We start from the raw sequence: 51,467 nt of genomic DNA, 5'->3' as shown, positions 1-51,467 counted from the left end.
CCTAGGTGGGTACAGCTGGGCATGCGGTGACTGCACCCACTCAGGGGCGCGGGGAACTGCGCGACCAGCCCCCACCGGCCCGCAGCCGCAGCGTCCACTACGGTTCACCCCTATGCGCACCATCCTGATCACCGGGCCCGGCGGCAGCGGCCGTACGACCATCGCTGCCGCCACCGCCCTACGCGCCGCAGGCAACGGCACCCGCACCCTGGTGCTGAGCGCCGACCGCACGGACACCCTGGGCACCGTCCTCGGCGTGTCCACCGGCGCGACCCCCACCCGGGTCACGCCCACCCTCACCGCCTGGCGCCCCGACGCCAGCGCCGGTTTCCGGGACGATCTGGCCGGGTTCCAGGAGCGTGCCTCCAACGTGCTCGACCTCCTCGGTGCCTCCCGCCTGGACCCCGAGGAGGTCACCCCTCTCCCCGGCGCCGAAGAGCTCACCCTCCTCCGGGCCCTGCGCGACGCGGCTCTGGCGGAAGCGCACGAGCTGCTGGTCGTCGATCTCCCGCCGACCCCGCAGGCCCTCGCCCTCCTCTCCCTCCCCGAGCAACTGCGCCGGTACCTGCGCCGGCTCCTCCCGGCCGAGCGCCAGGCCGCCGCCGGCCTGCGTCCCGTCCTCGGAAGGCTCGCCGGCGTCCCGATGCCCTCGGAGTGGCTGTACGAGACCGCCGCCCGCTGGGACACCGAACTCGGCGCGGTCGAGGCCGTCCTCGCCGACCGGCAGGCAGTCGTACGGCTCGTTGCCGAACCCGGCCCGGCCGGCGCCGACGCCGTACGGTCCGCGGGCCTCGCCCTCGCCCTGCGCGGCCTGCGCCCCGACACCCTGGTCGCCAACCGCGTCGTACCGGAGGAGTGGCCCGCCGGACTCGTCGCCCAGCAGCGCAAGGCCCTGGAGGAGTGGCAGGAGTCGTACGACGTCCATGCGGTCCCGCACCTCGGCCACGACCCGCGCGGCACCGACGACCTCACCACCCTCACCGTCCCCGAGGTCAACGACACGACCTCCACCGTCGAGTGGCCCGTCAGGAATCTCCCCCACTCTCGGCTTCGCTCGAGCGGGGGGACCCCCACCGCCGAGGACGGTGTCCTGGTGTGGCACCTCCCGCTGCCCGGCGCCATACGCGACGAGCTGGACCTGATCCGGCGCGGCGACGAACTCGTCGTCACCGCGGGCCAGTTCCGGCGGATCGTCCCGCTGCCCTCCGCCCTGCGCCGCTGCACCGTCGCCGGCGCCGCCCTGCGCGAGGGCGAGCTGCGGATCAGGTTCGCGCCGGACCCGGATCTGTGGCCCCGCACCCCGTGAACCGCGTACGGCCGTTCGGGTAACGTCGTAGGGACGAACCGTAGTCAGGAGTCCGTCATGAGCGAAGAGCTCCCCCCGTCCGACGCCGACGATCACGAGACCGTGGACGCCGTGGACGAGGTACGGGCGACCGACGCCGACGCGTGGGCGACGGCGGTCGCGGAGGACCTCGCGGCGGAGAAGGCCCGCCGTCGCACCCAGTACGGCCCGCCCCCGGGCTCGGCCGCCGAAGAGCTGCGCAAGCTCGTGGACAACGTCGCCGAGAAGTTGTCCGGCCTGCAGTCCCCGCTTCTCGGGGGCATCGCCGGGCCCGCCGCCCAGCAGGTGGTCAAGCAGGTCGTGCAGCAGGCCAAGGCCGCGGTCGAGCCGGTCATCGAGCGCAACCCGGACGTCTTCGACCACCTCGCCGCCGCGGGCGGCGAACTCCTCGCCGCGTACCGCTCCGCGGTCCAGGCACAGGAGCAGCGCTGGAGCCGCCGCGACGACACGATGCGGGACCGGGGCGAGGACCCCGGCCCCGGCGAGCGCATCGACCTGGACTGAAACCCCCTGACGGCAGGGCCTCGGGTACGGTTGGCCGTAGCGGGGCTCGACCGAAACTGAGGGATTCATGGGACTCACCATCGGCGTCGATATCGGCGGCACGAAGATCGCGGCCGGCGTGGTCGATGAGGAAGGCAACATCCTCTCGACCCACAAGGTGCCGACCCCGGGCACGCCCGAGGGCATCGTGGACGCCATCGCCTCGGCGGTGGAGGGCGCACGCGCCGGTCACGAGATCGTCGGCGTGGGCATCGGTGCCGCCGGTTACGTCAACCGCCAGCGCTCGGAGGTCTACTTCGCGCCCAACATCCTCTGGCGCAACGAGCCGCTGAAGGAGAAGGTCGAGGCCCGTGTGGGTCTCCCCGTCGTCGTGGAGAACGACGCCAACGCGGCCGCGTGGGGCGAGTACAAGTTCGGCGCCGGCAAGGGCCACCGCAACGTCATCTGCATCACGCTCGGCACCGGCCTCGGCGGCGGCATCATCATCGGCAACAAGCTGCGCCGCGGCCACTTCGGTGTGGCGGCCGAGTTCGGCCACATCCGCATGGTCCCGGACGGCCTCCTGTGCGGCTGCGGCTCGCAGGGCTGCTGGGAGCAGTACGCCTCCGGCCGTGCCCTGGTGAGGTACGCCAAGCAGCGCGCCAACGCCACCCCGGAGAACGCCGAGATCCTGCTGGGCCTGGGCGACGGTTCCCCGGACGGCATCGAGGGCAAGCACATCTCCATGGCCGCCCGCCAGGGTGACCCGGTCGCCGTCGACTCCTACCGCGAGCTCGCCCGCTGGGCCGGCGCCGGCCTCGCCGACCTCGCCTCCCTCTTCGACCCCTCCGCGTTCATCGTCGGCGGCGGCCTCTCCGACGAGGGCGAACTGGTCCTCGACCCGATCCGCAAGTCCTACAAGCGCTGGCTGGTGGGCGGCAACTGGCGCCCGGTCGCCGACGTCATCGCGGCCCAACTGGGCAACAAGGCAGGCCTGGTGGGCGCGGCGGACCTGGCGAGAGAACCCGACCCGATCATGTAATCGGGCATGAGGTGGATCTACCCAGGGGTGCGGGGAACTGCGCGACCAGCCACGGCGTACCGGTAGTCGCACACGATCCCCGCACCCCTCCCCCTTGGGCGTAAGTTGATCCACATGGTTCTGGTCAAAGTCCTGAGCTACAACATCCGCTCGATGCGCGACGACACAGACACTCTCGCCCGAGTCATCAGCGCCTGCGAACCAGATCTCGTACTGATCCAAGAAGCCCCCCGCTTCTTCCGCTGGCGCAAGAAACTCGCGAGGCTGGCATCGGCCTCAGGACTGGTCGTCCTGACCGGCGGCGGCACCGCAGCGGGCCCCGCGATCCTCTGCCATCTCCGCGCCACCGTGGAACGCACCGAGGACGTCCTCCTCCCCCTCACCCCCGGCCTGCACCGCCGAGGCTTCGCCACCGCCGTCGTACGACTCGGCGAGGCCAGGCTCGGCGTACTGAGCTGTCACCTGTCGTTGCAGAAGGACGAGCGCTACGACCAGGCAGGCGCGCTCCTCGACCGCCTCGCCGGCATGGGCGTGGACCACGCCGTCGCGGGCGGCGACCTCAACGACCGCCCGGGCGGCTCCGCCTTCGAGCGCATCGCGGCCAACCTCCAGGACTGCTGGGTGACCAGCCCCACCGGCGGGGAACACACCTGGACCCGCACCGAACCCCATCGGCGCATCGACGCGATCTTCGCCACGAAGGGCATCGAGGTACTCGGCTGCGGAGTCCCCACGGACCTCCCCGGGGTCACCGAGACCGACCTGAGGGCGGCCACCGACCATCTGCCGGTCCTGGCCACACTCGGCATCCCCGCGAACTGAACTACTAGACCACGGCACCCCGGCCGGGATCGCCGTCGTCCTCGTCGTCCGCCCGCATCCGCGTCACCAGCGTGACGAAACCACCCAGGAACCCGCCGATCCCCACCGTGGCCAGCCACCACGTCATCTCCCAGCCGAGCAGCACCGAGACCAGCAGCACGAGCGGCCCGCCCAGCACCCCCAGCCACGCGAACTTCGCGGTGGTGTCGGCGGCCGGGAGCGGAGGCGGCTCCGGCGGCACGAAGTGCCCCTCGTCGTCCTCCGCGAAGTCCTCCTCGGACGGTTCGGGCGCGCTGTAGTCGCGCGGTCCGACGCCGGGCGCGAAGGAGACGGAACCGCCCAGCGGCTTGGCCGGCTTCTCGTCCTGCTTCGGCTTGGGCTCCGCCTTCTCCGTGGCCGCCGGCTCGTCGTTCGTCTCGGTCTCAAGCAGCGCGAGATCCTCGACCGACTTGAACGGCTTCGTGCCCGGCGGGTCCGACGGCTCCTCGCCGTACCCGGCGACGATGGCCGCCCAGGCGGCGTCCTCGTCGAACGGGACGTCCTGCTCGTCCGGCTCGTGGCCCTCGTGGCCCTCGCGGCCTTCACGGTCGGAGTCGTGCTCAGCCACGGGCGGCCGTCCCTTCACTGCCGATGCCGGTGGTGAGCCGGCCGATGAACGCGAGGCTCTCGTCGAAAATCCGCTCCGCGTCATGGTCCAACGTCGCCACGTGGTAGCTCTGTTCCAGCACGATCTCTGTTACGTCCGTCGAGGACACCCGGCTCAGCACGCGCGCGGAGTCGGCCGCCGGCACCACATGGTCCTGGGCGCTGCGCAGCACCAGCAGCGGCTGGGTGACCTGCGGCAGTTCGCCGTCGACCTGCCGGAAGAAGGTCCGCAGGGAGTGCGCAGCGTGCAGCGGTACCTTGTCGTACCCCAGCTCGACGCTGCCTTCCTTGGCGATGTCGCTGGCGATCCCCGGGGCCGTGCGGACGAAGTGACGGGCCACCGGAAGGGCGTACGGCGCGAGGCCGTGCATACGGTTCGCCGGGTTCACGACCACGACCCCACTGACCGCGTCCCCCTGCTTGGCGGCCAGCCTGAGGGCCAGGGTGCCGCCCATCGAAAGCCCCGCCACGAACACGGAGGTGCAGCGCTCGCTCAGGGCGCGCAGCTCACGGTCCACCTCGGCGTACCAGTCGTGCCAGCCGGTGAGTGCCATGTCCTGCCAGCGGGTGCCGTGCCCGGGCAGCAGCGGCAGCGAGACCGTGAGGCCCTGCTCGGCGAGGCGCTGGGCCCAGGGCCGCAGCGACTGGGGGGAACCGGTGAAGCCGTGGCAGAGAAGGACACCGGCCTCCCCGCCCTCATGGCGGAACGGCTCGGCTCCGGGGAGGACCGGCACCTAGGTCTCCTGTTCATGAAAGAAGCGTGAGCAAGTCCAGGTGTGGTTCACCGTACGCGACCGCACTGACACCGACCAGGGCCGTCGGGCTGTTTGCCAGGTCCCCGGGTTAAGGTCTGAGCCACGGAAACAGGAGGCAGTCGGTTGTTGTACGGCACGATGAAGGTCGCCATCGGAGGGCCGCTGAAGGTCGCCTTCAGACCCTGGGTGGAAGGCCTCGACAACATTCCCGCCGAAGGCCCCGCCATCCTGGCGAGCAACCACCTGTCGTTCTCCGACTCCTTCTTCCTGCCCGCGGTCCTCGACCGCAAGGTCACCTTCATCGCGAAGGCCGAGTACTTCACGACGCCCGGAGTCAAGGGCCGCCTCACGGCCGCCTTCTTCAAGGGCGTCGGCCAGCTCCCGGTGGACCGCTCCGGCGCGCGCGGTGCCGGGGAGGCGGCGGTGAAGAGCGGCCTCGACGTCCTGGAACGCGGCGAGCTGTTCGGCATCTACCCCGAGGGCACCCGCTCGCCCGACGGCCGCCTCTACCGCGGCAAGCCGGGCGGCCTCGCGCGCGTGGCGCTCGCCAGCGGCGCCCCGGTCATCCCCGTCGCCATGATCGACACCGAGAAGATCCAGCCGCCGGGCAAGGTGATGCCCAAGCTGATGCGCCCGGGCATCCGCATCGGCGAGCCCCTGGACTTCAGCCGCTACCAGGGCATGGAGCACGACCGTTTCGTCCTGCGCGCGGTGACCGACGAGGTCATGTACGAGATCATGAAGCTCTCCGGCCAGGAGTACGTCGACATCTACGCGACCGCCGCCAAGCGGCAGATCTCGGACGCGGCCAAGGCCGAGAAGGCGGCCAAGGCCGCTGTCGCGAAGGCCGGCAAGGGCAAGCCCCAGCAGCCGGCGTCCTAGGATCCTGGGACACGGCAGTCGAGCCGGGGGTGGGAGAGATGGCCAAACAGGTACGCGTCATGCGCATGTCGGTCGAGCAGCCGCTGTGGCGTGCCCTGACCGGGTACCGCGTGCTCACCATGCTGTACGCGGTCGGGCTCTTCGCCACCGAGTACGACGAGTTCGACCGGCCCGGCATCGCCATCGCCTACTACGTCGTCCTGTGCGTCTGGACGCTCGCCACACTGCCCCGCGTCCAGAACGCGGCCGCGTGCACCAAGCGTTTCCTCGCCGTCGACCTCAGCATCGCGATCACCGGGATCGTCCTGACCCCGCTGGTCGTCAACGACCACCACATCGACAGCGGCGGCCCCACCCTGCCGTCGATATGGACCGCGGGATCGGTCCTCGCGTTCGCCATCAAGGGAGGCTGGCGCTGGGCCGCGCTCGCCTCCACGGCGGTCGCGGCCGCCAACCTGTTCGAGCGCGGCCACCCGGCCCGTGACACCGTCCACAACGTGATCCTCGTCTGGGTCGCCTCCATCGCCATCGGCTACGTCGTCGAGGTCGCCCGCGCCTCCGAGCGCACCCTGGCCCGCGCTCTGGAGATCGAGGCGGCGACCCGGGAGCGGGAGCGCCTCGCCCGGGACATCCACGACAGCGTCCTCCAGGTGCTCGCCATGGTGCAGCGCCGGGGCGCGGTCATGGGCGGCGAGGCGGCCGAGCTGGGCCGGATGGCCGGCGAGCAGGAGGTGGCGCTGCGCACGCTGGTCTCCGGCGGCCTGACGTCCGTCTCCCGGGTGTCGCGGGACGCGGCGCAGGGGGCGGTCGTACACGTGGTCGACGACGAGCCAGACGACGAGTCGGTCGACGGGTCGCTCGACCTGCGCGCACTCCTCGCCCCTTACGCCTCGGCGAAGGTCTCCCTCGTCGAGCCCGGCGCCCCCGTCCCGCTGCCCCCGCCCGCCGCGCGCGAGCTGGCCGCGGCCGTCGGGGCCGCCCTGGACAACGTGCACCGGCACGCGGGCGAGCACGCGCGCGCGTGGATCCTCGTCGAGGACGAACCCGACGAGGTGATCGTGACCGTACGGGACGACGGACCCGGCATCCCGGAGGGGCGGCTCGCCCAGGCCGAGGGCGAGGGGCGGCTCGGGGTGGCCCTGTCGATCCGGGGCCGGCTGCGTGAACTCGGTGGCAGCGCCGAGCTGATATCGCCTCCGGGCCAGGGCACGGAAGTCGAGCTGAAGGTACCGAAGGTCTCCCGGGGGAAGGCAGGACAGCGATGAGCGACAAGGGCCCGATCAAGGTGATGGTGGTCGACGACCACCCCATGTGGCGCGACGCGGTCGCCCGGGACCTGGCCGAGTCCGGCTTCGACGTGGTCGCCACCGCGGGCGACGGCGACCAGGCCGTACGCCGGGCCAAGGCCGCGGGCCCCGACGTGCTGGTCCTCGATCTGAACCTCCCGGTGAAGCCCGGCGTCCAGGTCTGCAAGGAACTCGTCGGCCACAACCCGGCCCTGCGCGTTCTCGTGCTGTCCGCGAGCGGCGAGCACGCCGACGTACTGGAGGCCGTGAAGTCCGGCGCGACCGGCTATCTGCTGAAGTCGGCGTCGACAGGGGAACTCCTGGACGCGGTCCGCCGCACGGCCGTCGGCGACCCCGTCTTCACGCCGGGCCTCGCCGGCCTGGTCCTCGGCGAGTACCGTCGCCTCGCCACCGACCCCGCGCCCACCACAGACCCCGACCGGCCCAAGGCCCCGCAGCTCACCGACCGCGAGACCGAGGTGCTGCGCCTTGTCGCCAAGGGCCTGAGCTACAAGCAGATCGCCGAGCGCCTGGTCATCTCCCACCGCACGGTCCAGAACCACGTCCAGAACACGCTCGGAAAGCTGCAACTCCACAACAGGGTGGAACTGGTTCGGTACGCGATCGAACGAGGCCTCGACGACGAGTGAGGCGCGCGTCACACTGACCCTTCGTCAGGCACCTGCGGCGAAGGGATCTGTCCATGCGCGTCGGAGTACTGACCGGAGGCGGCGACTGCCCCGGCCTCAACGCCGTCATCCGGGCCATCGTCCGCAAGGGCGTTCAGGAGTACGGCTATGACTTCACCGGCTTCCGGGACGGCTGGCGGGGTCCACTGGAGGACGCCACCGTGCGTCTCGACATCCCGGCCGTGCGCGGCATCCTGCCCCGTGGCGGCACCATCCTCGGCTCCTCGCGCACCAACCCGCTGAAGCAGGAGGACGGCATTCGCCGTATCCAGGAGAACCTGGCCGAGCGGGAGGTCGACGCACTCATCGTGATCGGCGGCGAGGACACCCTCGGCGTCGCCGCGACCCTGTCCAACGAGCATGGCGTGCCCTGCGTGGGCGTGCCGAAGACCATCGACAACGACCTCTCGGCCACCGACTACACCTTCGGCTTCGACACCGCGGTCGGTATCGCGACGGAGGCCATCGACCGGCTGCACACCACCGCGGAGTCCCATATGCGGGTCCTGGTCTGCGAGGTGATGGGCCGCCATGCCGGCTGGATCGCCCTGCACTCCGGCCTCGCGGGCGGCGCCAACGTCATCCTCATCCCCGAGCAGCGCTTCGACGTCGACCAGGTGTGCGCCTGGATCACCTCCCGCTTCAAGGCCTCGTACGCCCCGATCGTGGTCGTCGCCGAGGGCGCCATGCCGAAGGACGGCGACATGGTCCTCAAGGACGAGTCGCTCGACTCCTTCGGACACGTGCGGCTGTCCGGGGTGGGGGAGTGGCTGGCCAAGCAGATCGAGAAGCGGACCGGCAAGGAGGCCCGCACGACCGTGCTCGGGCACATCCAGCGCGGCGGCACCCCCAGCGCCTTCGACCGCTGGCTCGCCACCCGCTTCGGCCTGCACGCCATCGACGCCGTCCGCGACGGCGACTTCGGCAAGATGGTCGCCCTGCGCGGCACGGACATCGTGCGGGTGCCGATAGCGGAGGCGACGGCACAGCTGAAGACGGTGGATCCAAAGCTGTACGAGGAGGTGGGGGTCTTCTTCGGCTGAGGCTGGGCTGCACTGTTGGCGCCGGTCGGGCATCACAGCCCGTCCGGCCTGCCGCTGATGCCGGAGACCACCCACCTCCTCGACGCCACCGCCCTCAAGGCCATGAAGGACGACGCGATACCGCGCGAGGGCCGCTTCTCTCGACTACACGGCGGGCCGCCGTTCCGAGAACGTGCTGGTACCCCGCAGCTGACCCACCAATTCCCGTAGGACGGCGGCGCCGTTCAGCGTCAGGACCGACTCCGGGTGGAACTGGACCCCGGCAAAGCCCGGCCCGCGCAGGGCGTGCACCTCGTGTGTGCCGCTCCGGCTCACCTCGACGTCGTGCGCGGCCAGCTCCCGGGCGGCCTCGTCGTCGCAGCGCGCCACGAAGCTGTTGTAGAAGCCGACGGTCTCCGGCCGCCCGAACAGGTCGACGGTCGTCTGCGCCCCCTGGTACGGCACTTCCTTCCGTACGATCCCCAGCCCCAGCTCGGCCGCGATCAGCTCATGGCCCAGGCAGACGCCGAGGACGCCGTGCCCGTGGTTGCGGATCACTTCGGCGGTCAGGGTGCGCAGGAACCGCATCTTGGGATCTTGAAGATCGGACGGGTCACCGGGACCGGGGCCGAGCACGACGAGCCCCTCGTGCGCGAGCACGGCCTCCTTCAGCCCCGGTTCGTCGTAGCGCCGAACGGTCACGTCCAGCCCGCCCGAGCGCAGCACATGCGCGAGCATCGAGGTGAAGGTGTCCTCGCCGTCGACCACGAGGGCGTGCCCTTCGAGGTCGTACGACCGCTCCTGCATCCGGAGCCAGAACGGGGCGAGGGAGGTGCGGCGCCCGTCGAGCGCGGCACGCACGCGTGGGTCGTCGGCGAGACTCACGCGCGCGTGCTCCGCGCGGGGCCGGGACGGCCGTACGCCGAGCGCCGTCAGCACCCCCGCCGCCTTCGCGTGGGTCTCGGCCACCTCGCTCGCCGGGTCCGAGCCGCGCACGAGCGTCGCGCCGACCGGGACCCTCAGGCGGCCGTCGGCGGAGATGTCCGCGGTGCGGATGAGGATGGGGGAGTCCAACGTCTGCGCCCCGCCGGAGTCCCGGCCGAGCAGGGCCAGCGCACCGGCGTAGTAGCCGCGCCCCCCGACCTCGTGCCGCTCGATGACCCGGCAGGCGTTCTGCACGGGCGAACCGGTGACGGTCGCCGCGAACATGGTCTCCTTCAGGACCTCCCGCACGTCCAGCGAGGACTTCCCGCGCAGTTCGTACTCGGTGTGCGCGAGGTGCGCCATCTCCTTCAGCCGGGGCCCGACCACCACCCCGCCCATGTCGCCGACCGTGCACATCATCTTGAGCTCCTCGTCGACGACCATCGACAGCTCCTCGATCTCCTTGCCGTCGGCGAGGAAGTCGAGCAGGTGCTCGGGGGTGGGCCCTTCGGCCGCGTAGCGGTACGTCCCGCTGATCGGGTTCATGACGACGGTCCCGCCGGACATCCTGACGTGCACCTCGGGGCTCGCGCCGACGAGTGTGCGCTCCCCGGTGTGGACGACGAAGGTCCAGTACGCGCCCCGTTCGCCCACCAGGAGCCGCCGGAACAGCGCGAGGGCGTCCGCGCGGGAGAATCCCGGGATCTCACCTTCGTACGTCCGCCGGATCACGAAGTTGGCGCCCTCGCCGCGTCCGATCTCCTCGTGCAGCACGCGGCCGACGATCTCGGAGTACTCCTCGTCGGCCACGTCGAAGCCGCCGCGCTCGACGCGGACGTCATGGGAGGGGAGCTGTTCCAGCGCTTCGGCGAGGGGGATGCCGTACGTCTCCTCGGCGGTCAGCACCGCCAGTGGTGTGCCGTCGTCCCTGACGTCGAAGCCGCGCTCGCGGATCTGCCGGTAGGGGAGGAGCGCGAGCCCCTGGTCGGGCAGGTCGGCGAGGCGGTCGTAGGTACTGATGGGGCCGAGGAGCAGCTCCACCGTGCTCTCGTCGTGGCCGGGGGTGCGGCGGCGGATCAGTGCGAACGGACGGTCGTCGCCCAGCAGGCGGGTCAGGTCCATGGTTCCTCAACTCTCGATGAATCGATGTCGGTGAGGAACGGCCCCGGAAACGCCGAAGGCCGCCCCTCGGGCGGCCTTCGCGAAGTCTTGCGTACGCGCAGTCAGTGGGCCGCCGGATGAGCGGTCCACCACCAGTTCTGGGTCGAGTGCGCGAACATGGCGCGGATCTTACACGTTTTTCCTTCACAGGAATGACTCAGACTTCTCCTTGACGTGCTCATGATCCTCTCGTGAGGCTTGGGGCCTCACGGGTGAAGGGGGACTCATGAAGCGCATCCGGTCATCCTGCGTCACCGCGGTCGTCCTGGCGCTGGGCCTGTCGGGCCTACAGCCGGTGATCGCTCAGGCCGCGCCGAGGCAGACCACCTCGGTCGCGGACGCGGAGAAATCCGTCACGACCGTCGACCGCACCGAGTTACGGGCCGGCGCCCGGCTCGACACCAGACCCGTCGACCCCCAGGGCAGACCCCTCGCCGCCGCCAAGGCCGCGAAGGTCGACTGGCCCGAGGCCGGCGAGGACACCGTCACCGTCGGCACCAAGCCGGCCCGCGCCGCCGGCACCGCCGTGTCGGTCACCGCGCCCCGCAGCCGTGGCGCCGCTCCCGACACCGTCGACATCACGGCGTACGGCAACGGCAAGGCCCGCCAACTCGGCGGCCACGCCACGGCGTTCACCCTCGAAGCCGCACAGCCCGCCGACCGGGTCGGCGTCCGCGTCGACACCTCCGGCTTCCGCCAGGCCTTCGGCGCCGACTTCGAGACCCGGCTGCGCCTGATCGCCAAGCCCGCCTGCGCGCTGACCACTCCGCGCGCCGCGAAGTGCGAGCAGAGCGCGCCGGTCAAGAGCCGCATCGACCTCACCACGCACACCCTCTCCGCCGAGGTGGCCGCCGACCCGGACACGGTGTTCGTGGTCGCCGCCGCGCCCAACGGCGAGACCGGATCGGCCACCGCCACCACGCTCGCCTCGTCCAGCAAGTGGCAGGTCGGCCTCAACTCCGGTGACTTCTCCTGGTCGTTGCCGCTCCCGCAGGTCCCGGCGATCGCGGGCGACGCCCCCGACATCAGCCTCGGCTACTCGTCGCAGGCCGTCGACGGCATGGTCGCCGCCGAGAACAACCAGCCGTCCTGGGTCGGCCAGGGCTGGGACCTCGCCCTGCCCTACATCGAGCGCCGCTACAACGGCTGCGCCGACGACGGCGGTGACACCGGTGACCTGTGCTGGGCGGGCGACGAATACCGCATCTCCCTCCAGGGCACCTCGTCCTCGCTGGTCAAGGACACGGCCGCGGGCGGCGACAGCTGGCGCGCCCAGGAGGACCCGGGCTGGCGCATCCAGCGGAAGACCGGCGCGGACAACGGTGACGACAACGGCGAGTACTGGCTGGTGACCACCCCGCAGGGCACCCAGTACACCTTCGGCCGCGGCAAGCAGGCCACCACCTCAGCCGCCACCGACTCCGTCTACACCGTCCCCGTCTTCGGCGACGACGAGGGCGAGCCCTGCCACACGGGCAGCGTCGAGGACTCGTACTGCACTCAGGCATGGCGCTGGAACCTCGACGGGGTCGTGGACGCGCACGGCAACTCCAACACCTACTTCTACGAGCAGGAGACCAACCGCTACGCCCGCAACGGCGACCCCGACAAGTCGACCTCGTACGTCCGCGGCGGCCACCTCAAGGACATCGTCTACTCGCAGCGTTCCGGCGCCGAGGACCAACAGGCCCCGGCACGGCTGCACTTCACGACCGGCCTGCGCTGCGTCGAGGCCGCCGACGGCAGCGGAGACTGCCCGGCCTTCGACGCCGACCACGCGACCTCCTACCCGGACGCCCCGCTCGACTCCCTGTGCGCGAGCGGCGACTGCACGGGCGAGGACCAGAAGTCGCCGACGTTCTTCACCAGTGCGCTGCTCCGCTCCGTCACCGCCCAGCGGTTGGGCGCCGACGGCGGCTGGACGGACGTCGACCGGCTCGACTTCACCTACGACTACCCCGAGCCCTCCGACGGCACCAGCGCCATGCTGTGGCTGACCAAGGTCCAGCAGACCGGCCTCGCCGGTGACGGCGAACTCAAGCTGCCCGCCGTCGAGTTCACCGGCAAGGAGTACGCCAACCGCGCCGACGCGGCTCCGGAGGAGGGCGCGCCCGAGATGCGCAAGCTGCGCATCAGCGAGTTCGTCGACGAGCTGGGCCGCCGTGTCGACGTGACCTACGGCCAGCCGAACCCGTGCCCGGTCGACGACCTGCCCGAGGGCCGCTTCGACTCCAACACCCAGGACTGCTTCCCGGGTTGGCGCACCAACGGCGAGTCGTCCGGCTTCGGCGTCTGGCACAAGTACCTCACCACCAAGGTCACCGTCCGTGACAACGGCGGGGGTTCACCCCCGCAGACCACCGAGTACCGCTACCGCTCCACCCCCGCCTGGCACCACGACGACGACCCGGTCACCAAGGCCGAGCGCCGCTCCTGGAGCGACTGGCGCGGCTACGGCAGCGTGGACGTCGCCAAGATGACCGACCCGGAGTACCGCGGCGAGGACACCTCCCGCGCCGCCCAGATCACCCGCACCCTGCACTTCCGCGGCATGGACGGCGACTCCCGGGCCGACGGCTCCCACAAGTCCGTCGAGGTCACCGACTCCCAGGGCAACTCCCTCAAGGACCTGCCCTACTTGCGCGGCAAGGAGCGGGAGAGTCAACAGTTCCAGGTGAGTTCGTCCGGCGCGATCGACCACGAGCTCGGCGGCACCCTGCACGGTTACACCTCCGCCCGCACCACCCCGGCGAAGGAGGGCGAGACCGACCCGGACAACGACGCCCACCAGGTCGTCGAGAACGAGTCGATCACCCGCGAGACGGTCACCGCCGACGCCGGCGAGCGCAGCACGCGTACGACCTCCCTGAAGACCACCTACGACACCTACGGCCAGGTCACCGAGGTCCTCGACACGGCCGGTGACGACGTGCGCTGCACGAAAACGACGTACGACCGCTCGGCCGCCACCGTCGACAACTGGATGCTCGCCTTCCCGTACCGCGTGCGCGCCTACTCCGGCACCTGCGCGGACCCCAAGGCGCTGATCAACGGCAAGGACCAGTACTACGACGGCTCCGAACAGCTCGGCGCCGCGGTCACCAAGGGCGACATCACACGCTCGGTCGCGGCGGAGACGGCGAGCGGCCCCGACACGGTCTCCCGCACCGTCACCACGTCGGCGACCTTCGACGCCTACGGCCGCACGGTCACCGAGACCGACGGGCGCGGCAACACCGACCGCACCGCCTACGCACCGGCCACCGGCCGCCCGGCCACGGTCACCGAGACCAACGCCCTCGGCCAGAGCGAGGTCACGACCCTCGAACCCGACCGCCAGCTGCCGGTCGCGGTCAAGGACGCCAACGGCAACACCAAGCGGAACGCCTACGACCAGCTCGGCCGGATCGTCTCCGTCCACGAGGCCGACCAGACCGACGCCGACCCGCCCGCGCAGCGGTACGCCTACGACCTCGACCCGGAGCACCGGCGGCCTCCGCTGGTGACCACCCGCCAACTCCAGTCCGGCGACACCTACTTGACCAACTTCAAGTACCTGGACTCACTCGGCCGCGACCGGCAGAGTCAGGAGGTCTCGCCCGCCTCGACCGACGACGACAAGAAGACCGTCGTCATCGACACCCGCTACGACGACATCGGCAACATCGCCGCCGAGTCGCTGCCCGTGGTCGTCGCCGGGGCGGCGGGCGGTGCCCTGCTGTCCGTCCCCGCCGACCAGGTCGACGAGACCCGGCGCTCCTACGACTCCATGAGCCGCGTCATCCGCTCCGCCCGCTATGGCGACGGCAAGGAGCTGTGGGCGACGAACATCGTCTACTACGGCGACCACGTCCGCTCCACCCCGCCGCCCGGCGGCACCGTCACCACCGTGTGGACCGACGCCCGCAGCCGCCAGGTCCGCCAGCAGGAGGGCACCGACGCCCAGCAGGCGACCGTGTACACCTACACCCCGGGCGACCAGGTCGCCTCGGTGACCGACCCCGCCGGCCATGTGTCCGCCAGCACCTACGACCTGCTCGGCCGCCGCGTCACGGGCGACGACCCGGACGCCGGCACGTCCCGCACGGAGTACGACGCCAACGGCAACGCGACGGCCGTCTGGGACGCCAAGGCCGGTGACAGCCCGTCGCTGCGGACCGAGTACGACGAGCTGGACCGCCCGGTGACCCGCTACAACGGCACCGAGAAGACGGCGAGTTGGACCTACGACTCCGCCGACGTCCCCAACGGCGTCGGCCAGCCCGCGTCGATGACCACCCACCGCGACGGCAAGGACTACACGATCGCCGTCGACGGCTACGACAAGCGGGGCCGAGCCACCGGCCGCACCTGGACCTTCCCGGCCGGCCTCGGCGGGGCCCTGCACCAGCCGTCGTACAGCGTGAACTACGGATACGACGACGCCGACCACACGGTGAGCATCGAGTACCAGGACGCCGTGATCGGCGCCCCGCGCGAGAAGATCACCACGACCTACGACGCCCAGGGCAATCCGGACACCCTCACCGGTGTCCAGAAGGACCCGCTGACCGGCAAGGACGTCACGGTCCCGTACGTCTCCGCCACCGGCTTCGCCGCCGACGGCAAACTCGCCTCCCGCGACTACGCCAACCCGCACCACGACCTGCGGCGCGTGTACGGGTACGAGAGCGACAGCCAGCGCCTGTCCCGCGTCCAGACCCTGACGACCGGCCTCACCGGCGACCAGGAGGCCAGGCAGGACGACACCTACGCCTGGGACCAGGCGGGCAACCTCACCTCGATCACCGACAAAACCGGCCACAAGGACGTCGCCAGCTGCTTCACCTACGACGGCCTCGCCCGTCTCCAGCACGCCTGGACGACATACGAGACCGACTGCTCCGACAGTGACTCCGAGCTCACCCACGACGGCCCGGCCGGCTTCAACCAGTCCTGGACCTACACCGCCGACGGCAACATCGCCTCCCGTCGGAGCCTCCTGGACACCGACACCTACACCTACGGCGACAGCGAGCACCCGCACGCCGTCACCAAGCAGGGTGCGAGCACGTACGAGTACGACGACAACGGCGCCCTGAAGAAGAAGACCGACGGGCTCGTCCCGACGACGTACGACTGGAACGCCAACCAGGAGCTGACCCGGGTCACCAAGGCCCTGCTGGAGAAGACCGACTTCGTCTACGCCCCCGACGGCACCCGCATGGCGCGGATCAGCCCCGGCGGCATCGCCACCCTCTACATCGAGGGCCAGGAGATCACCGTCGCCCTCGGCATCTCCAAGGGCACCCGCTTCTACACCGAGGACGGCATCACCGTCGCCGCCCGGCAGCCGACCGGGGTGCTTGTCTGGCAGCTGAACGACATCCAGGGCTCGGCGCAGGTCGCGGTCGTGGCGGGCACCTCGGTCGCGACCCGGACGTACTACAACCCGTACGGGGACATCCGGCACGGCTCCGCCCCACCACCGACGGACCACGGCTTCCTCGGCAAGGTCCAGGACCCGACCACCGGTCTGAACGCCCTGGGCGCCCGCTACTACGACGCCTCGCTCGGCCGTTTCATCTCCACCGACCCGGCCGTCGACAGCTCCTCCACCCAGTCCCTCAACCCGTACGCCTACGGCAGCAACAACCCGGTCGTCTATGTCGACCCGACCGGCCTGTGGTCGCTGTCCGGCGTGTGGAACTCCGTCAAGGAAGGCGCTTCCGCCGCCTGGGACTGGGCCAAGGAGAACAAGGGCCTGATCGCGGACGTCGCCGTCGGTATCGGCGTCGGCATCGCGGTGGGCGCGCTCTGCTCCACCGGCGTGGGCTGTCTCGTCGTCGCCGGGGTCGCCGCCGGTGCGGCGGGTGCCGCCGCCGGATACGGGGTCGACGTCGCCGAGGGCAAGACCGACTTCTCGCTCGGCGGACTCGCCACCCGGGTCGGCATCGGTGCCGCCGCGGGCGTCCTCGGCGGGGCCATCGGCAAGGGCGTCGCGGCCGTCGCACCGAAGGTCGTCGGCGCCGTCGCCAAGACCGCCGTAGGAAAGGCCGTCGCCTCCGGCAGCTCCAAGGCCGCCTCCGCCATCACCGGCAAGGCCGCCACCGCCGGGCGGGCCATCGCCAACTCCCGGGCCGGTGCCAAGCTCGCGGAGGTCGGCAAGGCGGCAGCCGACAGAATCAAGGCGGTCGCCGGACGGGGCGCGCCCAAGGGTGAGACCGTCGACATCCCGCTCACCAAGGCGACCACCCAGGCCGAGATCGACGCCATCCACGAGTACGCCAAGCTCACCAACCAGTGGCTGGCCAAGAACGGGCCCAAGGTCATCCAGAGCACCGCAGGCCAGCTCCGCACCGACGCCAACGCGCTGGCCCGCGCCGAACGACTGCGGGCGGCCCGCGCCGGAAGCCCGTACACCGGCCAGGCCGGACACGTCCCCGACACGGCGATCTCCGGCACCGCCACCCCGCCCGCCGGCTGGCTCGACATGCCCGGCAAGTCCAACAGCATCGCGGGTGGTGTACTGGGCTCCCGGGTCGGAGTACTGCTCCGAGGATTCACGGTCAACGGAGGACCGCCACTGTGATGCCGCACGCCGCGGAACTCCCGCCGCTCGCCGACCACATCGGGCCCCGGCCCGAGCCGTCGGCGGCGGCGGGAACGCCCGCCGAGCACTTTCCGGAAGCCCACCTCGAACTCCTGTACAGGCTCAACGGATTCACCGTCCACCACGGCGCGTTCCGGCTCCTGGGCCTAGGCCATCCGGTGGCCGCGCTCGATGTCGTCGCCTGGAACGCGCCCGACACCTGGCGCTTCGCCTGGGACCACCGGATCGACGATTTCGTGATCTTCGGCGAGACCGCCTTCGGCGACTCCTACGCCTACCGCCGCCTCCCCGGCGGCGGCCTGGCGCCCGAGGTCCACTTCCTGGAGGGCGTGCTGCTCCGCCCCGAGGTGATCGCCCCGAGCTTCGAGGCGTTCCTCGCGGACGAGCTGCTGCGCAATGCCAAGGAGCCCTACGACCATCTCGTCGTCGCCGCGGTCAACCGTCTCGGCCCGATCGCGCCCGACCAGCACTGGGCGTACGTCCCCTCCGTCGCCCTGGGCGGCGAGGAGGACGTGGAGAACATCACCGTGCTGCCGGCGGCGGTCGCCATGACCTTCGCCGGCGACATCGCCACCGCGATGCAGGGCGCCGACCGGGACGCCACGGGCGTGCAGCCGTACACGGACGAGCGGGGGCGTCCCCGGCTCCGGGTGCTCTTCGACCGCTGACCTGTACGGGGTCGCCGAGGGTGATCCCGTACGAGCGGAATGCGTCTCACTTGATGAGCAGATGAATGGACCCCGGACACGACCACGTAATGTTTACGGGGTGACCGTGAACGCTAAGACCAGCTCCAGCGCTGGCAACACCTGGCGAGACCTGCCCGCGGCGCAGCAGCCCGAGTACCCCGACACCGAGGCTCTGCGCGCAGTGATCGCGGACCTCGAGTCGTATCCGCCACTCGTCTTCGCGGGCGAGTGCGACCAGCTGCGCGCCCGGATGGCGGCCGTCGCCAAGGGAGAGGCGTTCCTCCTCCAGGGCGGCGACTGCGCCGAGGCCTTCGACGCCGTGTCCGCGGACCACATCCGCAACAAGCTCAAGACCCTGCTCCAGATGGGCGCCGTGCTGACGTACGCCGCCTCGGTGCCGGTCGTGAAGGTCGGCCGTATCGCAGGCCAGTACTCCAAGCCCCGCTCCAAGGGCACCGAGACCCGCGACGGCGTGACCCTGCCGACCTACCGCGGCGACTCGGTCAACGGCTTCGAGTTCAACGAGAAGGCCCGCATCCCGGACCCCGAGCGCCTGAAGCGGATGTACAACGCCTCCGCCTCCACGCTCAACCTGGTGCGCGCCTTCACCACCGGCGGCTACGCCGACCTGCGCCAGGTGCACGCCTGGAACCAGGACTTCGTGAAGTCGTCCCCCTCCGGCCAGCGCTACGAGCAGCTGGCCCGCGAGATCGACAACGCGCTGAACTTCATGCGGGCCTGCGGCACCGACCCGGAGGAGTTCAAGACCGTCGAGTTCTACTCCTCGCACGAGGCGCTGCTGCTCGACTACGAGTCCGCGCTCACCCGCGTCGACTCCCGCACCGGGCAGCTGTACGACGTCTCCGCGCACATGGTGTGGATCGGCGAGCGCACTCGGCAGCTGGACCACGCGCACATCGAGTTCGCCTCGCAGATCCGCAACCCGGTCGGCGTCAAGCTCGGCCCGACGACCACGGCCGAGGAGGCGCTCCAGTACATCGAGCGCCTGGACCCCGACCGCGAGCCGGGCCGGCTGACCTTCATCGTCCGCATGGGCGCCGACAAGGTCCGCGACAAGCTGCCCGAGCTGGTCGAGAAGGTCTCCGCCTCCGGCGCGACCGTGGCCTGGATCACCGACCCGATGCACGGCAACACCTACGAGGCGGCCTCCGGCCACAAGACCCGCCGCTTCGACGACGTGCTCGACGAGGTCAAGGGCTTCTTCGAGGTCCACAAGGGCCTCGGCACCCACCCGGGCGGCATCCACGTGGAGCTCACCGGCGACGACGTCACCGAGTGCGTGGGCGGCGGCGACGAGATCTTCGTCGACGACCTGCACCAGCGCTACGAGACGGCCTGCGACCCGCGACTGAACCGCAGCCAGTCGCTCGACCTGGCGTTCCTCGTGGCGGAGATGTACAGGGACCAGTGACGGTTGTGCCTGTTACGCGCAGGTGAAGTGGGGCGTGGATCACATACGATCCACGCCCCACACCACTTTTATGGCTCCTGCGAGCCGGGTAAGGTTAGGTTAGCCTCACCGATCAAGGGGACCTTCGGGCAATCGGTACGGCACCACTTATCGATCCCGGCGGGAGGTGAACCGCGTGTACGTCTGCAGTTGCTTCGGCATCACCGAGCAGCAGGTGAGGAAGCACGCGGAAGGCGGCGCCTGCACCCCCCGCCAGATCGCGTCCGCCTGCAAGGCGGGTACGGACTGCGGTTCCTGTGTACGGCGCATCCAGGCCCTGCTGGGTCGCGGCGCCTGCCCCCGGCGTGAACTCGTCGAGCAGGGGGAGTCCGTCCTGGCGGAACTGGACGAGGCCGCCTAGCTCTCCGGCTGCTCGATCAGCTGCGCGATGTAGAGCGCCTCGCCGAGCTTCTCCAGCAGCTCCAGCTGGGTGTCGAGATAGTCGATGTGGTGCTCCTCGTCCTCAAGGATCGACTCGAAGATGTTCGCCGACGTGATGTCGCCCTTCGTGCGCATGACCTCGATACCGCGCTTGAGTCGGTCGATCGCCTCGACCTCGACCTGCCGGTCGGCCTCGAACATCTCCTTGACGGTCTGGCCCACGCGCACGTGGAACAGCCGCTGGTAGTTCGGCAGCCCTTCGAGGAAGAGGATGCGGTCGGTGAGCACCTCGGCGTGCTTCATCTCGTCGAACGACTCGTGCCGCGTGTACTTCGCGAGCTTCGTCCAGCCGAAGTTCTCCTGCATCTTCGCGTGCAGGAAGTACTGGTTGATCGCGGTGAGCTCGCCCGTGAGCTGCTCGTTGAGGAATTCGATGACCTCGGGGTCGCCCTGCATCGCAGAGGCTCCTTCCAACCGTGGGGAACTGGCAGGTTGCGCCGCATCCTTACACCGGCGAAGAAGATCGTCCAGTAAGTCTTCACTTAGTAAGTAAGGGCATGCTTAGTTCTAATTGCCCGATTTGGGTAGGGGTTGGTCCTGCGCACTGCCCCAGGTCTGTCAGGATGGAGACATGGGTCAGCCGGAGCAGCGCGAGAGCGGAGAAGCGGCGCACTCCGAGCTTCCGCCGGGGCAGCGGCTGCAGCGCGGCTGGCCGGTCACGCACTACGGCCCGGTCCCCAAGTTCCGGCCCGAGCGCTGGGAGTTCCGGGTCTTCGGTGCCACCGCGGACGGTGAGAAACACTGCTGGAACCACGAGGAGTTCGCGGCTCTGCCGTACACCACCGTCGTGGGCGACCTGCACTGCGTGACGAAGTTCAGCATGCTCGGCGCCGAGTGGGGCGGCATCGGCGCCCGTACGATCCTGGAGATCGCCCCGCCCGCGCCGACGGTCACCCATGTGATGGTCTGGGCCGAGTACGGCTTCAGCTCCAACCTCCGCCTCGCGGACTTCGCGTCCGAGCGCACGATCTTCGCCACCCACAAGGACGGCGAACTGCTCACCGCCGAGCACGGCTTCCCGCTCCGCCTCGTCGTCCCCCATCTGTACGCGTGGAAGGGGCCCAAATGGGTCCGCGGCGTGGAGTACATGACCGCCGACCGCCGGGGCTTCTGGGAGGAGCGCGGCTATCACAACGTCGGCGATCCCTGGCGGGAGCAGCGCTACTCCTATCAGGAGGGGCCGGAGGACGGGCCTGAGCTGTGAGCCCGTTCAGTGGCCGTGGTGCTGATGGACCACGGCGTGCCCCTTGCCCCGGCCGATCATCCACTTGTTCACCGGCACCGTGACGACGAACGCGATGACCAGCGAGATCGTCAGCGACGCCCAGAACAGCAGGTCGGCGAGTTCCGCGTCCATCGCGTCCGGCCACAGCGCGATCACGCCGTTGTCGATCAGCTCCATCACCGCGATCGACAGGGTGTCCGCGGCCAGCGCCACCCGCAGCGCCGCCCGAAGGCCCATGCCGGCCTTCAGGACCCCGCGCAGGGTGAAGGAGTAGCCGAAGAAGAAGGCCAGGACGATCGCGAGGGCGGTCGTGGGTACGTTCCCCCAGCCGAGGGCGGTCCCGACGACCATGCCGAGCACCTCGCCGATGGCGCAGCCGGTGAGGCAGTGGAGGGTGGCCTGGATCGCGGTGGTCCAGCCTGATGCCTGGTGCTGCACGAGTGCCCCCAATGTCAGGTGACGGTTCCTGCACTGAGGGGAACCGTATACCCCCTGGGGGTATTCCTCAACGGTGTCACGCGTCCCGGAGTTTCTTCAGCCGCTCCACGTCCGTGGCGTGCCCTTCCTTGCCGCCGGGGGTCTCGATGATCAGCGGTACGCCCTCCGTGGCGGGGTGGTTCATCAGGGCGCGGAACGGGTCCTCGCCGATGTGGCCGGAGCCGATGTTCTCGTGGCGGTCCTTGTGCGCGCCGACCACGTCCTTGGAGTCGTTGGCGTGGATCAGCTTCAGCCTGCCCTCGCCGACGGTGTCCACCAGCAGATCCAGCGTCTGGTGCATACCGCTCGGACCGGTCAGGTCGTGGCCGGCCGCGAAGACATGGCAGGTGTCCAGGCAGACGCCCAGCTTCGGATGGGCGTCCAGGGCCTCGAAGTACGGGCCGAAGTCCCAGGTACGGGAACAGAGGGAGGCGCCCTGGCCGGCGGTCGACTCCAGGAGCAGCCAGGGGTCGTCGTCGTGGGTGAGCTCGTCGAGCAGCGGCAGCATGTACTCCCGCACCTGCTTCAGGGCCACGGAACGGTCCCGGCCGCCGGTCGCGCTGCCGGTGTGCACGACGACACCGAGCGCGCCGATCTCACGTCCGCGCCTGAGGGAGTGCCGCAGCGACTCCACCGACTTCTCCACCGTCGCCTCGGTGTGCGAGCCGAAGTTGATCAGGTACGGGGCATGGACGTACGCCGGGATCGTCTCCTTTGCGCAGGCCTCGCGGAACGCCTCGTCCTGGCGGGGATTTCCGGCGGGGGTGGCCCAGCCGCGCGGGTTGGCCACGAAGACCTGCACGGTCTCGGCGTTCAGGTCACGGGCGTAGGACAGGCCCACGGAGTTCAGGCCGCCGGCCACGGGGACATGGCCGCCGACGGGGTTGCGCTGAGTCGTCACCGGTCAAGGGTGCCATTGCCCGCGGCGCTTGTGCGGGGCGCCTACGGATGTGCCTCGGTCCGCCGTCTTGCGGGGGGTGGCGACGTCGGGGCTGGTCGCGCAGTTCCCCGCGCCCCTGCCGGGCGCGTCCGGTGCACCTGGCCCGGCACCCCGCGGAGCGTTTGTCAGCGAATGGTGATCGTGATCGTCGACCCCTTCGGCGCGGTGTCCCCGCCCTTCACGGACTGCTTCTTGACCGTGTCGCCGAACAGCCCCAGCAACCCGCGGTCCTCGTCGACCTGGAACCCGGCGCCCTCCAGCGCGGCCTTCGCGTCCTCGACGCTGTCGCCCCTGACGTCCGGGACCTCGATCATCTCGGGGCCCTTGGAGATCGTGAGGGTGACGGTGTCGCCGTCGGCGGCCTCGCTGCCGGCCTTCAGGCTCTGCCGGGCCACCTGGCCCTGGTCGTACTCGGAGTTGACCTGCTGGGCGGCGACGATCACCTTCAGGCCGGACTCCGCCAGCTCCGCCCGCGCGTCCTCCAGATCCGCGCCGGTGACGTCCGGGACCTCGACCGGGCTGCCCTTGCTGACGGTGAGCGCGATCGCCGAACCGGCCCGCAGCGTGGTGCCGCCGACCGGGTCTGTGCTGATCACCATGCCCTTCGGGACGTCGTCGCTGAACTCACGGGTGACCATGCCGGGCTGGAGCCCCTCCGCCTTCAACCGGGTCCTTGCCGTGCCCAGCTCGTACCCGTCCACGTCGGGCACCTTCACCGTCTGCGGGCCCTTGGAGACGGTGATCGACACGGAGTCGTTGTCCCGTATGCGGGTGCCGACCCCCGGGTCCGTGCTGATGACGGCGCCGCGCTTCACGGTGTCGCTGTAGGCGTAGGTGACCTTGCCGGTCTCCAGACCGGCCTCGTCCAGCCGGTCTCTCGCCTGGGCCTCGGTCTTCGCCAGGAGGGCCGGGACCCGGGTGAACTGGCCGGAGTTGATGTACCAGACGCCCGCGCCGAGGCCGAGGGCCAGCAGGACCGCGGCGACGATCAGGAGCGGGCCGCGCCGGGAGCCGCCGGAGGAGCGGCCGCGCCGGGACGGCGGAGGCGGCGGGGTCTCCAGAAGGCTGGTGCGGTGATACCCCGGCTCGGGCTCGTCCTCGTTGACCGGCAGGAGGCGCGGCACCGTCAGGGAACGCGGGATCACGCTCGTACGGTTGTCGGCGCCCGCGTGCTCCACGGAGAGCGCCTGCGGCGGCACCATGTCCAGTTGGTCCGCGCTCAGCCTGCCGCGCGCCTCGCGGGTCTGCGCGAGGAGCGCCACGGCGTCGTACGGACGCAGGTCCGGGGTGCGGGCGGTGGCCGACGCCACCAGCTCGTCCAGTTCGTACGGCAGCCCCGGGACCACGGCCGACGGGGGCGGGACGTCCTCGTGAAGGTGCTTGTAGAGGACGATCGCGGGGGAGTCGCCTTCGTGCGGCTGGTTGCCGGTCAGCATCTCGTACAGGACGACACCGCACGCGTACACGTCGACGCGGGCGTCGGCGGCGCCGGGCCGATCGATCTGCTCGGGTGAGAGATAGGACACCGTGCCGAGGACGGCTCCGGTGGTGCTGGTCACGTTGTTCACGGACCGTACGAGACCGAAGTCGGCGACCTTCACCCGGCCGTCGTCCCCTATCAGGACGTTCTCCGGCTTCATGTCCCGGTGCACGAACCCGGCGCGGTGCGCGGCGCCGAGCGCGGCGAGGACCGGCTCCAGGATGTCCAGGGCGGCGCGCGGCTGCAGGGCCCCGCGCTCGCGCAGTACGTCGCGCAGGGTGCAGCCGGCGACGTACTCCATGGCCAGATAGACATACGACCCGTCGGTGCCCTGGTCGAAGACCTGCACCACGTTGGGGTGGGCGAGCCGGGCGACGGACTTGGCCTCCCGGATGAACCGCTCGACGAAGGTCCCGTCCGCCGCGAGCGCGGGGTGCATCACCTTGAGCGCGAGCACGCGGTCCAGACGGGTGTCCAGGGCCCGGTAGACCGTGGCCATCCCGCCGACCGCGATCCGCGCGTCCACGCGGTAGCGGCCGTCGAGCACCTGCCCGACCAGCGGGTCCTGAAGGGTCGTATCCACGCAGGTGAGTGTACGAGCCGCTGCTGACAGTCCATCCGGTTCGGCGGACATAGGGGCGCTACTGGAGCCGAGCTGTGACGGAGGTCGCACCTAGTCGTGCCCTTGGTCGAACGTGTGTTCAGAATGCCGGACGTTCCGGATCCAGTACGGCCCTGCCCTCCACCGGAGACGACGCCTGAGCGAAGTGCCGCCGCGGAATCCGCCCCGCCCGGTACGCCAGCCGTCCCGCCTCCACCGCGTGCCGCATCGCGTGAGCCATCAGTTCCGGCTCCTGGGCCCGCGTCACCGCCGAGGCGAGCATCACGCCCGCGCACCCCAGCTCCATCGCCAGGGCCGCGTCGGTCGCCGTACCGGCCCCCGCGTCCAGGATCACCGGTACGCGTGCGTGCTCGACGATCAGCTGGAAGTTGTGCGGGTTGCGGATGCCGAGCCCGGAGCCGATCGGGGAGCCGAGCGGCATGATCGCCGCGCAGCCCACGTCCTCCAGCTTGCGCGCCAGCACAGGGTCGTCGTTCGTGTACGGCAGCACCGTGAAGCCGTCGTCGACCAGGGTCTCCGCCGCGTCCAGGAGCTCTATGGGGTCCGGCAGCAGCGTGCGCTCGTCGGCGATGACCTCCAGCTTGACCACCTCGGTAGCGAGCGCCTCACGCGCGAGGCGGGCCGTCAGGACGGCCTCCCCGGCGGTGAAGCAGCCGGCCGTGTTCGGCAGGACCTGGATGCCGAGCCTGGCGAGGACGGACAGCACCGAACCGTGCACCGAGGGGTCCACGCGCCGCATCGCGACCGTCGTCAGCTCGGTACCGGAGGCGATCAGCGCCCGCTCCAGCACGTCCAGGCTGGGCGCCCCGCCGGTGCCCATGATCAGCCGGGACGAGAACGTCGTACCGCCGAGGACAAAGGGATCGTCGGCCATGGGTCAGCCTCCTTGGACGGCGGTGAGGACTTCTACGCGGTCTCCCTCGGCGAGGGCGGTCGCCTGCCATCGCGCGCGCGGGACGACGGTCTCGTTGAGCGCGGCGGCGACCCCGGAGGGCGCCGGGGTCAGCGCCCGCACGACGGTGTCGAGGGCCGTTCCGGGAGCGAACTCCCGCGACTCCCCGTTGACGGAGATGTTCATGCCGGCTGCTCCACGCGCTGAAGGAAACGCTTCGGGGTGAACGGGCGGGCCACCTGCGGGAGTTCACCGGTGGTCAGGACGTGCGCCATGACGTCCCCGGTGACCGGTGTCAGCAGTACGCCGTTGCGGTAGTGACCGGTGGCCAGCAGGAGGCCCGGCAGTTCCGTCGGGCCGAGCAGCGGGGCGTTGTCAGGGGAGCCCGGGCGCAGTCCCGCGCGGGTCTCCGTGAGCGGCAGCTCGGTGATCCCGGGGACCAGCTCGTGTGCGTCCCGCAGCAGCTCGTACACCCCGCCCGCGGTGACCGTCGTGTCCCAGCCCAGCTCCTCGCTGGTCGCGCCGATCACGAGCTCGCCGTTTTCCCGCGGCACCAGATAGACCTGGCTGCCGCGTACGACGGCCCGCACGGTGCGGCTCAGGAAGGGCGCGTGGCGCTGAGGCACCGTCAGACGCAGCACCTGCCCCTTCACGGGCCGTACGGGCGGCAGGAGGGCCTCCGGGACCCCTTCCAGACGGCCGCTGAGGCTCCCGGCGGCGAGCACCACGTGGTCCGCGCTCAGCTCGTCGCCGTCCGTCGTGGTGACCCCGGCGGCCCGGTCCCGTACGAGACGCAGGCGCTCGGCCCACACGCGGTTGAAGGCCACGCCCGTCTGCTCGCACGCGGCCAGCAACGCGCGCGTGAGTCGCCGCGGATCGATCTGGTGGTCGCCGTCCACCCGCAGCCCGCCGCGCACCCCCGGCGCGAGCATCGGCTCCAGGCGCCGGCACTCCCGGCCGGACAGCCACTCCGACTCCAGCCCCGACTGCCGCTGCAGCGCGTGCAGTTCGCGCAGATGGGCGCGGTCGTCGGCATCCAGGGCGACGGCGAGCGTGCCGCAGCGGCGGTAGCCGAGGTCATGGCCGGTCAGGTCGGTGAGCTCGGCCGCGAAGTCCGGGTAGCGCCGGGCCGAGGCGAGATTCAGACCGAGCAGGGTCTGCTCGCCGTAGTGCAGTTCGGTGACCGCGGCCAGCATCCCGGCGGCCACCTGGGCGGCTCCGCCGCCCGGTTCCGGGTCCACGACGGCCGTGGTGAGACCGCGCTGTGCGGCCCGCCAGGCCGTGACCAGGCCGATGATGCCGCCCCCTACGACGAGGACGTCTGACGTACGTGAGGACATGGGCGTCCAGCCCCTCCCTTCGCCGGCATGACCCGGATCAGGTTCGTACGGTCGGAGGCCGCCAGCCTCCCTCTCAGCCCGGTGCGTCCGGGCTCCCGCGAGTGCTCTACGTTGGCCACCCTAGCCCTTCGTTCCGCGCCTCTGTAAGGGAGCCTTCCGTCATGCCCCCCTCGCTCGACGGCCTCGTCCTCGCCCCGGTGGCCGACCAGGCCCCAGGTCAGGTGGGTACACGGACCCGGTTCACGTACCACCAGGAGGACGGGCAGATCTGGGCCGAGTACGCGGGCGGCGACGTCGTACGCGGACATCTGGTCGGCACGCGCGCGGGGGACCGTCTCGACTTCCGGTACGTGCAGCTCAAGGGCGACGGCACGACGTCCTCAGGGCATTGTGTCGCGACGGTCGTGGAGCTGGCGGACGGCCGGGTGCGGCTTGAGGAAACATGGGAGTGGGAGTCGCAGCCCGGCAGTGGGACAAGCGTTGTGGAGCAGGTCACGCCGCACGACTCCTGACTGACTGATTGTCAGTTGACTATGGTGATCAAATGAGCGAGCAGACGCGGGCACAGCGGCGGGTGGTCGTGGTCGGCGCGGGCATGGCGGGCGTGCAGACCGCGGTCGCCCTGCGCGAACAGGGCTTCAAGGGCACCGTGACCGTGATCGGCGCGGAGCCCCATCAGCCGTACGACCGGCCGCCGCTGTCCAAGGCGGTCCTGCTCGGGAAGGCCGAGGGCTCCGCCTTCGACGTGGACTTCGAGGCCCTCGGTATCGAACTGCTGCTCGGCCGTGAGGTGCTGCGCGTACGCCCCGAAGCGCACGAGCTGGACACCGGGGCCGGGCCCTTCCCGTACGAGGTCCTGGTCCTCGCCACCGGGGCCGAACCGATCCGGCTGCCCGGCACCGAGGGTGTGCCCGGCGTGCATCTGCTGCGCACCCTGGACGACGCCGAGCAGCTGCGCCCCGTGCTCGCCCGCCGGCACGACATCGTGGTCGTCGGCGCGGGCTGGATCGGTGCCGAGTTCGCCACCGCCGCGCGCGAGGCGGGTTGTGCGGTGACGGTCGTGGAAGCCGCCGACCGGCCGCTCGCCGGCGCGCTGCCCGCCGAGGTGGCCGCCCCGATGGCCTCCTGGTACGCCGACGCCGGCGCCGTGCTGCGCACCCACGCGCGCGTGGCACGCGTCGAGCCCGGAGCGGTCGTCCTCGACGACGGCTCCCGGGTGGCCGCGGGCGCCGTCGTGGTCGGCATCGGCGCACGGCCCGCCACGGCGTGGCTCGCCGGTTCGGGCATCGAGCTCGGGGCGCATGGTGAGGTCGTCGCCGACGACCGCCTGCGCACCTCCGTGCCGGACGTCTACGCGGTCGGCGACTGCGCCTCCTTCCCCTCGGGGAGATACGGCGAGCGCCTGCTGGTCCACCACTGGGACAACGCCCTCCAGGGCCCGCGCACGGTGGCCGCCGACATCCTGGGCGAGACTCCCTCGGTCTACGACCCGGTCCCGTACTTCTGGTCCGAGCAGTTCGGCCGCTTCGTCCAGTACGCAGGCCACCACGCGTCCGCCGACACGACGCTGTGGCGCGGCGAGCCGTCCGGCCCCGCCTGGACGGTGTGCTGGCTGCGCGAGAACCGCCTGGTGGCCCTCCTGGCGGTGGGCCGCCCCCGTGACCTGGCCCAGGGTCGCCGACTGATCGAGTCGGGCACGGAAATGGCCCCGGACCTGCTGGCGGACCCGGCGAGGCCGCTGAAGGCGGCGACGGCGTAAAGGATTCGGCCGTCATCCCCGGGCCATGGCGACGGCCGTGGGGCGGGTGACGTTCCATGACCCGCTCGGCGGAGTTTTCCCGCCCAGACGGCGAGTCGGCCGAAGGCCGAGTTCGGCCGAGTTCGGCCGGGGCCAGGTAGGGCCAGGCGGGGCCCGACGGGGCCCGGCGGCAGGGCCGCTGCCGTCGGCCAGTGGCCCTGCCTCAGGCGGCCCGGCAGGCCTCAGACGGACGGGCCATGCCGCTTCGTTCAGCCACGACGGCAGGACGGCCGGGTGCGGTCCGTCTGCACCCCTGCACCCCACCCCGTGTCGCCCGTCGGAGGCGCCCCGGCTTCCGACTGTCAGTGCGGGATGGCACGCTTAATCCCGTGACCGAGATTGACGCAAAAACCGATGCACTCGTCCCCGCCTGGCTCACCCTCCCCGACATCGCGGAGATGCTCGACATCGAGGTGACGCGTGTGCGGCAGCTGGTCAAGGAGGGCCAGCTCATCGCCGTACGCCGTGGTGAGAACCGCGCGCTGCACGTCCCCGCCGCCTTCATCGACGGGGCCGAGCAGAAGGTCGTCAAGGGCCTGGCCGGGACCCTGACACTCCTGAGGGACGACGGCTTCACCGACGAAGAGATGCTGGAGTGGCTCTTCACCCCCGATGAGAGCCTGCCCGGTACCCCAGCCCAGGCCCTGAGCGAGAATCGCGGCACGGAGGTGAAGCGCCGGGCCCAGGCGCTCGCCGTCTGAACCGCACAGCACCGGTGTACGGGCCGTGACCACCGAGGCCACGGCCACGGTCGAGCCCGGCCCGTACACCATCCGAACCCGGGGGAGACTCCCGCATGTCCGACACCGCTCGCGCCCAGCTCACCGACGCCCGCGTCTACCTCTGTACGGACGCCCGCACCCGCCAGGGCGACCTCGCCGAGTTCCTGGACGCGGTTCTGGCCGGCGGCGTCGACATCGTGCAGCTGCGGGACAAGGGCATGGAGTCGGCCGAGGAGCTGGAGCACCTGGAGGTCTTCGCCGACGCCTGTGCCCGGCACGGCAAGCTCCTCGCGGTCAACGACCGGGCCGACGTCGCCCACGCGGCCGGCGCCGACGTGCTGCACCTCGGCCAGGGCGACCTCCCCGTTCCCGCCGCCCGCGCGATCCTCGGCGACGACATCCTCATAGGCCGCTCCACCCACGCCGAGGCGGAGGCCGCCGCGGCCGCGGTCCAGGACGGCGTGGACTACTTCTGCACCGGCCCCTGCTGGCCGACCCCCACCAAGCCCGGTCGGCACGCCCCTGGTCTCGACCTGGTCCGGTACACCGCCGCCCTCGGCACCGACCGCCCCTGGTTCGCCATCGGCGGCATCGACCTGGGCAATCTCGACGAGGTCCTGGAGGCCGGCGCCCGCCGGGTCGTGGTCGTGCGGGCGATCACCGAGGCGGACGACCCGGCCGCCGCCGCCGCGGAGTTCGCGAAGCGGCTCCGGCACACCGGGTAACCGGTTCGGATGTCCGAGGGGTGGACAACAAGTCGACAATCCGGGCAAATTTCCCTGATTCGGTTGGGTGGTCGCCGCCCCCTGACTAACCTGCGGGTATGGCCCTCGGAACCGCATCCACCCGGACTGACCGCGCGCGCACTGTGCGCGACATGCTCGCCACGGGCGAGACGACGTACTCCTTCGAGTTCTCGGCGCCCAAGACTCCCAAGGGTGAGCGGAACCTGTGGAGCGCGCTCAGGAGGGTCGAGGCGGTCGCTCCGGACTTCGTCTCCGTCACCTACGGCGCAGGCGGCTCCACCCGCGCGGGCACCGTCAAGGAGACCCAGCAGATCGTCGCGGACACCACCCTGACCCCGGTCGCCCACCTCACCGCGGTCAACCACTCCATCGCTGAACTGCGCAACATCATCGGCCAGTACGCCGACGCCGGGATCCGCAACATCCTGGCCGTGCGCGGCGACCCGCCCGGCGACCCCATGGGTGACTGGCTGGCGCACCCACAGGGCCTGACCTACGCCGCCGAACTCGTCCGACTCATCAAGGAGTCGGGCGACTTCTGCGTCGGCGTCGCGGCCTTCCCGGAGATGCACCCGCGCTCCGCCGACTGGGACAGCGACGTCGCGTACTTCGTCGACAAGTGCCGGGCCGGCGCCGACTACGCCATCACCCAGATGTTCTTCCAGCCGGAGTCCTATCTGCGACTGCGTGACCGAGTCCACGCGGCGGGCTGCGCGACCCCCGTCATTCCCGAGATCATGCCCGTGACCAGCGTGCGCATGCTGGAGCGGCTCCCGCAGCTGAGCAATGCGGTCATCCCCTCCGCCCTGAAAGAGCGGATCCTCACAGCCAAGGACGATCCGGCCGCTGTACGCTCGATCGGAATCGAGTTCGCCACGGAGTTCTGCGCGCGGCTGCTGTCCGAGGGAGTGCCCGGACTGCACTTCATCACGCTCAACAACTCCACGGCGACCTTGGAAATCTACGAAAACCTGGGTCTGCACCATCCACCGCGGGCCTAGACCGGCCGCACGGACATACGACACACTGCGTAGCGGTCACTGGGAGAGGGGCGTACATGGGCTGGACGGTCCTCTACATCGCGTTCGGATTCGTCGCGCTGTGGCTGCTGGGCGAGGTGCTGCTGCAGTACAAGGCGCGACTGCGCTGGCGGGTGCTCGCCTTCGTCGGCTTCCTCGGTGTGGTCCTCGGCGTGCTGATCTCGCAGGTGATCGTCATCGGTCTCGGCGCGATCGCCTTCGCGGTCGGCCAGACCTACGTCACCCTGTCGTTCCGCCGCGGCTTCGAGCAGGGCTGGGCGGTCAACCCGCCGGCCGCGCTGGGCGGTCTGACCGGCGGCAAGAAGAGCCGCCGGGAACGCGGCCACGAGGAGCCCGCCCTGGAGGTCTCCGGCCTGGAACAGGCCGAGGGCGCCTACGCCGACGAGGCCATGTACGACCAGGGCCGCCCGGACACCGCCGGTTACGGGCAGAACGACGACTACGACCGCGACGACGTCTTCATGCCCGCGCGCTCCGCAGATCCCTCGGCCGCCGAGTCCACCGCGGTCTACGAGCCTCAGCCCCTGCCCGACGACACCGGCTCCTACGGCATATACAGCGATGCCGCCTACGCCGGTGACCAGTCCTACACGTCCGCGGGCCAGCCCCAGGACCAGTACGCGACGGCCGCCGCCGACCAGTCGTACGGCTACGACGGTTACACCGGCTACGACCAGCAGCAGTACTCGTACGACCAGTCCGGGCAGCAGCAGTACGCCGCCTACTCGGACCCGTACATCGGCACCCAGGCCTATGGCGCCGAGTCGTACGACACCTCCTACGGTGGCCAGCAGCAGTTCGTCCAGCAGGGCTACGGCCAGGACCAGTACGCCGGGTACGGCGGCGAGACCCCGGCCGGCGGGGTGTGGGTGCCGCAGCAGCGCACCGACGAGTACGGCGGCGAGCTCCCGCAGGAGCAGCAGTACTACCAGGACAACAGCGGCCAGGGGCAGCAGAACCAGGGCCAGGGGTACGACGAGCAGTACCGCTTCTGACGCCGGGCGGCCCTCACTGGGAGCCGCGGAACTCCGGCCCTTCCACGATCAGTCCCGCGACCAGCGCGCCCGACATACCCGCGTGGGCGAGCCCGCCGCCGGGGTGGGACCAGCCGCCGACCGTGAACAGGCCCGGTATCGCGGTGGTGTTGGACGGGTGCAGCAGAGTTCCCTCTCCGGCGGCGAGCGCCGGGGCGGGGATCGCGCCGCCCGCCGCGCCGGTCGCCTCGGCGATGTCAGCCGGGGTACGCACCGCACGCCACAGGATGCGCTCGCGAAGGCCGGGCACCGCGCGCTCAGCGGCCGTGATCATGTCGTCCGCGTGGCGGTCGAGGACCTCAGTGTCGGCCCAGCCCTTGTCGGGCCGCACCGGCACCACCGAGGTGAGGGTGATCGTCTCGTGGTCGGAGTCCGGCACCAACTCCGGGTCGTCGGGCCGCAGCACGGTGACCGTCGGGCGCGCTGCCATGCGAGGGCTCGCGCCGAACAGGCACTCCAGCTCGGTCTCCCGGCCCTCGGCGTGCACCACCGTCCGGTGTGCCGCTCCCTGTGCGCGTGCCCCGCGGAGCGCCAGCAGCACCGTCAGCAGACTCGCAGTCCCCCGCTGGGCCGGTACGGCGTCCCCGGCACGCACCCCCGACTGCCGGACGGCTCGGGCGAGCGCCTCGGGCGCGACACCGGCGACCACGAAGTCGGCGTCCACCACCGCCCCGCCCGCCAACTCCAGCCCGGCGGCCCGCCCGTCCTTCTCCAGAACCCCGGTGACCTCGGCTCCGAAGTGGAACTCGACCCTGCGCTGGACGCACCGCTCGTACACCGCGCGCGCCAACTCCCTTACGCCGCCTCGGACATACCAGGTGCCGAAGGCGGTCTCCATGTACGGCAGGACAGCCGCGCTCGCCGGGGTGGCGCGCGGGTCGAGGCCGTACGCGAGGGCGTGGCTCTCCAACAGGGCCGTGAGCCTGGGGTCACGCAGCTCCCAGGCGGCCACCTCGGCGAGGGTGCCGGCCCGGCGGGTGCGCAGGAGCTTCTTGTGAGGGACCGAGGGGTAGGGTTCGCGCTCGGCCAGCACCGACCAGTTGGGCCACAGCGGCTCCTCCAGGAGCGGCCTGCGGGTGCGGTCCCAGGCCTCGCGGGCCCGGATCAGGAAGTCGCCCCAGCGGGCGCCGGCGCCCGCGCCGAGGGCCTTGTCCAGAGCGGCCACCACTCCCGCGCGGGACGCGTTCGGCAGGGACACCTCGGTGCCGTCCGCGAACACGTGCCGCGACGACGGGTCGACCTGGACCAGTTCGACGACCGATTCCAGGGGCTCCTTGCCGGTCTTGACGAACAGGTCGCGGTAGACCGCGGGGAGCGTCAGCAGACCGGGGCCGGTGTCGAAGGCGAAGCCGTCCCGCTCGAAGCGGCGCACTGCTCCGCCGTAGGTCTCCGTACGCTCGTACACCGCAACCCGGTGCCCCGCGACGGCCAGCCGGGCGGCGGCCGCCATCGCGCCCATCCCGGCGCCGATCACCGCAATCCTTGCCATGCCTGCGACTTTATCGGCCCCCACTGACAACACGGCCGGGGGTGCGGGTCCGCGCCTTTAGGCGGGTGGTCGTGCCGCCAGTCGTCTTTCCTCCCGGCGTTGGGCCCGGCGTCTGCGGTATCTGCGGATCCGGGAGATCAGGAAGTACAGCACCACCAGGCCCGCCACCAGCAGGAGGCCCGCGATGATCGCCGCCGCCGTGGGGTGGAACATCGCGAACGTGACGATGCCGGCCACGCCGAGATCCTCCGCCAGGCTCAGGACGATGTTGCTGAAGGGCTCGGGGGAGGCGTTCACGGCCATGCGGGTGCCCGCCTTGACCGTGTGGCTCGCCAGCGCCGTCGAACCGCCCACCAGGCCCGCGACCACGTCGTTGAGCGAACCGCTCTGGCCGGCCAGGAGCGCCCCGACCCAGGCACCAGCCACCGGACGGATCACCGTGTGGACCGAGTCCCACGCCGAGTCGACGTACGGGATCTTGTCCGCCACCGCCTCGCACAGGAACAGCACGCCCGCGATGACGAGGACCTCAGGGCGCTGCAGGGTCTCGGGGACGTCGTCGCTCAGCCCTGTCGCGCCGAACACGCCGAGCAGCAGCACCACCGCGTACGCGTTGACGCCGCTGGCCCAGCCGCTGGTGAACACCAAGGGGAGTACGGACACGGACGCGATGGTAACCAGTCGGCCACAGGGCGTCCTGGGGGTGAGCACGCACGACTGAGTATCCGTACCTAGTGGGTGAGATGAGTACGCGCGCGGATGGGCTCCGACCTGCGTGAACGAGAGGGTTGAGGCACGGCGAAGGGGAACGGCTCCGGCACCGGCGACACGGGGCGCCGGAACGGAGCCGCCCCGGACCCGCTCCTTCCGCCGGCCGAGGTCGGCGGGAGCGAGGCACGGGGGAGCCCCGGAAGCGGGGGAACGACCGAACGGGGGCCCAACGGGGGAACGGGGGAACGGGGGAACGCACGGGGGTACGGGGGAAGTCGGGGGAGCAAGGAAGGCGCCGGTTCGAGGTGGCCCGCGGGGGACGCGGCCACAGGGGACCGGCGCTTTCGCATGTCGGCCTCGTGTCAGCCCCGGTGAGCGCTCACCCGCCCCTGCAGCAGCCGCGACAGCGCCGCGTGCACGTCGTCCAGGGATCGATCGGGCTGGAAGGACTGCCAGTCCAGGGCTGCCACCAGAACCATGCCGACCAGGGCGGAGGCCGTGAGCGAGACATCGATCTCCTCGCTGAACTCGCCGTTCTCCACGCCCTCGCGCAGCACGCCCTCCACGACCGCCACGGTCTCCTGACGGACCACCATGAGCGTGGACTGCCAGGCCCTGTTGGTGCGCCACAGCTCGGCCACGTACAGCTGGGTGAAGGCCGGGTAGCGGTCGATGAAGACCAGACCGGCCCGGATCATCGCGTCCAGGGCGTCCACCTTGCCGCCACCCGCGCGTGCCGTCCCTTCGGCCGCCTCCCGGAGAGAGGCGGTGAGCAGACCCACGCCGTGCCGCAGCAGTTCCTCGAAGAGGACGGACTTGCTCGCGAAGTTGTAGTAGACGGTGCCCTTCGCGACTCCGGCCCGCTCGGCGATCTCGTCGACGGTGGTGGCGGAGAAGCCCTGCTCGGCGATGAGCGTGACGGCCGCCTCGTAGAGCTTCTGACGGGTGGCCTCGCGGCGCGTGCTGACGCCCGCCGTGGCGCTGCTGCTTTCCATGGTCCTGATTCTCACAGGCGAGAGAGCCTCTGAGGTCGCGGAAGGGCTCACAGGGTCAGCTCCGGGCGCAGCCGGTCCAGCGTCCACACCTGGCGTCGGCGCGCCGACAGAGCGGTCAGCGCGAGGGTGCCCGCGGTGAAGGCGAGAAGCACCACGCACGCGTGCCACACCGGAGCGAGACCGCCGCCCGCGATGAGCCTCCTGAGGGCCTCGACGACGTGGCTCATCGGCAGCAAGGGGTGGAGCGCGTTGAAGAAGCTCGGACCGGTCTGGACGGGGTAGGTGCCGCCCGTGGAGGTCAACTGGAGCATCAGGAGGGCCAGTACGAGGATCCGGCCCGCTCCGGCCGCGCGGGTCATCTGCAGGCCGAGCGCCCAGTGCGGCACCGACATCAGGGCCGCGGTCTGGAGCACCCCGATCGCCGCCACCGGCAGCCGGCCCGCAAGCGATCAGCATGTACGCCACCATCGCGCCCACCCCCTGAGTTCGCACTGACTGGTCAGTGCGAAAGCGGACCCGAACTCTCGATCGAAGCAAAAGACCAGGTCAGAACGGATTGTCAGTGGCATACCTCACGATGGGAACATACGGCACTCCGTAGCGGGATGTGCCGGCAACCAGACGACAGGAGGTTCGTCATGGCCAGCAATCACGCAGCCGCCGCCCGTCGGCGCCGCGCCACCGGCCCTGCCCCCTCACTGACCGGTCCGGCGAGCGACGTACACCCCGTGCTGCGCCGGACGACGGCCCCGCCCGCCGCCCTCGACCTCCTCGCCCAGGCCCGCGCGGGCCTCGACGAGGCGTCGGCGTTGGAGACTCCGAACGAGCGCTATGCCACCGCCCATCTCGCGGCCCTGCGCACCGCCGCGGCCGTGCTCGCCGCGCGGGGGCGCCCGGAGCCCACGCCCCGACGCCGGGCCAAGATCCGGAGCGCCTGGGAAGTGCTCCCGGAGATAGCGCCCGAACTCGCCGAGTGGAGTGCGCTGTTCGCCTCCGGGGCCCGGCGTCGCGCCCGGGCCGAGGCAGGCATCCAGGGTGCGGCCGGCCGCCGGGACGCCGACGACCTCATACGCGACGTGGCGATGTTCCTGCGCCTCGTCGAGCGGATGCTGGTGCTTCAGCCGGTCCTGCCACAGCCGCGGCAGGACGCGGAGGGGTCGGCGGGCAGCGGCCACGGCACCGACCACGACCGCGACTTCCCGGACGCCGGGTGACCGGTGCGCCGCGCGCCGGGTCCACCGAGGTCCGCCGTACGAGACGCACGGCCGGGCGCTCCACCGGAGTGACCAGGTGGGGTACCGGAGGCAATAGGGTGGAGGGGCGCCTGAAGCCTTTCCACCCGCCGAGGAGTCAACTGCCGTGTCGGACCCGCTGCGACCCCGCGCCTCCCTCCGTACCGCCGTGGTCTGGGAGGTCCTCCAGGACGCCCTCGACCGCCGGGTCAAGGCCACGGGACGCCAGGCGCTGGACGTCCTCGACACCGGAGGCGGCAGCGGCAACTTCGCGGTGCCCGTAGCCCGCCTCGGCCACCAGGTCACCGTCGTCGACCCCAGCCCCAACGCGCTCTTCGCGCTGGAGCGCCGGGCCGCCGAGGCCGGAGTCGCCGACCGGGTCAGGGGAGTCCAGGGTGATGCCCATGGCCTCTTCGACGTGGCCGAGCGAGGCGCCTACGACGTCGTGCTGTGCCACGGCGTCCTGGAGTACGTGGACGACCCCGCCGAGGGCGTGCGCAACGTGGTGGCCGCCCTGCGCCCCGAGGGTGTCCTCAGCCTGCTCGCCGCAGGGCTCGGCGGCGCCGTGCTCGCGAGGGCCCTGGCCGGTCACTTCAAGGAGGCCCGGCAGGCGCTCGACGACCCGAGCGGCCGCTGGGGCGACGGTGACCCCGTGCCGCGCCGCTTCACCGCCGAACAGCTCACCGCGCTCGTCGAGGGCGCGGGCCTCACCGTCGGCGCCGTGCACGGTGTGCGGGTCTTCGCCGACCTCGTGCCCGGCGTGCTCGTGGACACCGAGCCCGGCGCCCTGGAAGCTCTGCTGAAGCTGGAGGAGGCGGCGGCCGAACTCTCCGCCTTCCACTCCGTGGCCACCCAGCTCCATGTGCTCGGTGAGACGCGGGAGACCGCCGAGGCCTGAGCACCCTCTGCGCCGGAGTGCTGATCAGGCAGTTGGTTCGGCACATGGAGTACGCCACAGGCCCCCCGATCGGGCGCTCAGCGCCGTATGATCGAGGGAGACCGCCCGGCATGACGGGACGGCAGCTGGGGAATGACAAGCTTCAGCAGCCGGAGCGTTCATGGCGGATTCCGGTTGGCCAATTGGCGCAGAGGGGCGGGTTTCACGGGGGCGATTCCCTGCCTATCCTGAAGGGACCCCCCGAGTCGCCCCGGCGACTGCACGATGAGGAGGACGACGTGCCGCTCTCGGAGCACGAGCAGCGAATGCTCGAGCAGATGGAGCGAGCGCTGTACGCCGAAGATCCCAAGTTCGCGACAGCGCTTGAGGGAAGCGGGCTGCGTACGTACACCCGGCGACGGGTCTACCAGGCGGTCGCCGGCTTCCTCGTGGGTATCGCGCTCCTCATGGCAGGTATGGTCGCCAAGCAGGTGTGGCTCAGCGTAGTGGGCTTCCTGGTCATGCTGGGTTGTGCGGTACTCGCTGTGACCGGTTGGCGCAAGGCCCCCAAGCCGGGCGAGCAGCCCGCCGCGGGTGCCCCGCACGCCCGTCGCCAGGAACGTCAGAAGCGCTCGATGATGGACCGGATCGAGCAGCGCTGGCAGCGCCGCCGCGACGAGCAGGGCGGCCAGTAGCAGCTCCGAAAGCTCCCACAGAACTCCTGAGGGGTGACCCGCCCGGGCCGGGCGGGTCACCCCTCACGTATGCCCTCGGGTCGCCTGGCGTCCCCGGAGACACAGTGGCCCGGGCCTTCGAGAGGCCGGGCCACCGTCGTTCCGTCGCCGTCAGGCGGCGTTTTTCAGCCTTCCTGACCGGACGTCTTGCGCAGTGTCGGCCGGACCGCCGCCGCGCGTGCCGTGACCCCGGCCCACCACTCCGACGCCGCCCACACCACCCGAGCGGTGGAACGCGGCGCGATCAGCGCGCGAGCCTGTGTGGCCCGGCTGACCGAGACGCGCAGTCCGCCGATCACAAGGTAGACGTCCTGGGCGAGGCCCGCCGTCGGGCGGGGCCGCGGGGCGTAGAGCACCTGCTCCACGGCGTCCGCCACCCGGTGCACCGAGGCCGCGGCCGTGGGGTCGAGATGCCCGAGCCGTACGATCCGCGCCGCCGCCTTGCGCGGGGTCTGCGACTCGTCCGGCGGGATCCCGAAGTCCCACGCCGTGTCGGTCAGCTCCTGCCAGACCGCCAGGGTGTGCGCGGCGGAGTCGGCCTCGCTGCGGCCGTGTCCGCCCAGACGTATCGACCGGGTGCGCATCCGCCACAGCATCGGCGCCATGGGGACCAGGAGCACGACCAGCCCGACGAGCACCCAGAACAGCAGCGCCAGGGGCCACAGCGAGCCACTCAAGGCCCACCAGGGGGTGTCGTCGTCCTTGGCCGCCGCGGCAGCCGGGGACGCGCTGTCGCACGCCTCCAGCTTCCGCAGCTGGGCCGAGCAGCTCTCGCTCGCCGAGGGCGAGGCCGACGGCGCCGTGGACGATCCCGCGGACGGCCGCGCGACGCCTGGGTCCACGCTGCCGGTGGAGTCCGGGACGGTGTACGAGGGCACCGTGCCCCGGGTCGGCGTGGGCTCGAAGCGGGTCCAGCCCACGCCCTCGAAGTACAGCTCGGGCCACGCGTGGGCATCCTTGAGCCCCACCGACACCGAGCCGTCCGCCTGCGGGGTGCCGGGCGCGAAGCCCACCGCGACCCGGGCCGGAATACCCAGGGAACGGGCCATCGCCGCCATGGCGAAGGAGAAGTGGACGCAGAAGCCCTGCTTGTCCCGCAGGAAGTTGGCGATCGCGTTGGGCCCGTCGCCGACCTCCACCTGGGTGTCGTACTCGAAGCCGCCGGTCACCGCGAAGTAGTCCTGGAGCGCGACCGCCTGCTCATAGGGGTTCTTCGCGCCCGCGGTGACCTCACGGGCGGTCTTGGCCACCACGGAAGGCAGTGAGTCGGGCAAGTCGGTGTACTCGCGCTCGATGGCCGGGGGAGGGGCCGGCGCCGCGGCGAGCTGCTCGGCCGTGGGCTGCACGTCCAGGCTCTTCACCTCGTACGTCAGCCCGCCGGTGTTCTGCCCGTGGTCGCCGACCAGCGCCATGCCCTGGGGCTCGTACCGCCACTTGCCTCGGACCTTGACGCCGCTGGGCGGATACGGCATCGGCAGGTAGTTCTGCTGGTACCAGCCCGCCGCCGAGATGGTGGTCTCGACCTCGGTGCGCTTGACGTCCGAGCCGAGGCCGACCGGGGTCGGGAGGCCGTCAGGCACGCCGGTGATGGCCCGCTTGGATGGCTTCCAGGTCCGGCCGTCGAAGTCGTCCAGGGAGACGATCCGCAGATACAGGTTGGAGATGTCGGTGCCGCTCCCGGTCTGCACGGACAGGGCCTGGCGGTCCTCGTCGACGTTCAGGCTGTCGCGCAGGGACAGCAGCGGGTTGATCGCGGAGATCGTGCCGCCGTTCCCGTTGCCGGCGCCCACGCCCGCGCCGGTGGCGTCCAGGAGGCCGCCGTTCATCGCGGGCAGAGTGGCCGATACCGCAAGAGCGATGCCGAGGCTGGCCACGCCGATCCGCCGCCCCGTCCGCACCGGCGCCACCGGCCCGGAGTCGGCGCCCGGACCGCGTGGTGCCCCGCCGAAGACACGGCCCCACTGGGAGAGCCGGTCGCGCCCCTCGGCCAGGAGCAGCAGCAGATAGCCGGCCGCCGCGACCAGGAACCAGAACCAGTCGCCGTGGCCCTCGGACAGGCCCGCGGCGACGGAGTACAGCGCCAGCAGCGGCAGGCCCGCCGGGGCCACGCTGCGGAAGGTCACCGCGAGGGTGTCCACCAGGAGCCCGACTATCAGGACACCGCCGAACACCATCAGCTTGATGCCGTCGGACTCCAGCGGAGCCGGGATCGCGTACCGCGCGATGTCGTCGCTGCCCTGCTGCAGCAGATCCGCGAAGTGCACGAACGCGCCCGGCCCTGGGACCAGCCCGAGGAACGCGTGGTCGCGGGCGAAGATCAGGGTCAGCATGACCAGTGTGACGAGCGTCTGGGCCGCCACGGTCAGCGGACGGGCCAGCGGTATCCGCCGGGTCGCCGCGCCCACGACCGTCTGCACCCCGAGCAGGAAGGCGGCCTGCACGATCCAGGTGACCGGCTCGACGAGAGGCAGCAGGGCGCACGCGGCCATCAGCGTGGCCGCCCACGCGCACAGCGCCAGGCGCGCCCGCCCGCTCATCATGATCCCTCCCCGGCGCCGGCCGCGCCGACGCCCATGCGCTCGCGGTCCGCGAGCCGCCACAGCTCCTCCAGCGCGGCGCCCCGTGGCACGCCCAGTACCGTCCAGCCCGCCTCGCGCAGCATCCGCAGCCGCTGCTCGTGCTCATCCGAGGGATCGGGCACGTCGGCCGGTTCCCGCACCCAGCCCTCGCTGTCCAGCACGAAGGCGAGCGCACCCCCGCTGCGCTGCCGCATCTTGGCGGCGACCGTGGCCTGCTCCTCGTCGAGGTCGCCGAAGAAGGCGACCAGCAGCCCTTCGTTCCCGCTGCGCAGCACGTCGTACGCGCGCGACAGGCCGGTGCCGTCGGAGTGGTCGATCACCGCCAGGGTGTCCATCATCAGCCCGGCCGCGTCCGCCGCCCCCTGGCTGGCGCCCGCGAAACCGTCGGCGCCCTCGCCGGGCACGGAGTCGCCCGTGTCCGTCAACAGCCGTACGGAGAAGCCGCGTTCGAGCATGTGCACCAGGACGGAGGCGGCGCCGGAGACGGCCCACTCGAAGGCCGAGTCCGGGCCCGCGCCCGCGAAGGCGAGACCTCGGGTGTCCAGGAGCACCGTGCAGCGGGCGCGCTGGGGCTGTTCCTCGCGGCGCACCATCAGCTCGCCGTAGCGGGCGGTCAGGCGCCAGTGGACGCGGCGCAGGTCGTCGCCGTACCGGTAGCCGCGCGGGATCACGTCGTCCTCGCCGGCCAGGGCGAGCGAGCGCTGCCGCCCGTCGCCGTACCCCTTGGCCTCGCCGCTCAGGCGCACCGGCGGCAGCGCCTCCACGCGCGGGATCACGGTCAGGGTGTCGTACGTCGAGAAGGAGCGCGTCAGTTCGCACATCCCGAACGGGTCGGTCAGGCGCAGCTGGAGCGGGCCCAGGGGGTAGCGGCCGCGCAGATCGGAGCGGACGCGGTAGGACACCTCGCGGCGGCCGCCCGGTTCGACGCGGTCGAGCACGAAGCGGGGGCGCGGGCCGAGGACGTAGGGCACCCGGTCCTGGAGCATCAGCAGGCCCGTGGGCAGCCGGGAGACGTTGTCCATCCGCAGATGGACGCGGGCCTCGCTGCCGGCGGGCACGCGCGCGGGGGAGAGCCTTCGGCTGCCCGCGACCCGGTAGCGGGTTCGGTAGAGCACGGTGGCGCAGACCAGGGGCAGCACGGCCAGCAGGAGGCCGACCCTGAGCAGGTCGCTCTGGCCCAGGACGTAGGCGCAGATGGCCGCGGCTATCCCGGCGGCGAAGAAGGAGCGACCCCGGGTGGTCAGGCCGGCCAGTGCCGTGCGGACCCCGCCCTTGTCGCCCCGGTCCACATCGGGGCCGTCGGTGCTGCCGGGCCCGCCGGTGGTCATCACAGGCTCCGCGGCGGCTGCTGCGGATACGCGGGCGAGGTCCGGCCGATCCCGAGGCCGCCCTGCTGGGGCGCCGCGGGAACCGGGGTGCGCTGGAGGATCTCCTGCACGACCTGCTCCGCGGTGCGCCGGTTCAGCTGCGCCTGGGCGGTGGGCAGCAGACGGTGGGCGAGGACGGCCACGGCGAGCGCCTGGATGTCGTCCGGAAGCGCGAACTCACGGCCGCTGAGGGCGGCGGAGGCCTTGGCGGCGCGCAGCAGGTGCAGCGTCGCGCGTGGGGAGGCGCCGAGTCTGAGGTCGGGGTGGGTGCGGGTGGCGGAGACCAGGTCCACGGCGTACCGCCGGACCGTTTCGGCGACGTGGACGCCTCGGACGGCCTCGATGAGCTTCACGATGTCGTGGGCGTGCGCCACCGGCTGGAGGTCCTCCAGCGGGCTCACCCCGCCGTGGATGTCGAGCATCTGCAGCTCGGCCTCCACGCTGGGGTAGCCGACCGAGACGCGCGCCATGAAGCGGTCGCGCTGGGCCTCCGGGAGCGGGTAGGTGCCCTCCATCTCGACCGGGTTCTGGGTCGCGACCACCATGAAGGGGCTGGGCAGCTCGTAGGTCGTCCCGTCGATGGTGACCTGGCGCTCCTCCATCGACTCCAGGAGCGCCGACTGGGTCTTCGGCGAGGCGCGGTTGATCTCGTCGCCGATCACGATCTGCGCGAAGATCGCGCCCGGTTTGAACTCGAAGTCGCGGCGCTGCTGGTCCCAGATGGACACACCCGTGATGTCCGAGGGCAGCAGGTCGGGCGTGAACTGGATGCGGCGCACCGAGCAGTCGATGGACCGCGCCAGGGCCTTGGCCAGCATGGTCTTGCCGACACCGGGGACATCCTCGATCAGAAGATGTCCCTCGGCGAGCAGCACGGTCAGCGAAAGCCGTACGACCTCGGGCTTCCCCTCGATCACGCCCTCCACCGAACTGCGTACCCGCTCCACGACGGCGGTCAGATCAGTGAGGCTCGCTCGATCGTCATAGGTGGTCACCCGGCCCTCCTCGGCCCGTACTTTCCGGGCCGACGCTCTGTGATGCGTAACCGGCCCACCCCGAATCACGGACACCACGCGTGAAAAGTTCCGCGCGACGCCACACCCGCATTCTTGCTGCCGTTACCGATTCGTGTCACTCGACTGTGGACAACTGGCTGCACTATGTCGGGTCTTACGGTGTTTTGGGCACCCCGAGGGCCGAAATCAACAGCCAAACGACAGCTTCGGCGGCCGGTCGCGGGGGTCTCAGGCCGGGTCGATCTCGCGCAGCAGACCTGTCTTCACGTCGAAGACGAAGCCGCGCACGTCGTCGGTGTGGAGCAGGAACGGCGAGGTGCGCACCCGCTGCATGGACTGGCGTACGTCCTGGTCGACGTCCCGGAAGGCCTCCACCGCCCAGGCCGGGCGCTGGCCGACCTCCATCTCCAGATCGGTGCGGAAGTCCTCGGTGATCGCCTCCAGACCGCAACCGGTGTGGTGGATGAGGACCACACTGCGGGTGCCGAGCTTGCGCTGGCTGATGGTGAGCGAGCGGATCACGTCGTCGGTGACCACACCGCCCGCGTTGCGGACGGTGTGGCAGTCGCCGAGCTCCAGGCCGAGCGCGGCGTGCAGGTCGATCCGGGCGTCCATGCAGGCCACGACGGCGACGCGCAGGACCGGGCGGGCGTCCATCCCGGGGTCGGTGAACGCGGCGGCGTATCGCTCGTTGGCGTCGACCAGGCGGTCGGTCACGGAGTCGCCGCGGGATATGGCGTCTTCGGTGGGAACGGATGCGGAAGTCGTCATAACCATGACGGTACTGGTCACGGCGGTTCCGGTCCTGCCGTGAGAAGGGAAAAAGAGAGTCATCACGTCCTCTGTGTGAGGTAACCCACAAGAGTGCCGGGTGCACCCGAACGGGTGGTTTCCGTCCATTTACCGCTTCGTGTCCGCGTCGGTACGCGACGCGCAGGCCGGTTGATTGACCGCGAGACACCGTGGACTAAAGTGACGCGAAGCGGGAGGCGAGGCTTCCCTGCTGACATTCCCCGGAGGCCCCCGGCGCACGCACGGACGGTCTCCCCACGTGCGCGGCGCGTACGTACGGCTCGGCCTCCTCCCGCTCCCGGTCGGCTGACGCTTCCGGCGCCGGCAGGCCTCCCCTTCCTGAGCGGGCGGGGACCCGGCGGTGCGTACGGCCCGTGCCGGACCTGAGAGGGCTCCTTGAGCGAGAGTCGACACGTCCCGGTCATGCTCCAGCGGTGCCTGGACCTGTTGGCCCCCGCTCTGGAGCGGCCCGGAGCGGTGGTCGTGGACTGCACGCTCGGTCTCGGCGGCCACAGCGAGGCCCTGCTCCGGCGGTTCCCCGAGGCGCGGCTCGTCGCCCTCGACCGCGACAAGGAGGCGCTGCGCCTGTCCGGCGAGCGGCTCGCGCCCTTCGGCGAGCGCGCCACCCTCGTCCACGCGGTCTACGACGAACTCCCGGACGTCCTCGACCGGCTCGGCATCGCGCGCGTGCAGGGCGTCCTCTTCGACCTCGGTGTCTCCTCCATGCAGCTCGACGAGGCCGACCGCGGCTTCGCCTACGCCCAGGACGCCCCGCTCGACATGCGCATGGACCAGACGACCGGCGTCAGCGCCGCCGAGGTGCTCAACACCTACCCCGCGGGCGAACTCGTCCGGATCCTCAGGGCGTACGGCGAGGAGAAGCAGGCCAAGCGGATCGTGTCCGCGATCGTGCGCGAGCGGGAGAAGGAGCCTTTCTCCAACAGCGCCCGGCTCGTCGAGCTGATCCGGGACTCCCTGCCGCAGGCCGCCAAGCGCACCGGGGGCAACCCCGCCAAGCGCACCTTCCAGGCCCTGCGTATCGAGGTCAACGGCGAACTCTCCGTACTGGAGCGGGCGATCCCGGCAGCGGTGGAGGCGCTCGCGGTGGGCGGCCGGATCGCGGTGCTGTCGTACCACTCGCTGGAAGACCGGCTGGTCAAGCAGGTGTTCGCGGCCGGCGCGGCCAACACCGCCCCGCCCGGGCTGCCCGTGGTTCCCGAGCAGTACCAGCCCCGCCTCAAGCTGCTCACGCGCGGTGCCGAACTTCCCACCGAGGAAGAGATCGCCGAGAACCGGCGGGCCGCACCGGCGCGTTGCAGGGGCGCAGAGCGAATCAGGGAGTCCATCGAGTGAAGTGCGTGAGGCGCGTCAGTGGGTTGGGAAACCGGACTCACTGGAGGGCGTGTGAGTAGGAAACCCGAACTGAGGGGGAGGGCGGCCCGTCTCGCGCGCTTGTTCCCCGGCCCGACGGGCTCAGGGCAGGCAGCCCGCACCCCCTTCGTGCTCCTCGTGGTCCTCCTCCTCGGCGGCGGCCTCATCGGGCTGCTGGTGCTGAACTCCGCGCTCAGCGAAGGGTCGTTCAAGCTCACCGACCTCCAGAAGGACACCAAGAGCCTCACCGACGAGGAACAGGCGCTCCAGCGGGACATCGACGCCTACTCCGCCCCCGACGCCCTTGTGCGGCGCGCCCGTGAACTCGGCATGGTGCCCGGCGGCGACCCGGCCTTCCTCGATCCCGACGGCACGGTCAAGGGTGTCCCGTCGCCCGCCTCCGGCGCCGATCAGGCCTCCTTGCGGATGCCGCTCGTCCTCGCGCCCGAGGCGATCGGCACCGTGACCGTCCCCACGCCGACGGTCAGCCCCACACCCGCGGAGGCCCCCGAGGCCGTACAGACGCCCGGGGCCGGCCCCTCCGAAGTCCCGCCCTCGACCTACCCGACCCCGACCCCCGGCAGGTGACGGAAGTGTCCGACGATTTCGGCAGGCAGCCGCCGCGCCGCCGTGTGCCCGGACCCGCGCGCCCCGAGCGCTCTTCCCGACCCGTCGGCAGGCCGCGCCCGGGCCCCGGCGCCCGTCCTGCCCGCCGCCCCGCGGCGCCCCGTCCCGCGGCCCCCAAGACCATCCGCCTGGGCAGTCCCCGCCCCCGGCTTCGCCTGGTCGGCCTCGCCCTGACACTCGTGCTGTCCGCCTTCGTCGTACGACTGCTCCAGGTGCAGGCCGTCGACGCCAGCACGTACGCCGCCAAGGCCGAGCAGAACCGGTACGTCGGCTACACCCTGGCCGCCGAGCGCGGCGGGATCACCGACCGGGACGGCGTCGCCCTCGCGACCAGCGAGGACGCTTACGACATCACGGCCGACCCCACGCTGTTCACCCGCAAGCAACTGAAGATCGACGACGGTCCCGAGCAGGCCGCGGCCCTGCTCGCCCCGATCCTGGGGCAGGAGCAGGAGACGATCGTCGAGAAGCTGCGGCCCAAGGACGACAAGCTGCGCTACGTCCTGCTCGCGAGCCGTCAGACCCCGCAGGTCTGGAAGCAGATCAAGGACCTCAAGTCCGCGCTCGCGACCAAGGCGGAGACCGACCCGAGCACCGCCAACGTCCTCGGGGGCGTCCTGTCCGTGCCGACCACCAAGCGCGTGTACCCGAACGGCGACCTCGCCGCCGGGATACTGGGCTGGGTCAACGCCGACGGCAAGGGCGGCGGCGGGGTCGAGCAGCAGCTGAACACCCTGCTGACAGGCAAGGACGGCAAGATCCGCTACGCCCAGTCCGGCGGCCGACAAGTGCCGACCGTGGGCTCCACCGAGACCCCCGCGGTGCCCGGCAGCGACGTCGAACTCACCATCGACCGTGACATCCAGTGGGCCGCGCAGAAGGCGATCACCGACCAGGTGAAGGAGTCCAAGGCGGACCGAGGGTACGTGATAGTGCAGGACACGCAGACCGGCCAGGTGCTCGCCATGGCCAACTCGCCCGGCTTCGACCCGAACGACCTGTCCAAGGCGAGCTCGGTGAACATGGGCAACGCCGCCCTCCAGGACGCCTACGAACCCGGTTCCACCGCCAAGGTCATGTCGATGGCCGCCGTCCTGGAACAGGGCGTCGCCACCCCCGAGACGCATGTGATCGTGCCGAACCGGCTGCACCGCGGCGACCGGCTCTTCAAGGACGACATCGATCACGCGACCTGGTACCTCACGCTCAACGGCGTGCTCGCCAAGTCGTCGAACATCGGCACCATCCTGGCCACCGGCCAGCTCGGCAAGACCCAGGCGCAGGCCAACCGGGTCCTCTACTCCTATCTGCGCAAGTTCGGCCTCGGCAGCTACTCCGGGCTCGACTTCCCCGGCGAGACCCCGGGCATCCTCGCCAAGCCCGCCGACTGGTCGACCTCGCAGCAGTACACGATTCCTTTCGGCCAGGGTGTCTCCCTCAACGCGATGCAGGCCGCGTCCGTCTACTCGACGATCGCCAACGGCGGTGTCCGCGTCGAACCCACGCTCGTGCGCGGCACGAAGGGACCCGACGGACGCTTCACCCCCGCCGCGAAGCCCAAGGAGACAAGGGTCGTCAGCACCAAGACGGCCAAGACGCTCGCCCGGATGCTGGAGTCGGTCGTGGACGACGAAGAGGGCACCGGCACCAAGGCCCGCATCCCCGGCTACCGGGTCGCGGGCAAGACAGGTACGGCCAACCGCGTGGATCCGGCCACCGGCAAGTACAAGGGCTACACCTCGTCGTTCGCCGGGTTCGCGCCCGCCGACAAGCCCCGGATCACCGTCTACTGCGCCATCCAGAACGCCACCAAGGGCAGCTACTTCGGCGGTCAGATCTGTGGACCCGTCTACAAGCAGGTCATGGAGTTCGCACTGAAGTCCCTGCAGGTCCCGCCCACGGGAGCGAAGGCCGCGAACCTGCCCGTCACCTACTCGCCCTGATCAGCAGCTCATCAGCAGCTCATCAGCACCTCATCAGCACCTCGTCAGCACCTCGGAAAGGCCACCAGGAACCACCTCGTGACGATGACCACCTCCGACTCCGGCAACCAGGGCACGCCCCGCCCCTCGCTTCGCTCCGAGGCGGGTGCGCCCGGTACGCTCACCGCCGTGCCACACGCTGATCAGTCCCAAACCACCCAGAAGGGCGCACCCGTGACATATCCGGGACCGCCCCGGCCGGTCCGGGTCTCCGCGACACCCCTCGCGGAGCTCGCCGATCAGCTGGGTTCCGCCACGTCGGAAAGCGGCGCCGAGGTCACGGGCATCACCCATGACTCGCGCGCCGTCCGCCCCGGCGACCTGTACGCGGCCCTCCCGGGCGCCCGCCTGCACGGCGCCGACTTCGTCACCCAGGCCGTCGGCCTCGGCGCGGTCGCGGTGCTGACCGACCCGACGGGCGCCGAGCGGGCCGCCGCGACCGGCCTGCCCGTCCTGGTCGTCGACGATCCGCGCGCGCGGATGGGCGAACTGGCGGCCACGATCTACGGCCACCCCGGCCGCGATCTGCTCCAGATCGGTATCACCGGCACCTCGGGCAAGACCACCACCGCCTATCTCGTCGAGGGCGGTCTGAAGGTCAAGAACAACACGGGCCTGATCGGCACCGTCGAGATGCGCATCGGCGACGAGCGCATCAAGTCCGAGCGCACCACGCCCGAAGCCACCGATCTCCAGGCCCTGTTCGCGGTCATGCGTGAGCGCGGTGTCGAGGCGGTCGCCATGGAGGTCTCCAGCCACGCGCTGGTCCTCGGCCGGGTCGACGGCTGTGTCTTCGACATCGGCGTCTTCACCAACCTGAGCCCGGAACACATGGAGTTCCACTCCGACATGGAGGACTACTTCCAGGCGAAGGCGCAGCTGTTCACGCCGAAACGCAGCCGTCTCGGCGTCGTCAACCTCGACGACGAGTACGGCCGTCGGCTCGTCAACGAAGCCACGGTCCCGGTCGTCACCTTCTCCGCCGAGGGCCACCCCGACGCCCACTGGCGTGCCGCGGGCGTCCAGGTCGGCCCCATGGACTCGACGTTCACCGTGATCGGCCCCGAGGGCGAGCGGATCGAAGCCAGGTCGCCGCTGCCGGGTCCCTTCAACGTGGCGAACACCCTCGCCGCGATCGTCGCCCTCGCCGCCGCCGGGCTCGACCCGCAGACCGCGGCCGACGGTGTCGCCGCGGTGCCGGGTGTGCCGGGCCGTCTGGAGCGTGTGGACGCCGGACAGCCGTATCTGGCGGTGGTGGACTACGCCCACAAGACGGACGCCGTCGAGTCCGTCCTCAAGGCGCTCCGCAAGGTCACCGAGGGCAGCCTGCACATCGTGCTGGGCTGCGGAGGCGACCGCGACAGGACCAAGCGCGGGCCCATGGGCGCCGCGGCGGCCCGCCTCGCCGACACCGCCGTACTGACCTCCGACAATCCCCGCTCCGAGGACCCCCTCGCGATCCTCGCAACCATGCTCGAAGGTGCGGCGTCCGTGCCAGTACACGAGCGTGGCGAGGTCCAGGTCTTCGAGGACCGGGCCGCCGCGATCGCCGCAGCCGTCGCCCGAGCACGGCCCGGAGACACCGTGCTGGTCGCGGGCAAGGGCCATGAGCAGGGTCAGGACATCGCCGGGGTGGTCCGTCCCTTCGACGACCGCCAGGTGCTTCGAGAAGCCATCCAGAAGACCCAGGGATGAACTTGTGATCGCCCTCTCTCTCGCCGAGATCGCCTCAGTCGTCGGCGGGCAGACGCACGACATACCGGATCCGTCGGTGCAGGTGCACGGGCCCGTCGTCATCGACTCCCGGCAGGTGAAGGACAACAGTCTGTTCGCCGCCTTCGTGGGGGAGCGCGTCGACGGCCACGACTACGCGGACCAGGCCGTCCGTTCGGGTGCGGTGGCCGTGCTGGCCCAGCACCCCGTCGGCGTACCCGCGATCGTCGTCGAGGACGTCCAGACGGCCCTCGGCGCCCTCGCGCGCCATGTCGTACGACGGCTCGGCGCGACCCTGGTCGCCCTCACCGGCTCGGCCGGCAAGACCAGCACCAAGGACCTGATCGCGCAGGTGCTCCAGCGCAAGGCGCCGACGGTGTTCACACCGGGCTCGCTCAACAACGAGATCGGGCTCCCGCTCACCGCGCTCACCGCCACTGAGGAGACCCGGTTCCTCGTCCTGGAGATGGGCGCCCGCGGTATCGGCCACATCCGCTACCTCACGGATCTGACGCCCCCGAAGATCGGCCTCGTCCTGAACGTCGGCACCGCCCACATCGGCGAGTTCGGCGGACGCGAGCAGATCGCGCAGGCCAAGGGCGAGCTCGTGGAGGCACTGCCGGACGACGGCACAGCTGTGCTCAATGCCGACGATCCCCTCGTACGGGCCATGGCATCCCGTACGAAGGCGAAGGTGATCCTTTTCGGAGAGTCCGGCGAAGCGGACGTACGCGCCGAGAACGTACGACTCATGGACAGCGGACAGCCCGCCTTCATGCTCCACACACCCTCCGGTGCAAGCGAAGTGACCATGCGCCTGTACGGTGAGCACCACGTGTCGAACGCGCTCGCCGCGGCCGCCGTCGCCCATGAGCTGGGCATGTCCGCAAGTGAGATCGCCACCGCGATCTCCGAGGCGGGCTCCCTCTCCCGCTGGCGTATGGAGGTCACCGAGCGCCCGGACGGCGTGACCATCGTCAATGACGCCTACAACGCGAACCCCGAGTCCATGCGAGCGGCCTTGCGCGCGCTCGCGGCGATGGGCAAGGGGCGGCGGACCTGGGCGGTGCTCGGCAAGATGGCCGAGCTCGGGGACGAGGCGCTCGCCGAGCACGACGCGGTCGGACGGCTCGCCGTCCGGCTCAATGTCGGCAAGCTCGTCGCGGTCGGGGGCAGGGAAGCGTCCTGGCTGCAACTGGGCGCATATAACGAGGGTTCGTGGGGTGAGGAGTCGGTGCACGTGTCCGACGCACAGGCGGCGGTCGACCTGCTGCGCAGTGAGTTGCGCCCGGGAGACGTCGTCCTCGTGAAGGCGTCCCGGTCGGTCGGCCTGGAGGGTGTCGCGCAGGCGCTGCTCGATGCCGAGGGTGAGGTTGCCGCCCGATGATGAAGCAGATCCTGTTCTCAGGAGTCATCG

46 protein-coding genes, 1 pseudogene and 1 riboswitch (1 of these 48 only partly in view) are annotated in these 51,467 nt (G+C 71.0%); of the genes and pseudogenes, 28 read left to right on the top strand and 19 right to left on the bottom strand.

Features of this window, described 5'->3' with window-relative positions:
• The first annotated feature begins 112 nt into the window (after positions 1–112).
• The 4 genes from ACI2L1_RS20810 (at position 113) to ACI2L1_RS20795 (ending at position 3,692) form a co-directional block, all read left to right on the top strand.
• Complete coding sequence (locus ACI2L1_RS20810) at positions 113–1,306, top strand: ArsA family ATPase (RefSeq protein WP_404740808.1); 1,194 nt, start codon at positions 113–115, stop codon at positions 1,304–1,306.
• Between the two features lie 57 nt (positions 1,307–1,363).
• Positions 1,364–1,849: a DUF5304 domain-containing protein gene (locus ACI2L1_RS20805; RefSeq protein ID WP_404740807.1), complete on the top strand. Its 486-nt coding sequence runs from the start codon at positions 1,364–1,366 to the stop codon at positions 1,847–1,849.
• 67 nt (positions 1,850–1,916) lie between these two features.
• On the top strand, positions 1,917–2,870 hold the full coding sequence (locus ACI2L1_RS20800; RefSeq protein WP_404740806.1) for an ROK family glucokinase: 954 nt from the start codon (positions 1,917–1,919) through the stop codon (positions 2,868–2,870).
• 114 nt (positions 2,871–2,984) lie between these two features.
• Positions 2,985–3,692 (top strand): endonuclease/exonuclease/phosphatase family protein, encoded by a 708-nt coding sequence (locus tag ACI2L1_RS20795; protein ID WP_404740805.1) that lies wholly within the window; start codon positions 2,985–2,987, stop codon positions 3,690–3,692.
• Between the two features lie 4 nt (positions 3,693–3,696).
• Here ACI2L1_RS20795 and ACI2L1_RS20790 read toward each other — a convergent pair whose 3' ends face one another.
• Positions 3,697–4,299 carry a hypothetical protein gene (locus ACI2L1_RS20790; protein ID WP_404740804.1) on the bottom strand — a complete coding sequence of 201 codons (603 nt, stop codon included), beginning with the start codon at positions 4,297–4,299 and terminating at the stop codon, positions 3,697–3,699.
• Positions 4,292–5,071, bottom strand: a complete 780-nt coding sequence (locus ACI2L1_RS20785; RefSeq protein WP_404740803.1) for an alpha/beta hydrolase — start codon at positions 5,069–5,071, stop codon at positions 4,292–4,294. Before ACI2L1_RS20785 ends, ACI2L1_RS20790 begins: the two co-directional genes overlap by 8 nt.
• A gap of 144 nt (positions 5,072–5,215) precedes the next feature.
• On the opposite strand from ACI2L1_RS20785, the gene ACI2L1_RS20780 reads away from it, so the two are divergent.
• The 4 genes from ACI2L1_RS20780 to ACI2L1_RS20765 are packed head-to-tail and all read left to right on the top strand — an operon-like array spanning position 5,216 to position 8,992.
• Entirely contained in the window at positions 5,216–5,974 is a 759-nt protein-coding gene (locus tag ACI2L1_RS20780) for a lysophospholipid acyltransferase family protein (protein WP_404740802.1), read from the top strand.
• 38 nt (positions 5,975–6,012) lie between these two features.
• The gene (gene macS, locus ACI2L1_RS20775) at positions 6,013–7,239 is read left to right on the top strand and encodes a MacS family sensor histidine kinase (protein WP_404740801.1); all 1,227 of its coding nucleotides are present in this window, start codon (positions 6,013–6,015) and stop codon (positions 7,237–7,239) included.
• Complete coding sequence (locus ACI2L1_RS20770; protein ID WP_404740800.1) at positions 7,236–7,910, top strand: response regulator; 675 nt, start codon at positions 7,236–7,238, stop codon at positions 7,908–7,910. The genes macS and ACI2L1_RS20770 overlap by 4 nt, the downstream gene beginning before the upstream one ends.
• A 53-nt stretch (positions 7,911–7,963) precedes the next feature.
• The gene (locus ACI2L1_RS20765) at positions 7,964–8,992 is read left to right on the top strand and encodes a 6-phosphofructokinase (protein WP_404740799.1); all 1,029 of its coding nucleotides are present in this window, start codon (positions 7,964–7,966) and stop codon (positions 8,990–8,992) included.
• Positions 8,993–9,136: 144 nt separating this feature from the next.
• Here the strand turns inward: ACI2L1_RS20765 and ACI2L1_RS20760 are convergent, their stop codons facing one another.
• Positions 9,137–11,017: an anthranilate synthase family protein gene (locus tag ACI2L1_RS20760; RefSeq protein WP_404740798.1), complete on the bottom strand. Its 1,881-nt coding sequence runs from the start codon at positions 11,015–11,017 to the stop codon at positions 9,137–9,139.
• 101 nt (positions 11,018–11,118) lie between these two features.
• Positions 11,119–11,175 (bottom strand): trp operon leader peptide, encoded by a 57-nt coding sequence (locus ACI2L1_RS20755; RefSeq protein ID WP_071528813.1) that lies wholly within the window; start codon positions 11,173–11,175, stop codon positions 11,119–11,121.
• 107 nt (positions 11,176–11,282) lie between these two features.
• On the opposite strand from ACI2L1_RS20755, the gene ACI2L1_RS20750 reads away from it, so the two are divergent.
• The 4 genes from ACI2L1_RS20750 to ACI2L1_RS20735 all read left to right on the top strand — a co-directional run bounded on the left by ACI2L1_RS20750 (position 11,283) and on the right by ACI2L1_RS20735 (position 20,169).
• Complete coding sequence (locus ACI2L1_RS20750) at positions 11,283–17,627, top strand: RHS repeat-associated core domain-containing protein (RefSeq protein WP_404740797.1); 6,345 nt, start codon at positions 11,283–11,285, stop codon at positions 17,625–17,627.
• Entirely contained in the window at positions 17,627–18,316 is a 690-nt protein-coding gene (locus tag ACI2L1_RS20745) for a T6SS immunity protein Tdi1 domain-containing protein (RefSeq protein WP_404740796.1), read from the top strand. The genes ACI2L1_RS20750 and ACI2L1_RS20745 overlap by 1 nt, the downstream gene beginning before the upstream one ends.
• Before the next feature lie 100 nt (positions 18,317–18,416).
• Positions 18,417–19,769: a class II 3-deoxy-7-phosphoheptulonate synthase gene (locus tag ACI2L1_RS20740; protein WP_404740795.1), complete on the top strand. Its 1,353-nt coding sequence runs from the start codon at positions 18,417–18,419 to the stop codon at positions 19,767–19,769.
• 166 nt (positions 19,770–19,935) lie between these two features.
• Positions 19,936–20,169, top strand: a complete 234-nt coding sequence (locus tag ACI2L1_RS20735; RefSeq protein WP_404740794.1) for a bacterioferritin-associated ferredoxin — start codon at positions 19,936–19,938, stop codon at positions 20,167–20,169.
• Here the strand turns inward: ACI2L1_RS20735 and bfr are convergent.
• Positions 20,166–20,645 (bottom strand): bacterioferritin, encoded by a 480-nt coding sequence (bfr, locus tag ACI2L1_RS20730; protein WP_164427096.1) that lies wholly within the window; start codon positions 20,643–20,645, stop codon positions 20,166–20,168. The two genes, ACI2L1_RS20735 and bfr, sit on opposite strands and share 4 nt — an antisense overlap.
• Before the next feature lie 175 nt (positions 20,646–20,820).
• On the opposite strand from bfr, the gene ACI2L1_RS20725 reads away from it, so the two are divergent.
• Complete coding sequence (locus ACI2L1_RS20725; RefSeq protein WP_404740793.1) at positions 20,821–21,453, top strand: sulfite oxidase-like oxidoreductase; 633 nt, start codon at positions 20,821–20,823, stop codon at positions 21,451–21,453.
• Between the two features lie 6 nt (positions 21,454–21,459).
• Here the strand turns inward: ACI2L1_RS20725 and ACI2L1_RS20720 are convergent, their stop codons facing one another.
• From ACI2L1_RS20720 to thiO, 6 genes are all read right to left on the bottom strand, one after another.
• On the bottom strand, positions 21,460–21,912 hold the full coding sequence (locus tag ACI2L1_RS20720; RefSeq protein WP_404740792.1) for a DUF4396 domain-containing protein: 453 nt from the start codon (positions 21,910–21,912) through the stop codon (positions 21,460–21,462).
• Between the two features lie 76 nt (positions 21,913–21,988).
• Positions 21,989–22,852 carry a deoxyribonuclease IV gene (locus ACI2L1_RS20715; RefSeq protein WP_404740791.1) on the bottom strand — a complete coding sequence of 288 codons (864 nt, stop codon included), beginning with the start codon at positions 22,850–22,852 and terminating at the stop codon, positions 21,989–21,991.
• A gap of 164 nt (positions 22,853–23,016) precedes the next feature.
• Entirely contained in the window at positions 23,017–24,954 is a 1,938-nt protein-coding gene (gene pknB, locus ACI2L1_RS20710) for a Stk1 family PASTA domain-containing Ser/Thr kinase (protein ID WP_404740790.1), read from the bottom strand.
• Positions 24,955–25,072: 118 nt separating this feature from the next.
• Positions 25,073–25,867, bottom strand: a complete 795-nt coding sequence (locus ACI2L1_RS20705) for a thiazole synthase (RefSeq protein WP_404740789.1) — start codon at positions 25,865–25,867, stop codon at positions 25,073–25,075.
• A 3-nt stretch (positions 25,868–25,870) separates the two neighbouring features.
• Entirely contained in the window at positions 25,871–26,071 is a 201-nt protein-coding gene (gene thiS, locus ACI2L1_RS20700; RefSeq protein ID WP_404740788.1) for a sulfur carrier protein ThiS, read from the bottom strand.
• On the bottom strand, positions 26,068–27,225 hold the full coding sequence (gene thiO, locus ACI2L1_RS20695) for a glycine oxidase ThiO (protein ID WP_404740787.1): 1,158 nt from the start codon (positions 27,223–27,225) through the stop codon (positions 26,068–26,070). Before thiO ends, thiS begins: the two co-directional genes overlap by 4 nt.
• A riboswitch (TPP riboswitch) is annotated at positions 27,223–27,334 on the bottom strand. It overlaps the preceding gene by 3 nt.
• 52 nt (positions 27,335–27,386) lie before the next feature.
• On the opposite strand from thiO, the gene ACI2L1_RS20690 reads away from it, so the two are divergent.
• From ACI2L1_RS20690 to ACI2L1_RS20665, 6 genes are all read left to right on the top strand, one after another.
• Complete coding sequence (locus ACI2L1_RS20690; RefSeq protein ID WP_404740786.1) at positions 27,387–27,737, top strand: hypothetical protein; 351 nt, start codon at positions 27,387–27,389, stop codon at positions 27,735–27,737.
• 32 nt (positions 27,738–27,769) lie between these two features.
• The gene (locus ACI2L1_RS20685; RefSeq protein ID WP_404740785.1) at positions 27,770–28,984 is read left to right on the top strand and encodes an NAD(P)/FAD-dependent oxidoreductase; all 1,215 of its coding nucleotides are present in this window, start codon (positions 27,770–27,772) and stop codon (positions 28,982–28,984) included.
• A 368-nt stretch (positions 28,985–29,352) separates the two neighbouring features.
• Complete coding sequence (locus tag ACI2L1_RS20680; protein ID WP_404740784.1) at positions 29,353–29,724, top strand: Rv2175c family DNA-binding protein; 372 nt, start codon at positions 29,353–29,355, stop codon at positions 29,722–29,724.
• Positions 29,725–29,819: 95 nt separating this feature from the next.
• Complete coding sequence (gene thiE, locus ACI2L1_RS20675; protein WP_404740783.1) at positions 29,820–30,470, top strand: thiamine phosphate synthase; 651 nt, start codon at positions 29,820–29,822, stop codon at positions 30,468–30,470.
• Positions 30,471–30,568: 98 nt separating this feature from the next.
• Positions 30,569–31,492 (top strand): methylenetetrahydrofolate reductase [NAD(P)H], encoded by a 924-nt coding sequence (metF, locus tag ACI2L1_RS20670; RefSeq protein WP_404740782.1) that lies wholly within the window; start codon positions 30,569–30,571, stop codon positions 31,490–31,492.
• 56 nt (positions 31,493–31,548) lie between these two features.
• Positions 31,549–32,526, top strand: coding sequence for a hypothetical protein (locus ACI2L1_RS20665; protein ID WP_404740781.1), 978 nt, complete (start codon positions 31,549–31,551; stop codon positions 32,524–32,526).
• A gap of 13 nt (positions 32,527–32,539) precedes the next feature.
• On the opposite strand, the gene ACI2L1_RS20660 is transcribed toward ACI2L1_RS20665, so the two are convergent.
• From ACI2L1_RS20660 to ACI2L1_RS20645, 4 genes and pseudogenes are all read right to left on the bottom strand, one after another.
• A complete protein-coding gene (locus tag ACI2L1_RS20660) occupies positions 32,540–34,054 on the bottom strand; it encodes a phytoene desaturase family protein (RefSeq protein WP_404740780.1) in 1,515 nt (504 codons plus the stop codon).
• A gap of 57 nt (positions 34,055–34,111) precedes the next feature.
• Complete coding sequence (locus ACI2L1_RS20655) at positions 34,112–34,717, bottom strand: DUF4126 domain-containing protein (RefSeq protein WP_404740779.1); 606 nt, start codon at positions 34,715–34,717, stop codon at positions 34,112–34,114.
• A 410-nt stretch (positions 34,718–35,127) separates the two neighbouring features.
• Positions 35,128–35,760 (bottom strand): TetR/AcrR family transcriptional regulator, encoded by a 633-nt coding sequence (locus ACI2L1_RS20650; RefSeq protein ID WP_404740778.1) that lies wholly within the window; start codon positions 35,758–35,760, stop codon positions 35,128–35,130.
• A gap of 47 nt (positions 35,761–35,807) precedes the next feature.
• A pseudogene (locus ACI2L1_RS20645) lies at positions 35,808–36,209 on the bottom strand (ABC transporter permease); the annotation flags it as partial.
• A gap of 189 nt (positions 36,210–36,398) precedes the next feature.
• Here ACI2L1_RS20645 and ACI2L1_RS20640 point away from each other — a divergent pair.
• From ACI2L1_RS20640 to ACI2L1_RS20630, 3 genes are all read left to right on the top strand, one after another.
• Positions 36,399–36,974 (top strand): SAV_6107 family HEPN domain-containing protein, encoded by a 576-nt coding sequence (locus tag ACI2L1_RS20640; RefSeq protein ID WP_404740777.1) that lies wholly within the window; start codon positions 36,399–36,401, stop codon positions 36,972–36,974.
• A 145-nt stretch (positions 36,975–37,119) separates the two neighbouring features.
• Positions 37,120–37,890, top strand: a complete 771-nt coding sequence (locus ACI2L1_RS20635) for a methyltransferase (RefSeq protein ID WP_404740776.1) — start codon at positions 37,120–37,122, stop codon at positions 37,888–37,890.
• A gap of 278 nt (positions 37,891–38,168) precedes the next feature.
• Positions 38,169–38,564 (top strand): DUF3040 domain-containing protein, encoded by a 396-nt coding sequence (locus ACI2L1_RS20630; RefSeq protein WP_404740775.1) that lies wholly within the window; start codon positions 38,169–38,171, stop codon positions 38,562–38,564.
• Between the two features lie 164 nt (positions 38,565–38,728).
• Here the strand turns inward: ACI2L1_RS20630 and ACI2L1_RS20625 are convergent, their stop codons facing one another.
• From ACI2L1_RS20625 to ACI2L1_RS20610, 4 genes are all read right to left on the bottom strand, one after another.
• Positions 38,729–41,140: a DUF3488 and DUF4129 domain-containing transglutaminase family protein gene (locus tag ACI2L1_RS20625; protein ID WP_404740814.1), complete on the bottom strand. Its 2,412-nt coding sequence runs from the start codon at positions 41,138–41,140 to the stop codon at positions 38,729–38,731.
• The gene (locus ACI2L1_RS20620; protein ID WP_404740774.1) at positions 41,140–42,510 is read right to left on the bottom strand and encodes a DUF58 domain-containing protein; all 1,371 of its coding nucleotides are present in this window, start codon (positions 42,508–42,510) and stop codon (positions 41,140–41,142) included. The genes ACI2L1_RS20625 and ACI2L1_RS20620 overlap by 1 nt, the downstream gene beginning before the upstream one ends.
• Complete coding sequence (locus ACI2L1_RS20615) at positions 42,510–43,544, bottom strand: AAA family ATPase (protein WP_404740773.1); 1,035 nt, start codon at positions 43,542–43,544, stop codon at positions 42,510–42,512. Before ACI2L1_RS20615 ends, ACI2L1_RS20620 begins: the two co-directional genes overlap by 1 nt.
• A gap of 249 nt (positions 43,545–43,793) precedes the next feature.
• Positions 43,794–44,399 (bottom strand): beta-class carbonic anhydrase, encoded by a 606-nt coding sequence (locus tag ACI2L1_RS20610; protein ID WP_404740772.1) that lies wholly within the window; start codon positions 44,397–44,399, stop codon positions 43,794–43,796.
• Positions 44,400–44,753: 354 nt separating this feature from the next.
• Here ACI2L1_RS20610 and rsmH point away from each other — a divergent pair, with 354 nt between their 5' ends.
• The 6 genes from rsmH to mraY all read left to right on the top strand — a co-directional run.
• A complete protein-coding gene (gene rsmH / locus ACI2L1_RS20605; protein WP_404740771.1) occupies positions 44,754–45,710 on the top strand; it encodes a 16S rRNA (cytosine(1402)-N(4))-methyltransferase RsmH in 957 nt (318 codons plus the stop codon).
• A gap of 51 nt (positions 45,711–45,761) precedes the next feature.
• On the top strand, positions 45,762–46,316 hold the full coding sequence (locus tag ACI2L1_RS20600; RefSeq protein WP_404740770.1) for a hypothetical protein: 555 nt from the start codon (positions 45,762–45,764) through the stop codon (positions 46,314–46,316).
• 5 nt (positions 46,317–46,321) lie between these two features.
• Positions 46,322–48,298 carry a peptidoglycan D,D-transpeptidase FtsI family protein gene (locus tag ACI2L1_RS20595; protein WP_404740769.1) on the top strand — a complete coding sequence of 659 codons (1,977 nt, stop codon included), beginning with the start codon at positions 46,322–46,324 and terminating at the stop codon, positions 48,296–48,298.
• 213 nt (positions 48,299–48,511) lie between these two features.
• The gene (locus tag ACI2L1_RS20590) at positions 48,512–50,032 is read left to right on the top strand and encodes a UDP-N-acetylmuramoyl-L-alanyl-D-glutamate--2,6-diaminopimelate ligase (RefSeq protein WP_404740813.1); all 1,521 of its coding nucleotides are present in this window, start codon (positions 48,512–48,514) and stop codon (positions 50,030–50,032) included.
• Between the two features lie 4 nt (positions 50,033–50,036).
• Complete coding sequence (murF, locus tag ACI2L1_RS20585; protein WP_404740768.1) at positions 50,037–51,437, top strand: UDP-N-acetylmuramoyl-tripeptide--D-alanyl-D-alanine ligase; 1,401 nt, start codon at positions 50,037–50,039, stop codon at positions 51,435–51,437.
• Positions 51,434–51,467: the start of a phospho-N-acetylmuramoyl-pentapeptide-transferase gene (gene mraY, locus ACI2L1_RS20580; protein ID WP_404740767.1), read on the top strand. Its footprint extends 1,040 nt past the window's final position; 34 of the gene's 1,074 nt are visible here — the first part of the coding sequence; the start codon lies at positions 51,434–51,436; the stop codon falls past the right edge of the window. The genes murF and mraY overlap by 4 nt, the downstream gene beginning before the upstream one ends.

Source organism: Streptomyces sp. NPDC019531 (assembly GCF_044903305.1).
GTDB lineage: Bacteria > Actinomycetota > Actinomycetes > Streptomycetales > Streptomycetaceae > Streptomyces.
This window is presented reverse-complemented; position numbering and strand designations above follow the sequence as displayed.

Coding starts and splice junctions, on each gene's coding strand:
- ACI2L1_RS20690 (WP_404740786.1), top strand. CDS start 27,387: ATGCCCCCCTCGCTCGACGGCCTCGTCCTCGCCCCGGTGGCCGACCAG.
- ACI2L1_RS20725 (WP_404740793.1), top strand. CDS start 20,821: ATGGGTCAGCCGGAGCAGCGCGAGAGCGGAGAAGCGGCGCACTCCGAG.
- ACI2L1_RS20750 (WP_404740797.1), top strand. CDS start 11,283: ATGAAGCGCATCCGGTCATCCTGCGTCACCGCGGTCGTCCTGGCGCTG.
- ACI2L1_RS20610 (WP_404740772.1), bottom strand. CDS start 44,399: ATGACTCTCTTTTTCCCTTCTCACGGCAGGACCGGAACCGCCGTGACC.
- metF (WP_404740782.1), top strand. CDS start 30,569: ATGGCCCTCGGAACCGCATCCACCCGGACTGACCGCGCGCGCACTGTG.
- ACI2L1_RS20640 (WP_404740777.1), top strand. CDS start 36,399: ATGGCCAGCAATCACGCAGCCGCCGCCCGTCGGCGCCGCGCCACCGGC.
- ACI2L1_RS20625 (WP_404740814.1), bottom strand. CDS start 41,140: ATGAGCGGGCGGGCGCGCCTGGCGCTGTGCGCGTGGGCGGCCACGCTG.
- ACI2L1_RS20650 (WP_404740778.1), bottom strand. CDS start 35,760: ATGGAAAGCAGCAGCGCCACGGCGGGCGTCAGCACGCGCCGCGAGGCC.
- ACI2L1_RS20795 (WP_404740805.1), top strand. CDS start 2,985: ATGGTTCTGGTCAAAGTCCTGAGCTACAACATCCGCTCGATGCGCGAC.
- ACI2L1_RS20745 (WP_404740796.1), top strand. CDS start 17,627: ATGCCGCACGCCGCGGAACTCCCGCCGCTCGCCGACCACATCGGGCCC.
- ACI2L1_RS20760 (WP_404740798.1), bottom strand. CDS start 11,017: ATGGACCTGACCCGCCTGCTGGGCGACGACCGTCCGTTCGCACTGATC.
- ACI2L1_RS20705 (WP_404740789.1), bottom strand. CDS start 25,867: ATGGCCGACGATCCCTTTGTCCTCGGCGGTACGACGTTCTCGTCCCGG.
- ACI2L1_RS20770 (WP_404740800.1), top strand. CDS start 7,236: ATGAGCGACAAGGGCCCGATCAAGGTGATGGTGGTCGACGACCACCCC.
- ACI2L1_RS20660 (WP_404740780.1), bottom strand. CDS start 34,054: ATGGCAAGGATTGCGGTGATCGGCGCCGGGATGGGCGCGATGGCGGCC.
- ACI2L1_RS20665 (WP_404740781.1), top strand. CDS start 31,549: ATGGGCTGGACGGTCCTCTACATCGCGTTCGGATTCGTCGCGCTGTGG.
- thiE (WP_404740783.1), top strand. CDS start 29,820: ATGTCCGACACCGCTCGCGCCCAGCTCACCGACGCCCGCGTCTACCTC.
- bfr (WP_164427096.1), bottom strand. CDS start 20,645: ATGCAGGGCGACCCCGAGGTCATCGAATTCCTCAACGAGCAGCTCACG.
- ACI2L1_RS20810 (WP_404740808.1), top strand. CDS start 113: ATGCGCACCATCCTGATCACCGGGCCCGGCGGCAGCGGCCGTACGACC.
- ACI2L1_RS20805 (WP_404740807.1), top strand. CDS start 1,364: ATGAGCGAAGAGCTCCCCCCGTCCGACGCCGACGATCACGAGACCGTG.
- thiS (WP_404740788.1), bottom strand. CDS start 26,071: ATGAACATCTCCGTCAACGGGGAGTCGCGGGAGTTCGCTCCCGGAACG.
- ACI2L1_RS20765 (WP_404740799.1), top strand. CDS start 7,964: ATGCGCGTCGGAGTACTGACCGGAGGCGGCGACTGCCCCGGCCTCAAC.
- thiO (WP_404740787.1), bottom strand. CDS start 27,225: ATGTCCTCACGTACGTCAGACGTCCTCGTCGTAGGGGGCGGCATCATC.
- ACI2L1_RS20800 (WP_404740806.1), top strand. CDS start 1,917: ATGGGACTCACCATCGGCGTCGATATCGGCGGCACGAAGATCGCGGCC.
- macS (WP_404740801.1), top strand. CDS start 6,013: ATGGCCAAACAGGTACGCGTCATGCGCATGTCGGTCGAGCAGCCGCTG.
- ACI2L1_RS20685 (WP_404740785.1), top strand. CDS start 27,770: ATGAGCGAGCAGACGCGGGCACAGCGGCGGGTGGTCGTGGTCGGCGCG.
- ACI2L1_RS20620 (WP_404740774.1), bottom strand. CDS start 42,510: ATGACCACCGGCGGGCCCGGCAGCACCGACGGCCCCGATGTGGACCGG.